The sequence below is a fragment of the Flavobacterium piscis genome (assembly GCF_001686925.1).
GTDB classification, from domain to species: Bacteria; Bacteroidota; Bacteroidia; order Flavobacteriales; family Flavobacteriaceae; genus Flavobacterium; species Flavobacterium piscis.
Genome location: NZ_LVEN01000046.1, coordinates 576,713 through 634,383, shown reverse-complemented (window position 1 = coordinate 634,383; position 57,671 = coordinate 576,713). Strand labels below are relative to the sequence as shown.

General features: G+C 33.7%; 49 protein-coding genes and 1 pseudogene (2 of these 50 running past the window's edge). 12 read left to right on the top strand and 38 right to left on the bottom strand.

The annotated features are described in order from the left end of the window. The 17 genes and pseudogenes from FLP_RS23900 to FLP_RS23815 all read right to left on the bottom strand — a co-directional run. A protein-coding gene (locus FLP_RS23900) for a TonB-dependent receptor (protein ID WP_065451981.1) crosses the window boundary here: on the bottom strand, positions 1-2,160 show its 5' portion. It extends 657 nt beyond the left edge of the window; only the first 2,160 of its 2,817 coding nucleotides appear in the window; its start codon is at positions 2,158-2,160; the stop codon falls past the left edge of the window. Positions 2,161-2,465: 305 nt separating this feature from the next. Further along, on the bottom strand, positions 2,466-3,176 hold the full coding sequence (locus FLP_RS23895; protein ID WP_123921697.1) for a tail fiber protein: 711 nt from the start codon (positions 3,174-3,176) through the stop codon (positions 2,466-2,468). Continuing rightward, on the bottom strand, positions 3,127-3,363 hold the full coding sequence (locus tag FLP_RS23890) for a hypothetical protein (protein ID WP_065451979.1): 237 nt from the start codon (positions 3,361-3,363) through the stop codon (positions 3,127-3,129). Before FLP_RS23890 ends, FLP_RS23895 begins: the two co-directional genes overlap by 50 nt. A gap of 3 nt (positions 3,364-3,366) precedes the next feature. Then, complete coding sequence (locus FLP_RS25620; protein WP_065451978.1) at positions 3,367-4,053, bottom strand: hypothetical protein; 687 nt, start codon at positions 4,051-4,053, stop codon at positions 3,367-3,369. Between the two features lie 3 nt (positions 4,054-4,056). Further along, entirely contained in the window at positions 4,057-4,830 is a 774-nt protein-coding gene (locus FLP_RS25810; RefSeq protein WP_244894303.1) for a hypothetical protein, read from the bottom strand. An 8-nt stretch (positions 4,831-4,838) separates the two neighbouring features. After that, positions 4,839-5,498, bottom strand: a complete 660-nt coding sequence (locus FLP_RS23875; protein ID WP_065451977.1) for a hypothetical protein — start codon at positions 5,496-5,498, stop codon at positions 4,839-4,841. Between the two features lie 52 nt (positions 5,499-5,550). After that, the gene (locus tag FLP_RS23870) at positions 5,551-6,582 is read right to left on the bottom strand and encodes a hypothetical protein (protein WP_065451976.1); all 1,032 of its coding nucleotides are present in this window, start codon (positions 6,580-6,582) and stop codon (positions 5,551-5,553) included. A gap of 325 nt (positions 6,583-6,907) precedes the next feature. Beyond that, a complete protein-coding gene (locus FLP_RS23865) occupies positions 6,908-7,567 on the bottom strand; it encodes a hypothetical protein (RefSeq protein WP_123921696.1) in 660 nt (219 codons plus the stop codon). A gap of 12 nt (positions 7,568-7,579) precedes the next feature. Continuing rightward, positions 7,580-7,996 (bottom strand): hypothetical protein, encoded by a 417-nt coding sequence (locus FLP_RS23860; protein WP_065451974.1) that lies wholly within the window; start codon positions 7,994-7,996, stop codon positions 7,580-7,582. A gap of 60 nt (positions 7,997-8,056) precedes the next feature. Continuing rightward, positions 8,057-8,503 (bottom strand): transposase, encoded by a 447-nt coding sequence (locus FLP_RS23855; protein ID WP_342341558.1) that lies wholly within the window; start codon positions 8,501-8,503, stop codon positions 8,057-8,059. Between the two features lie 798 nt (positions 8,504-9,301). Next, positions 9,302-9,843 (bottom strand): annotated as a pseudogene (locus tag FLP_RS23845) (REP-associated tyrosine transposase). Positions 9,844-10,115: 272 nt separating this feature from the next. Further along, a complete protein-coding gene (locus FLP_RS23840) occupies positions 10,116-10,514 on the bottom strand; it encodes a hypothetical protein (RefSeq protein ID WP_065451972.1) in 399 nt (132 codons plus the stop codon). A gap of 4 nt (positions 10,515-10,518) precedes the next feature. Then, the gene (locus FLP_RS23835; RefSeq protein ID WP_065451971.1) at positions 10,519-16,794 is read right to left on the bottom strand and encodes an RHS repeat-associated core domain-containing protein; all 6,276 of its coding nucleotides are present in this window, start codon (positions 16,792-16,794) and stop codon (positions 10,519-10,521) included. A gap of 5 nt (positions 16,795-16,799) precedes the next feature. Then, entirely contained in the window at positions 16,800-17,255 is a 456-nt protein-coding gene (locus FLP_RS23830) for a T9SS type A sorting domain-containing protein (protein WP_065451970.1), read from the bottom strand. Between the two features lie 139 nt (positions 17,256-17,394). Then, positions 17,395-19,245, bottom strand: a complete 1,851-nt coding sequence (gene glmS / locus FLP_RS23825) for a glutamine--fructose-6-phosphate transaminase (isomerizing) (RefSeq protein WP_065451969.1) — start codon at positions 19,243-19,245, stop codon at positions 17,395-17,397. Between the two features lie 10 nt (positions 19,246-19,255). After that, positions 19,256-20,953, bottom strand: coding sequence for a BamH family beta-barrel-assembly machinery protein (bamH, locus tag FLP_RS23820; RefSeq protein WP_065451968.1), 1,698 nt, complete (start codon positions 20,951-20,953; stop codon positions 19,256-19,258). Positions 20,954-20,974: 21 nt separating this feature from the next. Continuing rightward, positions 20,975-21,781, bottom strand: coding sequence for a glycogen/starch synthase (locus tag FLP_RS23815; RefSeq protein ID WP_056248169.1), 807 nt, complete (start codon positions 21,779-21,781; stop codon positions 20,975-20,977). Between the two features lie 78 nt (positions 21,782-21,859). Here FLP_RS23815 and panC point away from each other — a divergent pair, with 78 nt between their 5' ends. The 4 genes from panC to radA all read left to right on the top strand — a co-directional run bounded on the left by panC (position 21,860) and on the right by radA (position 25,995). Next, positions 21,860-22,738 carry a pantoate--beta-alanine ligase gene (panC, locus tag FLP_RS23810; protein ID WP_065451967.1) on the top strand — a complete coding sequence of 293 codons (879 nt, stop codon included), beginning with the start codon at positions 21,860-21,862 and terminating at the stop codon, positions 22,736-22,738. A gap of 14 nt (positions 22,739-22,752) precedes the next feature. Then, complete coding sequence (gene panD / locus FLP_RS23805) at positions 22,753-23,103, top strand: aspartate 1-decarboxylase (protein WP_026727479.1); 351 nt, start codon at positions 22,753-22,755, stop codon at positions 23,101-23,103. A gap of 376 nt (positions 23,104-23,479) precedes the next feature. Next, the gene (locus FLP_RS23800) at positions 23,480-24,634 is read left to right on the top strand and encodes an alpha/beta hydrolase (protein ID WP_065451966.1); all 1,155 of its coding nucleotides are present in this window, start codon (positions 23,480-23,482) and stop codon (positions 24,632-24,634) included. Then, positions 24,634-25,995 carry a DNA repair protein RadA gene (gene radA, locus FLP_RS23795; RefSeq protein ID WP_065451965.1) on the top strand — a complete coding sequence of 454 codons (1,362 nt, stop codon included), beginning with the start codon at positions 24,634-24,636 and terminating at the stop codon, positions 25,993-25,995. Before FLP_RS23800 ends, radA begins: the two co-directional genes overlap by 1 nt. Before the next feature lie 88 nt (positions 25,996-26,083). On the opposite strand, the gene FLP_RS23790 is transcribed toward radA, so the two are convergent. Beyond that, positions 26,084-26,560, bottom strand: coding sequence for a DUF6252 domain-containing protein (locus tag FLP_RS23790; RefSeq protein ID WP_065451964.1), 477 nt, complete (start codon positions 26,558-26,560; stop codon positions 26,084-26,086). A 255-nt stretch (positions 26,561-26,815) separates the two neighbouring features. Here FLP_RS23790 and FLP_RS23785 point away from each other — a divergent pair, with 255 nt between their 5' ends. Next, positions 26,816-28,780, top strand: coding sequence for a transglycosylase domain-containing protein (locus tag FLP_RS23785; RefSeq protein ID WP_065451963.1), 1,965 nt, complete (start codon positions 26,816-26,818; stop codon positions 28,778-28,780). 251 nt (positions 28,781-29,031) lie between these two features. Here FLP_RS23785 and FLP_RS23780 read toward each other — a convergent pair whose 3' ends face one another. Both FLP_RS23780 and FLP_RS23775 read right to left on the bottom strand, forming a co-directional pair. Next, positions 29,032-29,781, bottom strand: a complete 750-nt coding sequence (locus FLP_RS23780) for a LytR/AlgR family response regulator transcription factor (RefSeq protein WP_065451962.1) — start codon at positions 29,779-29,781, stop codon at positions 29,032-29,034. Beyond that, entirely contained in the window at positions 29,778-31,598 is a 1,821-nt protein-coding gene (locus FLP_RS23775; RefSeq protein ID WP_065451961.1) for a tetratricopeptide repeat-containing sensor histidine kinase, read from the bottom strand. The genes FLP_RS23780 and FLP_RS23775 overlap by 4 nt, the downstream gene beginning before the upstream one ends. Positions 31,599-31,801: 203 nt before the next feature. Here FLP_RS23775 and FLP_RS23770 point away from each other — a divergent pair, with 203 nt between their 5' ends. The 3 genes from FLP_RS23770 (at position 31,802) to FLP_RS23760 (ending at position 35,312) form a co-directional block, all read left to right on the top strand. Then, the gene (locus FLP_RS23770) at positions 31,802-32,962 is read left to right on the top strand and encodes a vWA domain-containing protein (protein ID WP_065451960.1); all 1,161 of its coding nucleotides are present in this window, start codon (positions 31,802-31,804) and stop codon (positions 32,960-32,962) included. 14 nt (positions 32,963-32,976) lie between these two features. Beyond that, a complete protein-coding gene (locus FLP_RS23765; RefSeq protein WP_083195936.1) occupies positions 32,977-33,600 on the top strand; it encodes a murein L,D-transpeptidase catalytic domain-containing protein in 624 nt (207 codons plus the stop codon). A gap of 65 nt (positions 33,601-33,665) precedes the next feature. After that, entirely contained in the window at positions 33,666-35,312 is a 1,647-nt protein-coding gene (locus tag FLP_RS23760) for a DUF4139 domain-containing protein (protein ID WP_065451958.1), read from the top strand. 138 nt (positions 35,313-35,450) lie between these two features. Here FLP_RS23760 and FLP_RS23755 read toward each other — a convergent pair whose 3' ends face one another. From FLP_RS23755 to FLP_RS23745, 3 genes are all read right to left on the bottom strand, one after another. Then, positions 35,451-36,488: an aldo/keto reductase gene (locus FLP_RS23755; protein ID WP_065451957.1), complete on the bottom strand. Its 1,038-nt coding sequence runs from the start codon at positions 36,486-36,488 to the stop codon at positions 35,451-35,453. A gap of 263 nt (positions 36,489-36,751) precedes the next feature. Beyond that, entirely contained in the window at positions 36,752-37,696 is a 945-nt protein-coding gene (locus FLP_RS23750) for an OmpA family protein (protein WP_065451956.1), read from the bottom strand. A gap of 125 nt (positions 37,697-37,821) precedes the next feature. Continuing rightward, a complete protein-coding gene (locus tag FLP_RS23745; protein ID WP_065451955.1) occupies positions 37,822-38,583 on the bottom strand; it encodes an exodeoxyribonuclease III in 762 nt (253 codons plus the stop codon). A 118-nt stretch (positions 38,584-38,701) separates the two neighbouring features. On the opposite strand from FLP_RS23745, the gene FLP_RS23740 reads away from it, so the two are divergent. After that, the gene (locus tag FLP_RS23740) at positions 38,702-40,504 is read left to right on the top strand and encodes a GNAT family N-acyltransferase (RefSeq protein WP_065451954.1); all 1,803 of its coding nucleotides are present in this window, start codon (positions 38,702-38,704) and stop codon (positions 40,502-40,504) included. A gap of 89 nt (positions 40,505-40,593) precedes the next feature. Here FLP_RS23740 and FLP_RS23735 read toward each other — a convergent pair whose 3' ends face one another. The 5 genes from FLP_RS23735 to FLP_RS23715 form a co-directional block, all read right to left on the bottom strand. Further along, the gene (locus tag FLP_RS23735) at positions 40,594-41,694 is read right to left on the bottom strand and encodes a suppressor of fused domain protein (RefSeq protein ID WP_065451953.1); all 1,101 of its coding nucleotides are present in this window, start codon (positions 41,692-41,694) and stop codon (positions 40,594-40,596) included. Positions 41,695-41,993: 299 nt separating this feature from the next. After that, positions 41,994-42,458 (bottom strand): DUF2752 domain-containing protein, encoded by a 465-nt coding sequence (locus tag FLP_RS23730; protein ID WP_065451952.1) that lies wholly within the window; start codon positions 42,456-42,458, stop codon positions 41,994-41,996. Further along, positions 42,433-42,813 carry a DUF4234 domain-containing protein gene (locus tag FLP_RS23725; RefSeq protein ID WP_065451951.1) on the bottom strand — a complete coding sequence of 127 codons (381 nt, stop codon included), beginning with the start codon at positions 42,811-42,813 and terminating at the stop codon, positions 42,433-42,435. Before FLP_RS23725 ends, FLP_RS23730 begins: the two co-directional genes overlap by 26 nt. A gap of 183 nt (positions 42,814-42,996) precedes the next feature. Next, the gene (locus FLP_RS23720; RefSeq protein ID WP_065451950.1) at positions 42,997-43,944 is read right to left on the bottom strand and encodes a 2-hydroxyacid dehydrogenase; all 948 of its coding nucleotides are present in this window, start codon (positions 43,942-43,944) and stop codon (positions 42,997-42,999) included. 111 nt (positions 43,945-44,055) lie between these two features. Then, positions 44,056-45,585 (bottom strand): hypothetical protein, encoded by a 1,530-nt coding sequence (locus tag FLP_RS23715; RefSeq protein ID WP_065451949.1) that lies wholly within the window; start codon positions 45,583-45,585, stop codon positions 44,056-44,058. A 228-nt stretch (positions 45,586-45,813) separates the two neighbouring features. On the opposite strand from FLP_RS23715, the gene nhaA reads away from it, so the two are divergent. The 3 genes from nhaA to FLP_RS23700 are packed head-to-tail and all read left to right on the top strand — an operon-like array spanning position 45,814 to position 47,963. Next, positions 45,814-46,959 (top strand): Na+/H+ antiporter NhaA, encoded by a 1,146-nt coding sequence (nhaA, locus tag FLP_RS23710; RefSeq protein ID WP_065451948.1) that lies wholly within the window; start codon positions 45,814-45,816, stop codon positions 46,957-46,959. Between the two features lie 4 nt (positions 46,960-46,963). Continuing rightward, complete coding sequence (locus tag FLP_RS23705) at positions 46,964-47,506, top strand: hypothetical protein (RefSeq protein ID WP_065451947.1); 543 nt, start codon at positions 46,964-46,966, stop codon at positions 47,504-47,506. 46 nt (positions 47,507-47,552) lie between these two features. Then, a complete protein-coding gene (locus FLP_RS23700; protein WP_065451946.1) occupies positions 47,553-47,963 on the top strand; it encodes a c-type cytochrome in 411 nt (136 codons plus the stop codon). A 220-nt stretch (positions 47,964-48,183) separates the two neighbouring features. Here the strand turns inward: FLP_RS23700 and proC are convergent, their stop codons facing one another. The 10 genes from proC to FLP_RS23650 form a co-directional block, all read right to left on the bottom strand. Continuing rightward, complete coding sequence (proC, locus tag FLP_RS23695; RefSeq protein ID WP_065451945.1) at positions 48,184-48,960, bottom strand: pyrroline-5-carboxylate reductase; 777 nt, start codon at positions 48,958-48,960, stop codon at positions 48,184-48,186. A gap of 100 nt (positions 48,961-49,060) precedes the next feature. Further along, entirely contained in the window at positions 49,061-50,410 is a 1,350-nt protein-coding gene (mgtE, locus tag FLP_RS23690) for a magnesium transporter (protein WP_065451944.1), read from the bottom strand. Beyond that, positions 50,394-51,179, bottom strand: coding sequence for a 16S rRNA (adenine(1518)-N(6)/adenine(1519)-N(6))-dimethyltransferase RsmA (gene rsmA / locus FLP_RS23685; RefSeq protein ID WP_056248114.1), 786 nt, complete (start codon positions 51,177-51,179; stop codon positions 50,394-50,396). The genes mgtE and rsmA overlap by 17 nt, the downstream gene beginning before the upstream one ends. Positions 51,180-51,301: 122 nt before the next feature. Next, a complete protein-coding gene (locus FLP_RS23680; protein WP_065451943.1) occupies positions 51,302-51,778 on the bottom strand; it encodes a nucleotidyl transferase AbiEii/AbiGii toxin family protein in 477 nt (158 codons plus the stop codon). Position 51,779: 1 nt separating this feature from the next. Beyond that, complete coding sequence (locus tag FLP_RS23675) at positions 51,780-51,965, bottom strand: hypothetical protein (protein ID WP_065451942.1); 186 nt, start codon at positions 51,963-51,965, stop codon at positions 51,780-51,782. 49 nt (positions 51,966-52,014) lie between these two features. Next, entirely contained in the window at positions 52,015-52,326 is a 312-nt protein-coding gene (locus FLP_RS23670) for a DUF4286 family protein (RefSeq protein WP_065451941.1), read from the bottom strand. A gap of 92 nt (positions 52,327-52,418) precedes the next feature. Continuing rightward, positions 52,419-54,200, bottom strand: a complete 1,782-nt coding sequence (locus tag FLP_RS23665) for a tetratricopeptide repeat protein (protein ID WP_065451940.1) — start codon at positions 54,198-54,200, stop codon at positions 52,419-52,421. Between the two features lie 222 nt (positions 54,201-54,422). Beyond that, positions 54,423-55,241 carry a prolipoprotein diacylglyceryl transferase gene (lgt, locus tag FLP_RS23660; protein WP_065451939.1) on the bottom strand — a complete coding sequence of 273 codons (819 nt, stop codon included), beginning with the start codon at positions 55,239-55,241 and terminating at the stop codon, positions 54,423-54,425. A gap of 90 nt (positions 55,242-55,331) precedes the next feature. After that, on the bottom strand, positions 55,332-56,603 hold the full coding sequence (serS, locus tag FLP_RS23655) for a serine--tRNA ligase (protein ID WP_065451938.1): 1,272 nt from the start codon (positions 56,601-56,603) through the stop codon (positions 55,332-55,334). Positions 56,604-56,965: 362 nt separating this feature from the next. Then, positions 56,966-57,671, bottom strand: partial view of a T9SS type A sorting domain-containing protein gene (locus FLP_RS23650; protein WP_065451937.1) — the 3' portion only. It continues 704 nt past the right edge of the window; 706 of the gene's 1,410 nt are visible here — the last part of the coding sequence; the start codon falls outside the window, past its right edge — the gene reads right to left on this strand; the stop codon is at positions 56,966-56,968.

Here is a 57,671-nt window from a genome sequence, read left to right as displayed (position 1 = left end):
TTCTGGCTTTACCAAACTAGGGTTTGCAACTTTAAGATCAGCAGGATTTGAAGAAGCGGCAAATGCCTGAACAGAAGTTAATGTGTACGAATTTTCATAAGCACTACGTCCTGATAAGTTCACTGTTGCTCCTATCCCGGCACCCGGTATAGCCTGACCAGCAAGACTCACGGGCTGTGTTTCCTGAAAACGATCTAAATTATCCGGCGCAGAACCTACTAATGCAAAAGGTCCTAAATCTAAACCAATATATTGATCCTGAGTGGTTGGGTTACGGAAACCTGTTTGATAAGATGCCCTGAAATTATGTCTTTTTGATTCTCCTGCAGAATATACGAAAGAGACTCTTGGCGAAACATTTCCATCAAAATTCTGGCTTTTGTCATAACGAATAGATCCTGTAAATTTCAATCTGTCGTCCATCCATTTTTTTTGCAATTGAGCATAAGCCCCATATTCTTTATATTCGATTGGACCATCATAATCTGTAAAGATTGTTCCTTCTGAATCCATTATATATTTTCTCCATGAACCACCAACCTGAATTTCAGCAAATTTGATAACATCTCTTAAATTATAATTCACATCTGAATGATATAATTTTGAATGATCAATAAATTTAGCTCCCTGAGTTAAATCAGGATTAGAAATAACGGTTGCCAATGCATTATTGAATTGCGCGGAACCCGGTTCAAATCTGGCCGATCTTGGCGCACTTGGATTAAGCGGATCAATATTTGGCACCAATGGTAAATTTGGAGAAACATTATAATCAGCAAAATTTCGAGCATAATTAGAAGCGTCGTTTGCATTAAGACCAAGTACCGCAGAAGACAATTGATATGCCGTTCCGTAATCTGTAAACCAGTTTTTATCTGATTTTGCCAATCTGTTTACATTCCATCCCGCAAATCTCATGTCATAAGAATTTCCGGCATCTTCGCTTGTAAAATAAACTCTTCCAAAAAAGTTTTTCCCTTTTATTTCAAATTTTCCCTGCTGCATTAAGAAATCCTTCAAAGCATATCTGTTTGCTCCTTGATAAATTGTGCTTCCTGTACCAATTTTGTATTGCAATATAATTTCGGTATCATCTGCCCAAGGCTTAATATGAGCACTAAAATCGGCCTTCATACTTTTAACTTTATTATCAGTTAAATCCTGCTCACGATATCCTGTTCTACTAACCTGTCCAACATTTGGGATAAAGGTTGTAATTTCATCTCCATAGATATTTAAACCATCATAATTTGAATTATTGGCATGCCCAACAGAACCGCCGGTCATACTTCTGTTATCTGCCGCAATCCACTCAGAAGCCTCCATATAAGTGAAATTTGCTTTTAATGCAAAATGCTTGGTAAATGCTTTTGCTGCCCTGATTCCAAAATCATTGTAGTCATTTGTACCGGCAGCATCCTGACTCGTTTGCCCGTATTTGTAGTAAACGCTTATTCCTTCATTAGTAAAAGGACTCTTACTGCTCATAAACATAATACCATTAAATGCATTTGCGCCATATAAAGCAGAAGACGCTCCAGGTAAAAGCTCTACACTAGCCACATCAATATCAGAAATACCAATTAAGTTCCCTAATACAAAATTCAAGGCTGGTGATGAATTATCCATTCCGTCTACTAACTGCATAAAACGCGTATTTGCCACTGAAGCAAAACCACGTGTATTGATCGATTTGAAAGAAATACTACTGGTATTAAAATTAACCTCTTTCAAGTTTTCCAAGCCATCATAAAAAGTAGCTGCTGTTGTATTTTTAATCTCCTGAAGTCCCATTCTTTCAATAGTAACCGGAGATTCAATTACACGCTCCGGAGTTCTGGAAGCTGAAACAACAATTTCATCTAATTTTGTTTCTTCATCTTTCAAAACCACACTAATGTTTTGATTTGCCGAAGTAACATTAATCGTTTTACTTTCGAAACCAACTGCTGATACTTTGATCGTAAAAGGCGGTTTAGCAGAAGTATTTAATTTAAAAGAGCCATCAAAATCAGTAGAAGTTCCGGTAGAACTTCCTACTAAATTAACATTAGCACCAGGAATAGATTGTTTGTTACTATCAGTAACAGAACCTGTAATTGTATTCTGCGCAAAGGATATTCCGCTGAAAAACAACATAATTAGCAAATACACTCTCATTTGGATTTGTTTTTGGTTAGTTTATATAGCCAAAATACAAATATTTTTGATATTAATAAAAAAATGTTAAAAAAAATAAATATTCTATATTAATTTAGTTACAATTTTAACTTTTTATCAATTACATTTATTAAATTAAAATCAAATTTATCATGCGAATTTATCAAAATACTATGCATACATATAAATTATACATAATTTTTTAAGGATTTAGTAAAAATTGGGAGACTGAAAAATTAATCTGATAATAAAAAAAAGCGAGATCTAAATCTCGCTTTTTTAACATTTAAAGAAATTTCAAAAAATTAATTAAAATTATTTTCCACTTTTTCTAATCGATTTTTTAAATTAATAATTTGTTTGTTTTGCTCAATCATATAAAGCGTCATCTCTTCTATTTTTTTTAGCAAGTCTAAATTCATTTTCGCAAGCATTAAACCGTTTTTCTCTATCTCACTTGCCGATTGTATTTCTGGCAGATGACTATTTTGTTTGATATAATCTTCGACTTCCTGCAGTGATTTTAATTTATAATCGTTAGCAAAAACATAATCAGGAACTAATCCTGCGTTAATTGTTACTTTTACTTCTTGAGCATGAATGTTTCCGGCTACTGTAAGTTTAGAATCTGGGTTTGTGGTGCCGATGCCTATGTTGCCATTATCATTTATGTGCATACGAACCTGTGGCGCATCTCCGCCTAGACTATAATTCGTCATAAATTGCAAATAAGTATCCCAATTTGCCCCTCTAAAGCTCCGAATAACAGCTGATCCTGCCGCAGCAAAATCCCAGCTTAAATCTCGAGCTGAATTTGAATTTTCAGGTGAATTTGGCCCCAAAATGCTAATAGCTTTTAATGGAGTAGGGTAACCATCTGGACTAGCCTGAATTGTTAATTTTGAAGTTGGATTTGTTGTACCTATACCAAAATTCCCAGAGTAAATAAACGACTTGTCACCATCCTTAAAATACACATCTACCAATTCTAGTTCCTCCTGTAAAATCCTCACCATAATTTAATGACAAAACATTATAATTATCATGGACAAAAGCTCTTCCTCCTGATCCTCTTGGTGCATATTGAAAACTTACATCAGCTAAGCCATTATAAAAAAATTTATTCCCATCACTTGGTGAGATAATTTGCGAAGATGCGGCAAAAGATGCAGTAATAAAAATTAAAAAAATAATCTTTTTCATATGTTAATTTTTATTATTTTTCAAAAGTTCAATTTCCTTTTTCATTTCAATCATATAAAGCGTCATTTCTTCAATTTTCTGCAACAACTTCGCATTCATTTCCCCCAGATTAATTCCATTTTTCAGAACTTCCTCTTCACTTGGAATATTTTCTAAATGACCTTTATCAGCAATATGTTTTTCGACCTCTTCAAGAGTTGGCAAATTATATTCTTTTTTAAAAACAAAATCTGACCAGCCATTCATATCTACTTTTACTTCTTGCGAGTGGATTGTGCCATTTACGTCTAGTTTATTTTTTGGGTTTATTGTGCCGATACCAACATTACCATTTGATGAGATCCTCATTCTTTCTAATAAATTGGTAATTGATGGATTATCAATATCACCTTCCCAGCCAGAATAAAAAGCTAGCGCTTTTCTTCCGTAATTTTGATCATTAACTCCTCTAAAAGCAACTCCATTATTAGTTTGATATCCACCTGTTAAAAGTAAATATGGAGTACTAGTATTATTATTACCCGTGACTGCATGAATCCTCAGTCCTGCATCAGAGTTAGAGGCATTTATCTGCAATGTTTTTTCTGGAGCATTTGTGCCAATTCCTATATTTCCAATAGCCGGAAATGTATTCTGACAAAAACCATTATGGCAAACAGACAACATTACTAATAACAATATTTTTTTCATGATTTATCTTATTTCAACTTTCTCAATTCTCTTTTCCAATAATACCTGATTACTTTTAAGACTTTCATTCTCTTTTTTCATCTCAATTAAATACAAAGTCAGCTCTTCTATTTTTTGGAGTAATTTAGCATTCATTTCACCTAAACTAATACCATTCTCCGAGACTTCCTTCTCACTTGGAATATTTTCTAAATGACCTTTTTTAGCAATATGTTTTTCAACTTCTTCAAGCGTTGGCAAATTGTATTCTTTTTTAAAGACAAAATCTGACCAGCCATTCATATCTACCTTAACTTCTTTAGAATGAATCGTACCGTTTACATCTAATTTATTTATTGGATTTACTATTCCAATCCCCAAATTACCAGATACATAATTAGTTCCTGTTCCATTAATTTTTAAATTCCCGGAAGATTCCACATTACTTTTAGAGTCTAAAAGATAACGCCAACTTTCCCAAACATCCTGACCATAAAAAGCACTTCTATACAGTATCCTTGCACCGTTCCAAGTATTATCAAAATACAACTGTGAAACTAAATGCGAGTATTTCCCACTTATCTCTAATAATGATCCATAATTAGTGGGGGCACCGACACCATTATAATTATCCCATAATTTTACAGACATAGGATTCACACCAACTCTGGGCGGACTTGTAAAATCCTTTTGATTCTCACTCCAATTCAAACTATTATGTCCTAAATTACCATCAAAGGTTTGACAGTAACAAAAAGAATTAACCATTATAATAAATAGGAACAATATTTTTTTCATAAAATTATTTATTTCAATTTTTCTTCAATTTTAGATAGCCTTTCAAGAACATTTTTAAACGATTGATTTTCTTTTTCTAACACATCAATTCTTAAAGATTGTTTATTATTCTTTTTTTCCTGCTCAATAGCATACAAAGTCAACTCCTCAATTTTCTGTAATAATTTAGCATTCATTTGTCCCAGACTAATTCCGTTTTTCAGAACTTCCTCTTCACTGGGAATATTCTCTAAATGACCTTTATCAGCAATATGTTTTTCAACTTCTTCAAGCGTTGGCAAATTGTATTCTCTTTTAAAGACAAAATCTGACCAGCCATTCATATCTACCTTAACTTCTTTTGAGTGGATTGTACCATTTACATCAAGTTTGTTCGCTGGATGCACAATTCCAATTCCTATATTACCATTTGGAGCAATTCTCATTCTACTTTGAGCAGGAATCCCAGATCCATCCCAGGTTAAAAAGCTTATTCCTTTATTATAAGTACTTCCATGAGAAGTTCCCTGTATCATCAATTCCCCATATTCATTAAAAGGAAAAGCTCCTGTCCCATTTTCAGGAAACCTTCTTGTTCTATAAATAAGCGGTGATGCCCAATATGCGTTAGTACTAGACCATGTACCACTATTTGAATCTGCTTTAGGAATTAAACTAGAAGAGCCCACTACTACATTTATAGTATTATCAGCAGAGGTAACGATTCCTATAAATATTCTTTTATTTTACTTTAGTTGTAGATGATAATTTATTTTCGAGAATCATTATTTTTTGATTCTGCTTTTCATTCTCTTTCTTCATTTCGATCATGTACAATGTCATCTCTTCAATTTTCTGCAATAGTTTCGCATTCATCTCCCCTAAATTGAGTCCGTTTTTTAAAACTTCTTCTTCGCTCGGAATATTTTCTAAATATCCTTTTTCAGCAATATGTTTTTCGACTTCTTCAAGCGTTGGCAAATTGTATTCTTTCTTAAAAACAAAGTCTGACCAGCCATCCATATCTACTTTTACTTCCTTGGAGTGGATTATGCCGTTCACATCTAATTTGTTTGTTGGGTTTATTTTACCGATACCGATATTACCTTCATTATTTATACTCACAGCTTGCTTATCTGAGCCTGAAGAAGATACGACATTAAATAGTATAGAATTATCTAGCAATCTAATATATGACCCCCCTCTTGCAGGGTTCAATAATTGCATTCCACCTTTACCATCTTTAAAATTATATACATTATTACCTATTCCTACTCCTGTGTAAGTAAGCCATGGTTCACTTGCCCAAAGTACTAAATCAGCCTGATTAGGTTCATTGCCTCCTATTTCAGAATGCAATACTATTCTAGAATCGTTATGATTACCATAGACGTACAACTTATCTAAAGGAGAGGTTGTTCCTACTCCTAAATAACCATTTATAGTTTGATTACCTATAAAATCGTTAGCTCCTTTAGTTGCTAATTCAGTCCAGGCGTTCCAAGTATTATTATCTCCATTTCTGGTTCTAAAGGAAATGCAATTACGAAAGTAATCACTACTTATTTGTGTATCATAATTATTAGCGAAACCGCCATAACTAATAAGAGAACCATTCCATGGAGTTCCAGCTGTGGCATAAGAAAAAGTATACCCCCCCTTAAAATCATCAGCAGTACCTGCAAGCCAGATATGAGAAGTTGGATTTAAATTTTGTGCAGTCAAACTAAAAATTGATAATGTTAACGCAACCGTAAATGCTATTTTTTTCATTTTTTTTATTATTCTTTTCTTTTTAATTCCTTGCTCCGCACGAATCCTTTCGTTTGGTGCACTTTACTTAAACATCAAAAATCTTAATAAGTTCTCTTTCCGGCAAAACTCTAAACTTTACAAAAACAAATCTTTATATCCATTTTTAGTAAATACGTCTAACCAACCCACAACGGCAAAACTTATAAAATACAAGCCTTCAGGATTATGAAATTTATAATTTCTACTCATTTTTTAAATATTAAACATATTTATAATATAGAAAACCTTAATCAGCATAACACTACGCTAAAGGATTCGTCCGGGAGCGGGGAAACATATTATTCTAATCAATAAATTTCATTGGTATTACATTTTCACTTTCAATTATACCATGATAAATTTTATAATTATTTTCACTTAGAGTTTTTATTACTGGCTTCGATAAAAACTTTCGACAATTTGTACTATCACTATAAATTACCATTTTAAAATGGTATTTCTTATTTTTTTCAAAATTCACAAATGAGTAATTTGAATTAGGAAAGTAATATAGAATTTCAAAATACTTTGATTCACCTTTTTTTAAGAAAAAATTATTTTTATTTATAAAGTTTTTATACTGCACAGAAATAGAATAATTCAATTCTTTTAGCTCATTTGTTTCTATATCGTGATTAATTTGCTCACAAGTAATAAATTTTTCTGTTGGCAAATATTCCTTTTGATCATATTCAGTAAAATTTTCATTTTCATCTAGAATTTGAAAAAAAATATTACTTGGCTGCAAGCCTTTGATTTTCCAAGTTAACTTAGAAAGGCTATAGGCATTAAAATAGTAATCACAATCTGTATTATTGGTGATTTTATATTCGATAATATTTTTTATCCGACCATAATCATGCTTTGAAACCAGTATTTTATCGGAAACTATTTCTAGTTTTACTTTTTCATTCTTAGAGCAAGAATACATTACAAAAATGATTAAAACTATATACACTCTCATATCCATTAAATTTTATTTACCTTCAAAATATTTTTTCATTAAATCCCTCTGCCCAAAAATAAATCCATCAACTTCTCCACCAACATTTATTTGATAATTATATGCATCCCATTCTATTAAAGATCTTAATTTAGAATAGGTACCTTCCGGACCTAATGGTCCATAAATACGTTCACCTCTAGAATAAAAGTTAGTCATAACTTGATAAGCGTGTCTATACTCATGAAATAATGAACTAACTAAACGATATATCGTTTTAGCATTTTTTTCGTATATAGTTATTCTATTGGTACTTGATAAATTATGTTCAGCCACATTATCGCTTTTTCCATCAGAAAATATAAAACTTGGTTTGCTTCCTGCCTCATATGATGTCTCAAGTCCATCCACTTTTTTATTCAATGTTCCAGTAATAAATTCTGAAGTCATTTCTGGTTTAGCATCGGGATCTAGTCCCCCGCTCCCGCACGAATCCTTTCGTGTGGCACACTATACTGAAACATCAAACATTCTAAAAACTACAACATCATCAATCAGTCCTTTTTGACCAGAATAATCGATTGCACTGCTATAAACATAATCTTCTGCTCTGTATACTAATCCTTCTTCAACAGGGTTATTGTGCACATAGTCAATCTTTTGTGGTATGACTTTATTGTTCCAAAGCTCAATTGGTTTATTGTCGTGTCGCCAAAATTGATAATGTTTTACATTAGAACTTTTATCTGCTTCTTTTTTAAAATAATCTAACAAGAATTCTTTCCTGCTTTCTTTTGGATTTTCTTGTATACTTTTTACAATTGACTGACTAGTAAACCTTTTTAGATCACCAATCAATAGTTCTGGATTTTGACCATTAATACTCCTAAAAACTAAATGCACATGATTTTTCATAATGCACCAGGCATGAATTTCTAATCCTTTCTTTTCTGGCAAAACTCTAAACTTTCCAAAAACAAATCTTTATATTCATTTCTAGTAAATACATCCAGCCAACCCACAACAGCAAAACTTATAAAACATAAGCCTTCTGGATTATGGAATTTATAATTTCCGCTCATTTTTTTACTATTAAAAATTGATAATCTGAACCTTAATAAGCAACTGCTACACGAAAGGATTCGTGCGGGAGCGGGGCCCAATGAACGCGGCTTTAACCAAAACCCTACATTCTATCAGTAAAAACTGTTAATTTCTATATGATTTCGAAATAAATTTAAAACACGATATAGCACAAATTTGTTGAAAAAATAAAATATAACAGCCGAACCCCAGACTCCCATAATTAAAATAAATAAAATAAGACAAAGACATAAAACAGAATAAAGATGAAATATAATTTACTTTATTCTGAAACAAAAAAATAACAGACAAAATTTGAATTACTAAAGCGAAAGGAAGAATAAGAACTATCGCAAGATCGATTAATTCCAAATAAGGAAATCTTAAGTGATATAGCGTGCTCATTCCATATGAATATGTATATTCAAAATAATTCATTGTAAAAACTTTCTTTTCACTTGTACCACTTATTAAAAGACCATTCATTTTATTTATGAAAAAAGGCAAAAACAATAGCAATAATCCAATAATAACAATAATTTCCCTGACTGTTTTTAAGTTAAATGAATTTAATTTCATAGTGATTTTTATTACGGTTTTAGCCAAGTTGGAATTATTTTATCAAAATTTCCCACGCTGGTGCGAGCATTTTGCTCGTGAACACAATCTAAATCAATTTATATCTATTTCTAAAACAGTCTGATCATTATCTCCATAATTTCTCGCACTACTATATTTCCAATCAACCGGATTGGTTACAAAACCTGCTTCCATTGGATTGTTATGAATATAATTTAACGTTTGCTCGAAAACTTTCACTGACCAAATTTCAATAGGTTTATTATTTTGTTGCCAGAACTGTCTATGCTTTACATTACTATTTTTCTTTCCCGCTCTTTCAAACATCCAAAGCATCCATTCTTTCATACTTTCTTGTGGATTTTCATCACTCGTTTTTAACATTTTTCTGGATGTAAACCCTTTAAAATCTCTTATCAACCCCGAAGGATCTCCGTTTTCTGATCTAAAGATCAAATGTATATGACTTGGCATAATACAATAACCATAAATCTCCATTCCTTTATTCTTTCTGCAATAATCCAATGACTCAACAATACTTCCAAAATATTGGTAAAAACATCAATCCAGTAAACTGTTGCAAAACTTATAAAATAAGCTCCCGTTTTATCGCCAAATTTGTATTTTCTACTCATTTATTATTTTTATTTTGCATGAGCTAACTCTCTTTGCGTTCACGAGCAAGATACTCGCGCCAGCAGGGGGGAAGTCTCCTAACTTTGCATTTTTTATTTATCAGTTCTCATAAAACCTAAACCTCTATAAGTCTCCCGACTTTTTACGAAATTGCCTTTAGAACAATAATCTTTTTCTAATACAAAACTTAATCACTTTTGGGTGCGAAGTCAGAGACATTTGCACAGCGACTATGATGAAAACTTCGTAGAGCGGAGCAATAATACCTATACTAAAAATCTATTTTAATACCCCTATTTATAAAAACTTTAAAATCTTCTTCTATTCTAATTGGATAATCACCTAATAAAAGGCTTTTTTGCGGATCTTTTTTATTATAGGCCACAATAAACTTATCATTGACATTTGGTGAAGAAGGCAATTTATAGAAAAGAGCATCGTAATTATTCACATACCTAACCTTATTCACGATATACGAATAGGTAATGGAACTAAAACGAACATTATTTCCTACTGGACCTCTATAAAAATAGACATCAATATTTCCAACTGTATAGTCGCAATCACCTAAGTCTTTTTTTATTTTATTCTTTGTCATTTCTTTTCCCCATAAAATCATAATCACACCAGTAATTATAATTAAAATGAGAATATAATTTTTTTTATCCATATTATTATCCTTTAAATTTATTTTGAGAAAAATTGTATTTATAGTTTGGAGGAATTACTGTTCTCTGTGGTATATAAACATTTGTTTGAGGAATCACTACATTTTGAGGCAAGGTTCTAACTGGAATTGATTTTAACTGTAATGATTCTAAAATAGATTGATTTTGCTTAATAACTTCTACAGGTACTTTCGTTGAATTAGGAATTTTCCTTGCTCCATCCAGGCCTCCTAATATTGCTCCTGAAACTATATTGACTGGATCGAAAGCAGCCTTACAACCTTCATTAACATTTCCTGTTAATGTCGATGTAACTAAAAAAGAAGAGATTATACTTCCAAAAACATTATTAATTCCTTCTTTTAAAATAGGATTACCAAAACCAATAATTCCATTAGGAAATATAAGACCAAGACCTTTTCCAAATCCTAAAGTTAATCCTCCTGAAACAACACCAGTACCAGTATTTGCTAAAGTAGTTCTAAAATCATCTCCATTAACGGCCGAATTCAAAAATGACTGAACCCCTGCCCCTATTACTACCCCATATGGGCCTCCATACACAGTTAAAGCACCAGAAGCCGCTCCAGAAATGGTATAACCAGCAAGTTTCCCCCATTTAATATCGGAAAACTTACCTGTACCTCCTGTAATTTTATCCCAGTTTTGATAAACGTTAACAGCAGCACTCACTACAATAATTGCAGCTACAATTAAAGGAATAATCTCACCACTTGGATCAGTATAAGCTAAAGGATTATTTAAAACATATCCATAACGATTAAAACTTTGAGTATTAAAAGGATCCTGCACAAAATTATCCGGCTGTAAAAAACGATGTAATTTAGGATCATATATACGACCATTCATATTGATAAGGCCAACACTTTGCAAATGTTCGTGTCCTGTATATCCTCTGTCTAAAATGGTTAATCCTGCCAGTACATTTCCTGCCCCATCCTGCACGCTTACTATTGCTCCCCAGGCATCAAACAGTCGTTTTTCGACAACTGTTCCTGCCTGATTCGTTATAGCAACTATTGACCCCTGACAATCTCTTTGTAAATATAAATATTCTTGGCTTATTCCGTTGCTTTTTAATACAATTGGTGCAGAGTAACCGTCTCCACCAATATAGGTAATGAACTCAAATACACCTGTTATTTTATTTTCTTTAATTTCCATACTGCCATCTGCAGAGTAGTATTTTCTTAAAGGTCTAAGTAATTTATCATCGTGTAAACCTCCGTAAAACATGGCAGTACGATCGTTACCATCATTGTAAGTAAAACTTACTTTGTCAATACCGGTTTCTTCAATTTGTACAGGGCTTTTAAATGTATTGTATGTTATATTCTGTGTTTGTCTTGCTGTATAATAAGTTAAAGCTTCTGGTTTAACGTTTATTGACACATTTTGATAAGGCTTGTCTTTTGCATAAGTATAATTTCCTAAACTGTTTTCGGTAATTCTACCCTGATCATCATACAATTGTTTTTCTTGTGCGCCTTGTGCATTTGTAAATTCTGTTAAACGATCCTGAGCATCATATTTAAAACTTTCATTTCTGTTAAACAAACTGTTTGTTCTGCTTGTTAAATTGCCTTTTCTGGCATCAAAGACAGTGTTTAATGTCAGTATGTTCGTTGATCCTGAGGTTTTATCATATTTAAACTGAGAAGCTAAACCGTAATTATCATATTCATTTGTTATGGTTGTTGGTCCATTTTGTGCATTTTTGAGCTGCCCTCTTGCATTTACGGTATTGGTTTGCCATAATATGATACTTGTGGCATTGTCTACTATTTGCCAATGCGAACCATTTTTATACGTATTTTTTATGACTTTACTGCTTGATTTTCCGCCTGCAGCTGCTGTTGAAGTTTCAGTATCTGAACGTCCAAAACCATCATAAGTAAAATCTTTGGTAAATACAGCATATGGTGTTGTCTCTACTGTTTTGCTTATTCTTTTTGAAGTGTCATAAGTAAATGAATTTAGTATTGTATTTGCTCCATTCGCTAAGTCTTCAAACTTACTACTTGTAAGCAATTTGCTCGAAGGATCGTAATAATAGGTCGTTTTAGAATTTGTATTTGTACCCGAAATTGTTTTTTGGGTTACTTTACCTACCGCATCCAAAATATAATTTGTAGTTCCGTTAGGCGTCGTCGTACTTGTTGTTTCTCCAAAGCCATTATATACATACGTGTAGGTTCCTGCAGAAGAATCAACCAATTTTGTTTTTCGTCCCCAGCCATCTTGCTCAATGGTAGTTTTTACACCAGCATAATCTGATTCTTTTAAGTTTCCATTAGCAAAATAGGCATATTTAATTGTTCCTCCCGGGGTGTCTGTCATTGAGACTACGTTTCCTATTGCATTTTTAATAGACGTTTTTGATATTGTCCCATCACTTACAGTTGTTGTTAATCCTGAATAGGTAATATCTGTCACTTTTCCTGTAAAGGCTATGTTTTGAATGACTCTTCCATAAGCATCATATTTGGTTTCACTCCATTGTGATCCAGCTGATCCAAAATAAGGTTCACTTACTTTATAGTTACGATCATAAATATCATAGACATAATCAACATAAGAGAAAGTTCCCATTATGTTTTTGCTTCCTGCTTTTATCTTTCTTCCTAAATCGTCAAATGTTTCTTCGCTTATGCTGCCATCATCTGCTGTTGATGTAACAATTGTTTTTTGTCCGCTTCGGGCATAAACGTAACTGTTTTTTTTGCCTAAATAATCAGTGGTAGTTGTTTTTTTGAACCACGAATCGTATAAGTACGAAGTAGTTAATCCATAAGGATTTGTTTCAGATTTTACTGTTCCATTTGAATAATTATAATCGAAAGATGTCGACAACCTCTCAATATCAGTACTTTTTGTTAAAAAACGTCCTGAAGGATCATATTCATAATTGGTAATTCTTGGGCTAAGCCCTGAGGCAGTTATTGTTTTTTTAGTAATGTTACCAAATGCATCATAAACGTTATCTTCTGTAATATAATCTGTATTGGTTCCTTTTTTCTTAATATTGGATAATAAATTGTTTTCATAAACATACACCTCTTCAGAGGTCAGTACATCTCCTGAAATAGTAACACTTTGATTTTTACCGGAAGGTCTCCCAACAACATAAGGTGAAACTGTAGGAGGATAATAAGCAACATCTGAAACTGTTGTTTGAACTGTTGCTCCAGACTGTTTTACTAATGTAGTCGATTTTAAAGGGTTATTATTGTCATCATAAAAAACTCTGTTTTCTGAGCTTGTATTGTCTAAACCATTAAACTGTTTTGTTGTTGTGTTTTTTATTTTGTAAACTTTATTCGGCAAAAGTTCGCTTTCGTAATTTAACAAAGATTTTGTTATAAAGCTTGAAGGTGTATTGAGAGAATTAACATTTGCATCCTCATTTATCTTTGCTGAAAAAGTACTACCAGGCTTAATCCAGGTATCAGGTTTTAAAGTAATACTTTGTGTTGCAACTAGATTATCAATTGTCGTTACTGTATAAGACCCTTCTTTCACAATTGTACTCTCCGTTTTAGTAGTGTTTGGCATCAAAGGTCTCCCAAGTCCTAATAGTGTGTAATTTTCTGTATTTGCGCCTCTTAATGTGATATCATTTTTTGCAATACTCGAAATTACACTGTCATTATCGTCATCATCATACCAATTGGTTCTTAGTGTTGATCTAAAGCCTAAGAAACCTAAGCCTTCACTATTAGAAACAGCTCCAGAATACAAAAACTGCTGTTTTTTATAAAGTTCTTTACTTTGTTTTTCTAAAAATGATACTATTTTAAAAGCAGGGACTGCTATAATATCAATGTTAGGAAAAGTTTCTGTTAGTGCTGTTGGTGTATATATAGGCTCATAAGGATCTTGCTGCAATGTTTTATACGTAATCGTTTCTTTTACTCCATTTCCATTTGTAATTCCTTTTAACAATACATCTTCGCGATTATCTTTTGGGCTTTTAAAAGATTTGATCATGTTGTCATAAATTACACTATACTCTAAATTTTGATTTACCTGATTATGATTAGTAAATACGGGTATAGGATTTCTTCCTATACCGGTAACTTCTATTTCAGAAGTAATTCGTGAGAACATAACTTCCTTACCATTAACTGATTGATTTTCAAACAAAATCAACATACTTTCTAAGGGTGTTCCAACTTTTCCCAAAGCTCCGTCTCTCGAAACGGTTACATTATTCTGGCATAAAATATCGGTCTTCCCATCGCCATTATAATCATTAGCAATGTAAGTGGTTTCCATTAACCCATAAGGATATCGCGTAACACCATCTCTACCAGTTATCATATAAGCACCTTCTTTTGCTGTCAGATATTTTATCCCGATGGTGGCATTAATTTTTTTGAAATTATTCCCCATAGAAAAATAAAAATTCCAACTGTCCTTATCCAATTCATTAGGTATAACAAAATCAATCTTTCCATCACCATTGTAATCACCTATTAAAATTGGCCTGTCAAGGGCAATCCCTGAATCAGCAGATGCATTTTGATACAATAAGGTTAATTTATTGTCTTTATTTAAAGTATATACTTTTATAAATCCAGATTCTAAAACATAGATATCAGACTTTCCATCACCATTGAAATCAGCTATATAAATTTTTGTACCATAGCCAACACTCATGGCAATATTACCTATATTATCAGGTTGATCAGCGGTAAGTCGTCTATCTAAATTGAAAAGATGAACAGTCCCACCTTGATATAACGGTCTTTGATATTCTGTTGTACGGTTTCCAAAATTACATAATGTCATATCATAGTAAAAACTTTTTTCAATTCCGATGACATCTGTAAGACCGTCTCCATTAAAATCACCACTGTAATAATCGATAGGAATATTTTCTAATACTACTCCCTTATAGTCTTTAGGATCGCAATAAGACCAATTGGATGCTTTTGTTACAGTTTTACTAAAATTATATTGTTTTTCATAATGTTTGGTAGTCGCTGAAGTAGAACCAGAACCATGCAATGAAATGATACAATTTGCATCCGTTCTTTTTACAATAGCCCACCCCTGTGGTAATAACTTATTATCTGAACTTAAAAAAGCAGCAGGGAAAATATTCTCAAAAGTACCCACATAATCTTGTTTACCACTATTAACTTTTCCTGATATAATATCAGAAAATAAAGTATACTTATCTTTTAACCCTGCCGTTTTTGAATATAAAATAATATCTGTTTTACCATCATTATCAAAATCACCAGTAATATAATCAGTATTCAAGTTATTTATCCCTGACCATCCCAGTGTTGCTTCTATATTTGCTTTAAGAGGAGTAGGACTAGTAGTATCATCATAGCTAAAAGTAGTAGGATTATAACTTTTAGTATTATCACCACTTTTTTCTGTAATAGATTTCAACCGTTGATAATTCAAAGAAGTTGTTTCTTGATCCAAAACATAATTTCTAAAACCTAATCCATTCCCAATAACGTTAATTTCTTTTAGAATTGTATTACTAATAATACTAAGACCACCTACATAAGACTGTTCAGCACGTTTCCTATCATTATATTTAAATCTAATTTCATTTATAGGTGTTGCAGTTGCAATACTACCATATTTTATAGATATTATATTTAATACATTATTAAATGAATTGTCTGATGCAGAATAATTATAGCTTATTCTCACTCCTTGAGGATTTTCCCAATATGCAATTGCCCAATCTGTTATAGAACGGGAATCAGTAGAATTACCATAATATGCTTTTGAACCGTCAGGATATTCAACAATAAAATAAGCCGGACCATAATTTGTACCATTTGGGTGAACACCATAAGATGTGACTTTTGTATTTGAGAAACTCTCTGTCTCATATACCGTTTCATTAGCCCCATAAACTCCTGAAGTTCCATTTTTCACTATTAACCTCTGCCCATCTAAAGCAAAACGATCTAAAGCATTAAAATCAACCGCATCAATTATTCCATCATGAAATTTTGTTGCTGGAATTCTAGATATTGTTGAGACTCCAGCAATATTCCACCCAAAGCCAGCTACACCATTACCGCCCTGACTGTTATACACTAAGCTAATTTGGGGACCTATGCCATTGATTCCGGGAGGAACTGCTATTGGAATTGTATAATTAGCTCCTCCTGATAAAGAAACTGACAATTGACCTTCTGTAATACCAACTTCAGAAGAAGTCTGTGCAAAACCTAAAAAGCCAAATAATAAAAAAATAAGGGTAAAGTAAAATTTTCTCATGTCGCTTATTGTTTTATGATTTTAATAGATTTTTCTCCTCCGTCCTTATACGAAAGTAAAACAAGATAAACTCCTATAGGATAACTTTGAAAAGGGATATTCAGATTATTCATTGTCGCATTTGCCGGATAGGTTCTAAGAATTTGACCTGTCAAAGAATAAACATGAATTAAAGTGACATAATTATCCTGAGTCAATTGCCATTGCAAATACAACTCTTCTTTTACAGGGTTGGGATAATATGAGATAACATCCTGAGGAGAAAATTTTAATAAGTCATCATCTGTTAGTGCCTCAATTTCTTTTATATCTTCTACGCGTTTTGCAGATACAGAACAACCAGACAAACACAAAACTCTTTCGACCTGATTTCCCGCCTGATCATAATTAAAAGTTAGCTTTTGTTGTGCATTTGCTGAGAAGCAAAACTGAAATAAAATGATAAGTAAACATCTTTTCATAATACTGATTTTAAAACATTTCCTACAAATATATATTTATATTTTAAATCTTACAAAATTTATGTTAATAAAAAATTATAGCCACAAAAAAAGCGAGACTCCTGTCTCGCTTTTTTAAATATTTATATTGAAATAAAATCTATTCTACAGTAACTGATTTTGCTAAGTTACGCGGCTGATCTACATTACAACCTCTCATTACTGCTATATAATAAGACAGCAATTGTAAAGGGATTGTTGTAATCAATGGAGACAACGCATCTGAAGTTTCAGGAATCTCGATAACATAATCAGCCAACTCACGAACCTGAGTATCACCTTTAGTTACTACAGCGATGATTTTACCGCTTCTTGATTTAATTTCTTGGATGTTACTTACAATTTTATCGTAGTGACCTTGTTTTGGTGCAATTACAATAACCGGCATATGCTCATCGATCAAAGCAATTGGACCGTGTTTCATCTCTGCAGCAGGATAACCTTCGGCATGAATATAAGAGATCTCTTTAAGCTTTAAAGCGCCTTCAAGAGCAACCGGGAAATTATAACCACGTCCCAAGTATAAGCAATTTGGAGCATCTTTAAATATTGCTGCAATTTCTTTTGCTCTGTCGTTTGTTTGTAGTGCCTCTGCTACTTTTTCAGGAATTATTTCTAATTCTTGCAAGTACGTACGGTAATCAGTATTTGACAAAGTTCCTTTTGCTTTACCTAATCGCAATGCGATCATGGTTAAAACCGTAATTTGCGTTGTAAATGCTTTTGTAGAAGCTACTCCAATTTCCGGTCCTGCGTGCGTATAAGCACCTGCATGGCTTTCTCTTGAAATAGAAGAACCCACCACATTACAAACACCAAATACAAAAGCTCCGTTTTCTTTTGCCAATTTTATAGCTGCCATTGTATCAGCCGTTTCTCCAGATTGAGAAATAGCAATAACAACATCATCTTTATTGATAATTGGGTTTCTGTATCTAAATTCAGAAGCGTATTCTACTTCAACCGGAATACGTGTAAATTCTTCAAAAATATATTCTGCTACTAAACCTGCGTGCCATGAAGTACCGCATGCTACAATTAGAATACGTTTTGCGTTTAAGAATTTTTCTAAATTATCCTCAACACCTGCCATTTGAACAATTCCTTCATTCGCATGAAGTCTTCCTCTGTAAGTATCTTTTATAACACTTGGCTGTTCGTAGATTTCTTTCAGCATGAAATGATCATAACCGCCTTTTTCAATTTGCTCCAAATTCATTTGAAGCTCCTGGATATAAGGATCTACTAAAGAGTCATCTTTAATTTTTCTAACTTTAAGAGGCTTGTGCAATCTAATGTTTGCCATTTCACCATCTTCAAGATAAATGGCATTCGAAGTATATTCGATAAAAGGCGAAGCATCAGAAGCAATAAAATATTCTCCTTCTCCAACACCAATCGCCAACGGACTACCTAATCTTGCAGCAACTATTTCATTTGGATTTTTTTTATCAAAAACAGCAATTGCATAAGCTCCTACCACTTGATTTAAAGCAATCTGAACTGCTTTACCCAATTTTATTCCTTCTTTTTTCTGAACTTCTTCAATCAAATTGACTAAAACTTCAGTATCTGTATCAGATTTAAATGTATAACCTCTTTTGATTAATTCTTCTTTAAGCGGCGCATAATTCTCAATGATTCCATTATGAATAATTACCAACTCACCTGAATTAGAAAGATGAGGATGTGAGTTTACATCATTTGGAACACCATGTGTTGCCCAACGTGTATGCCCAATTCCTATAGTTCCGTTTGTCGTAAAGCCCTCTTTTGCTTTAGCTTCAAGATCTAAAACCTTACCTTTTGTTTTACAAACTTTTATACCTGTTTCAGTATCATATAACATGACACCCGCACTATCATATCCTCTGTATTCAAGACGCTTTAATCCTTTTATAACAATAGGATAGGCATCTCTATGACCGATATATCCAACAATTCCACACATATATTATTTATTAATTTGGTTTCGTATAGTACACTTGCAACTGAAGTCTTTTTGCATAGTTAGCATCTGTTGAAGGAATATTTCCTCCAAACAATACTGTTCCTAACGGACTCATAATTGAAGCTCTTGGTACTTCTGAAAAATAATCATTTGGATTAGCCGGATCAATTAAAATTCTGTTTTTTAATTTACCTGAAGTTATCGTGTTTACATCTCCTGTTACTACCAAACCTAATTTCACATTTTTTACAGCTGCATCTTTTATTAAATTACGAACATGGCTCGTTAATCTAATTTTGTACGTTGTACCTCTCTTTGTAGTAGCGTCTACATTAATTATACCACTATAGACGATTTTATTATTAATACCATCAGTAGATCCATCTGTACTAAAATCTACAATTGGTATATTATTTACTAAATCATACAAGTAAATTCTTTTTGGCTCCCAAACTCCGGTCATTTTAGCTGCATCAATAGAGAAAACTAAATTAGCTTCATTGGCCAGCCAGTTTTTATGCTTAACATTATTTCTAATTTCATCTAATTGATCTGAAACACCGTTAGGCTTATTCACTATATTACCCTGATCATCGTAACTTAGTAAATCAGTTTTACCGAATAATTCAAGTACCGCAAGCGAACCCTGGCCTCCTCTTAAATAAAGACGTTCGTCTCCGGTTTGGTCATTTCTATTTGCTATAGCAGCAGCATAAGCAGGATCTTTAACATCATTATATAAACTGGCCGCAGCTCCGCTTAGATTAATAACCAATGTTTTATCTTCCATTGTCTCTGCAGGATCTGTAGTTATTGCAGTCTTAGCCTTATATTTGATCGTGATTTTAGCATTGCTACCTTGTTTGAAAAAATTCAAAAGCGCTAAATTCGTGGAGTTACTTCCAGATTTCTCTACTTTAAAATATAGCCCTCTAAAATAGCTCTGAAAAATAGTAGCAGAAGAAAGATTAGAAGCTGAGGCTTTAAGAATTTTATCAAAGAAATATTTCTTATTTAGATTCAGACGCATTTCTGGAGCAGTTCTAGTCGTCGTTTCTTTACCAGCATCATCTTTAGTAACTGTTACTATTTCTTTAGCATCAAAAAAGAATTTTTCATTTTGTGCCTCATCAGGATCATCATTTAGTGGCTTTCCAGTCTCAGTATTAACTAATTTATTTCCAAAAAAATCAGCATCCTGATCTGTATAATACAATTGAGCAAATTGAGAACCACCATCTATATAAGAAGAACGCATTTGAATACCAGACTCATAAACACTCAATTTAAGTTTACCATTTTCTTTATCTCCATAAATAGAATCTAAAACATAAGTATTACTACCATCAGTACCTGTACTTTTTACATGACTAAAATAAGGAACACTAAGCACTACGCTTTGAATTTCTGGTGATTCACCAATAGTTGGCGCATAATTCTCCAGAGAAACCTGACTCACAAAATTAGCTGTAGTCGCTCCAAATACAGGGTTATCATAAATACCCAAACCATTAAGTGTCAATCCGTTTGACTGAACCGGAGTTACTTCCTGATTATAAGCTAAAACATCATATTCTGTATGTTCCAGACCAAAATGATCGTCTCCGATTAAACCCTCACCAATTTCATTAAAATCTTTATCACAAGAATATAAAAGGACAACAGTTGCTACTAATAGAATTTTCTTAATAAAAGAAGTATTATACATGTTTAATAATAATGTTAAAATTTAAAGACCCATTGTTTTATAGAAATTTGTATACGCTTCAGCGAATGCATCTTTCGTGGCGAAAGGTAAAAAAGGTTTTCCTGAAGATTCTATAAATTTTGTTAAACTTGGAGATACGTTTTCAGACGCTATAATTACAGCATCAGAGTGTAATATACTAGCCTTTAACACATTTTCGTAGTTTGGCGTTTCTAAATCAGAGATTGCCTCGTGTGGCACACCATCAAATTTCACCTTATTTATCATTTCTAAATCCAGATTTTCATCAAAAGACTGTCCGTAAACAGAAGTGACAATTTTGGTTTCAGAAAACAAAGCCTCATTTTTATAATAGTGCTTCATGTAAATTGGCAGCATTGCAGCCAGCCAACCATGCACGTGAATGATATCCGGAACCCAATTTAGTTTTTTCACCGTTTCAACAACTCCTTTAGCAAAAAATATGGCTCTTTCGTCGTTATCCGGATACAAAACACCTTCCTCGTCAGCAAAGGTTGCTTTACGTTTAAAATATTCATCGTTATCAATAAAATAAACCTGAATTCTTTCTTTGGGGATTGAAGCCACCTTGATAATCAATGGCATATCTAAGTCATTCACTACCAAATTCATTCCTGAAAGTCTAATAACTTCATGTAACTGGTGTCTTCTTTCGTTGATATTTCCATATCTTGGCATGAAAATTCTTATCTGACCTCCTTGATCGTTGATCATTTTTGGAACGTCATAAGACATTAAAGAAACCTCATTTTCAGCCAAATAAGGCACGACTTCAGATGATACATATAATATCCTCTTATCTTTCATAATAGTATTTTACTTAATTTTTGGTAATAAAAACGTTGCAAAATTACAAAAATTTATGCAGTTTATAACTAATATATTATGTTTGCACTAAATTTTAATAATACTGCCATGCATATTTTCTACGGTAAAGTAGCTTTGATAGCTTATTTAAAAACTATCAAAACCGCAAATTCAACCATCGGATTTGTACCAACAATGGGCGCTTTACACCAAGGTCATCTGGCGTTAATGCAAAGATCAATAAAAGAAAACGACGATACCGTTGTAAGTATTTTCGTTAACCCAACGCAATTTAACAACCCTGAAGATCTCGAAAAATATCCAAGGACACTTGAAGAAGACGTAAAAAAAATGCGCGGTTTGAGCGATAAAATGATTTTGTATGCTCCATCTGTCGAAGATATTTACGAAGGAAACACGGTTTCTCAGGATTTTGATTTTGACGGATTAGAAAATCAAATGGAAGGCAAGTTTAGACCCGGACATTTTAACGGTGTTGGAACAATAGTAAAACGTTTGTTCGAAATTGTAACGCCAACAAATGCTTATTTTGGAGAAAAAGATTTCCAGCAATTGCAGATCGTTAAAAAAATGGTCGAAAAAACGCATTTACCTGTAAATGTTGTGGGTTGTCCAATTTTTAGAGAAGATAATCAATTGGCTATGAGTTCTCGTAATGAACGTTTAACTCCCGAAGAACGAAAAGAAGCAGCTATTATATATAAAATTTTAACTGAAGCAAAAGAAATATTTCAGACCGGCACTCCTGAAGAAACGATTCAATTTGTCGAAAATTCTTTTAAAGATAATGAGCATTTTGACTTAGAATATTTTGTAATTGCTGACGAATCTACATTATTACCTATCGATCATAAAAGTAAAGACAAAAACTACCGTGCATTTATAGCAGTATTTGTTAATTCTATAAGGTTGATTGATACCATTTCATTAAATTAATTTACCTTTGCATCATGCAAATTCAAGTTATAAAATCAAAAATTCATCGAGTAAAAGTAACTGGAGCTGATTTAAATTATATTGGCAGTATTACTATTGATGAAACTTTACTGGAAGCCTCGAACATTATTGAAGGTGAGAAAGTATCTATTGTAAATATTAATAATGGCGAACGCTTTGAAACTTACGCGATCAAAGGAGAGAAAAATTCGGGCGAAATTACCCTGAACGGACCTGCTGCGAGAAAAGTTCAAAAAGACGACATTATTATCATTATATCCTATGCAACCCTGGAATTTGAAGAGGCAAAAACCTTCAAACCATGGATCATTTTCCCTAATGAAAACGATAATTCGTTAACCTAAGTTTTCCTTTTACGTTTTATCTAACTTTAGTTTGTCAAATTTACTTTGCACGAACAGCATTCTATTTGCCTGAATTCAATTTTTGATTTTAAAAGAACAATCCCAAAATCTCTATTTAGAAAAAAAATTAACCCCAAAAGTACAGGAAGTTTTATTTGCTTTAAGGTTTCTATAAAAACAGAAAGTTCGCAAAGCTTTGCCTTTAACTTTGCGACTGCGTAAATCTTTGCTAACTTTTCGGTTAGATTTTGATTTATTCATTACAAACTGAATCTATATTGCTATTTTAAAAATCCTACAATAATAAAAAAGCAAATAAAGTATTATATTGCTACACTATTTCAATACTTTTTAATTCACTGAAATGCCCCAAATCATGAAAAAAGTTTACTTACTGCTTACCCTAATTTCCTTTTCTGTCTTTTCGCAGAAAACATTCGACAACATCAAATCTGAAAAACTTGGCGAAGAACGAAGAATAACCATTGGGCTTCCTGCTTCTTACGAGGCTAATCCCGAAAAAAAATATCCTGTTTTATATTTATTAGATGGCGATTATTTATTTGATCCTTTTTCCGGAGCCTTGAGCTACGGATCTTATTGGGGAGATTTACCCGAAGTGATTATCATTGGTGTTCATCAAAACAAAAATGACGAGCGCGAAGACGACACCACAATCGACCAAAATACAGGTCTTCCGTTTGAGAAAGGAGCCAACTTTTTTGAATTTATTGGTGCCGAACTGGTTCCTTATATCGAAAAAAAATACCGTACATCTCCGTTTAGAATTATTGCAGGCCATGATGTAACAGCAAGTTTTATTAATTTTTATTTATATAAAGAAAAACCTCTTTTTAGCGCTTACATCTCTTTTAGTCCTGAATTGGCTAATAAAATGGAAATTAGAATCCCTGAAAAATTTGCTAAAATTACAGAACCTTTATTCTATTATTTGTCTGCAGCAGATGGAGACAATAAAAAAATCAAAGAACCAATTGAAAAATTAGACAGCAATATTAAAATTGCCAATAATCCGTTAGTAAATTATAAATACGATGTATTTAAAGGCACAACACATTATACTCAGGTTTTACATGCAATTCCTAGCGCTTTGTATCAGATATTTGAAGTGTACAGACCTATAAATTCTGCAGAATACAATAATAAAATAGCTGTTCTGGAAACGGGTTATGCCGATTATCTGGAGAACAAATACAATATTATGTCTAAAGTTATGGGAGTTCAGATTCCGGTAAGAATCAGCGATTTTAAAATTATAGAAACTCTGATTTTGAAAAAGAATGCTTATGATGAATTAGGTAAAATGGCTGAAATTGGAAATGTAAATTATCCAAAAGCGATGTTAGGAGAGTACGAATTAGGATTGATGTATGAAAAAATGGGAGATCCTAAAAGAGCTTCAAAAAAATATCAGAATGCTTCGCAAATGGAGCCAATTGGCGATTTAAACAAAGATTTGATGTACGAGAAAATCGACCAGATGAAAACACTTGAAAAAACCGGTAAATAATGTCTAAAGTTAAAACTTCCTTTTTTTGCCAGAACTGCGGCACCCAATACGCCAAATGGCAAGGACAATGCAATGCCTGCAAAGAATGGAATACTATTGCTGAAGAAATCATTCAGAAGCAGGAAAAAGTGGCCTGGAAAAGCGAACCTACTCCAACTGGAAAAGCTCCACGCCCATTAAAAATTAATGAGATCGACTCGACTCAGGAAATTCGTATGGATACTACTGATGGAGAATTGAACCGTGTTTTGGGTGGCGGAATCGTCCCTGGATCTTTGACACTTTTAGGCGGTGAACCTGGAATTGGAAAGAGTACACTTTTGCTTCAAATCTCATTAAAATTACCTTATAAAACTTTATATGTTTCCGGTGAAGAAAGCCAGAAACAAATAAAAATGCGTGCCGAAAGAATCACGCCAAACAGCGACAATTGCTATATTTTGACGGAAACGAAAACGCAGAATATCTTCAAACAAATTGAAGCTATTCAGCCGGAAATTGTCATTATCGACTCGATTCAGACTTTGCATACGGATTATATAGAATCTACAGCCGGAAGTATTTCTCAGATTAGAGAAACGACTGCGGAACTGATCAAGTTTGCCAAAGAAACTAATATTCCGGTTATTTTAATTGGGCATATTACGAAAGACGGAAACATCGCCGGACCAAAAATTCTGGAACATATGGTCGATACCGTTTTGCAATTTGAAGGCGATCGAAATCACGTTTACCGAATTTTGCGTTCGCTAAAAAACCGTTTTGGTTCTACTGCCGAATTAGGAATTTATGAAATGTTAGGAAGCGGTTTACGCGAAGTCAGCAATCCGTCAGAAATATTGATTTCGCACAAAGACGAAGAAATGTCCGGAACTGCCATTGCCACAACTATGGAAGGCATGCGTCCTCTGATGATCGAAATACAATCTTTGGTAAGTACTGCAGTTTACGGAACGCCACAACGAAGCACAACGGGCTACAACGCCAAAAGACTCAACATGATTTTGGCCGTTTTAGAAAAAAGAGCCGGATTTCGTTTAGGAGCAAAAGATGTCTTTTTGAACGTAACCGGAGGAATTTCTGTTGATGATCCCGCAATTGACCTTGCCGTTGTCGCTGCCATTTTATCCTCAAACGAAGATATTCCGGTAACAAAAGGGTTCTGTTTTGCCGGCGAAGTTGGACTTTCGGGAGAAATTCGTCCTGTAAATCGTGTTGATCAAAGAATTCAGGAAGCCGAAAAATTAGGTTTCACGACTATTTTTGTTTCGAAATATAATAAAATTGCCTTAAAAAATCCTGGAATTAAAATTGAGCTTGTTGCCAAAATTGAAGATGTAGCCGGTATTTTATTTGGATAAAAGCAAAAAACAGATTTTCTCTTATAAAAAATTGCTCATGAAAATTTCAAAGATTCATGAGCAATTTATATTTAAAGAAGTATGAGATCTATTTTAAAACTCTAAAGCTTCCTTCTGTAACAGTAAATGTCTGATCTCCTGAAGTTCCCGAAAAAGTAAATGTCCCTTCAATTTTTTCATCATCAACAGCAGTAATATTTATTTTTCCAGATTTAGCATTAGCATTATTTATTGCAGGCAAAAAACTAAAAGACGCTTGATAAGTAGTCTCCATATTTGATAAATCATATACGATGTCATGGCTTCCCTTAGTAACATTCAAAGGCGTCCATAATGAGATTTTTTTGTAAGTGTTATCAATTCCCGTACTTCCCATAATATTCATGTTTAACGAAGACATAACGCCAGGCTCAAAATTGTATACTGTCCCATTGTATGTGAATTTAATAAATTCTTCCTGATCTTCCGGAGTTCCTTCATCATCAGAATCATTACTACTGCATGACGATAACACCATTGCACAAATGGCAAAAGACAAAAACATAATTTTTTTAAAGATTTTCATTGGTTTGATTTTAATATTATTAATTGCGCAAATATATATTGTGTAAATTGTAAAACTTTACGGGTTCTCTCAATTTTGACGCTAAACCATAAATTCCTTCTTTTATTTAGGAAAACGCAAAACACAATAATAACAAAATCAAACCTTTAGAGCATTATTAAAAATTTACAAGGAAAATTTTATAAGCTGATAAATTTAAATTTAAATTTACACTAGCTTTGAAAAGCGAAAAATTTCGAATACCAATCTCCATTTATGAACTTCCCAAAACAAAAAATATACAAAGCACTCCTGATAATTGCATTAGTATTGGTAGTGCTTTTTTTAGGCTTTTACTTTTTTCGTGATTCGCTTTTAAAACAAGCTATTGCCAAAGTAAAAACTAAAATGAATACTGAATACAACAGTACATTTTCTGTAAAATCGGCTACGTTTGATGGTTTAAATGGTATTAAATTAACCAATGTTGTTCTGGTTCCTAAAAATGCTGATACACTTTGTAATATTGAAAAAATTGAAACCAGTGTTAGTTTATCGAATTTACTAATTGGGGATGTACAAATTGGAACTTTAAAAGTAAACAACGGTTATATTCAATTAGTTAAAAAAGGAAATGTCCGCAATTTTGATGCTTTTTTAAAGAAAGACAAAGCCGATACTGATAAAAACGAAAAACGTAAATACGCCGCTTTTGCGTATCGTATTATTTCAAAATTACTGAATCTGGTTCCTACAGACATGAAACTGGAAAATCTGAATTTCAGAATTGATGACAATGGCAAAAAGACTACTGTTGCTGTAAATAAACTGGTTTTAGACAACAAACAACTCGAAACTAATCTTCATGTTCAAAGTAAAGATTTTGATCAAAAATGGAACATAAAAGGATTTGCTGACCCAAGAAATAAGAAAGCCGATATTCGTTTCTTCAATTTAGATACCGGAGCCATCAGAGTTCCGTATTTAGACGAACGATATAACTTAAAAGCAAGTTTCGATTCTATCAGACTAAATGTTCAAAACATAGAAAAAGATGGCAGCGAATTGCATATCGACGGTTACACTTCGATTACTAATTTAAAAATTAATCACCCTAAAATTGCCAGTAAAGACGTCATTATCAAAAATGCACGTTTTGATTATCGCTTTTTATTGGGAGATGATTTTATTTCGATTGACAGCACTTCGACCATGCAGCTCAACAAGATAAAAGTAAAACCTTATATTTCATACAGTACCGAAAAGGATACTATTTATACTTTGAAAGTAGATATCCCGAAAATGAAAGCGCAGGATTTTATTGTTTCCCTGCCTGACGGCTTGTTCACCCATTTTCAGGGAATGGAAGCTACCGGAAATTTCGATTATAAACTGGATTTCAAATTCAATAAAAACAAACCGAATACTTTAGTTTTTGATAGTAAACTCAATAAAGAAGATCTAAAAATCACCAAATACGGAGAAGCCGATCTTAATAAATTAAACGGCGAATTTGTGTATCGCGCCATTATCCAGAATGTTTTACAACGCCCGGTTTTGGTTGGAAATGCAAATCCTAATTACACGCCTTTGGACCAGATTTCGCCTTATTTACGAAAATCGGTTTTGACGACCGAAGATCCGTCTTTCTTCCAACATCGCGGATTTATTAATGAAGCTTTCAAACAATCTATCCTCAAGAATATTAAAACTAAAAAATTCTCTCGCGGCGCTAGTACGATAAGCATGCAATTGATTAAGAATGTGTTCCTGACCAGAGAAAAAACACTTTCGCGTAAGCTGGAAGAAATTCTACTGGTTTATATTCTGGAAAACAATCGCGTAGTAAGCAAAGAAAGAATGCTGGAAGTGTATTTCAATATTATTGAATGGGGACCAAATGTATACGGAATTGGCGAAGCAAGCCATTTCTATTTCCAGAAAAGTCCATCGGCTTTAAATGTGGATGAATGTTTGTATTTGGCCACTATTATTCCGAAACCAAGAAAATTCATGTATCAGTTTAACGATCAGGGAAATCTAAGGGACTTTGCGGTACAAAACCAGAAATTTTTAAAGAATTTAATGTTTCGTCGTGGTCTTTTGGTCCCTGAAGATACAATAGGGCAACTGCCCGTTTATATTTCCGGTAATGCAAGATCTTTAATCAGAATAAAAGCTCCGGATTCAACTGCGGTGAAAAATGATTCGCTGTCGATTGACGGGGAATTTGACTTGTAATATTTGTTTGCCACAAAGACGCTAAGACACAAAGTTTTTTTCTTTTATTATTAAACTTTGCGTCTTTGCGCGATTATTACTTTAAGTTTTTACTACCAGCGTGAAATTGCTCGCAAAGTCGCAAAGTCTTTATAGAAGATCTAAGCAATGACAATACAATCTTTGTCAAGTTCGTGCGTGATCCTTCCTGCGTCAAGGATGACATAAAATGAGAAGAAAATCTTTGTGCCTTAGTGCCTTCGCGGCAAACCTTACTTAAAGTTCTTTAAAAAATCTTCTTTATAAGTAGGCGACACTTCAATTTCAGCTCCGTCGTTTAGCGTTACAATTCCTCCTTTATTATACGATTTTACACAATTCATATTAATGATATGCGATTTATGAACTCTTATAAAAGGCAAAGGCAAAATCTCCGAAAAATGCTTTAAAAATCGGCAGACCATTTTTTTGTTTCCGTTATTTAGATAGAGATCGGTAAAATTTCCGTTTCCGCGTAAGCGAACTATTTCTTCCATTTTAACGACTTCAAAACCTTCCAGAGTTGGTAAAATGACCTGTTGTTTTTCTGGTTTTGATTCATGAAAATTTTCTACAATAATTTTATTTCTATTGAAAATCTCATGATTCATGATTTGATGCTGCACTTTATTTACCGCCACAATCAATTCTTCGATACTAATGGGTTTTAGCAAATAATAGGCGGCACTTTGGTTCAGGGCTTTTAGCGAATATTCAGAAAAAGCGGTTACAAATATGGTTTCGAATTGTAAATCTTTACACGCTTCGAGAACGTCAAAAGCATTCCCAAAAGGCATTTCGACATCCAAAAAAACCAATTGCGGCCGAATTTCATGCAGCAACGGCACAGCTTCTTTTATATTCTGCGCCTCTCCCACAACTTCAACCTGCGGACAATATTTACTCAAATAATTTTTGAGTACTTCGCGCGCTGCCAATTCATCTTCGACAATGACACTTTTTATCTTCTGAATAGTCATCATATGGTATCAATTAATGGAAAAATAATCTGAACAATTGTTCCGGATTCCGGCAATACTTTCTCTTTAATTTCAAAAGCAATATTCTTTTTATACAATTCGTTCAGCAAACCAATTCGTTCATTGGTATTATTAAGACCGCGGGATTCATGCACTTTCTGATTGATCGTTTTCAGTTCCTGGCTTTTGGTTAAACCAATTCCGTTATCATCAATAATCACGACAATTTTGCCATCAACAAACCGGAATTGAAGCTTCAAGAATCCCTTTTTATCGAGGTAACGTAAGCCGTGCCAAATTGCATTTTCTAAATGTGGCTGGATAATCATATTGGGCACAAAAACCCTTTCTGTGTCCAGAGTTTCATCAACCGTAATTTTAAAATCAAATTTATCCTGAAAACGTAAATGTTCCAGATCCAGGTATTTTTTTAATTGTTCGACTTCTTTGTCCAGCGAAATAAAATCTTTATTCGAATTTTCCATCATATTCCGCATCAAATTCGAATACGAAGTCAGGTATTTATTGGCTTCCAGTTCTTTATTTTCAGATATAAACTGATTCACGCTATTTAAACTATTAAATATAAAATGCGGATTCATCTCGCGTCGTAACGATTGCAACGCGATTTCCTTGTTCTTGGTTTTTATCGAATACAATGCTTTTACAATAAAAGCAAACAAGAGCAAAAGCAACAAAATTGATCCTAAAAGAAAGTAGTTGAAGGTATTTTTCTTGGTAATTAATTCATCTTTTAATGATTTTTCTTTTTCGAGCTGACGTATCTTTCCTTCTGTAACCTGAAAAGTTTTCGCATTAATCAAAGTAGTATCAGATTGAATTAACTCATCAAAATTTTGAAAGAATTGCTCGTAAAGCGCCATACTTTCTTTTTCATTACCATTCGATTTATAGTATTTTACCAAGGCCGATAAAGTATTTTTGGCTTCCGCCGAATTTCCTTTTTTAGACGCCAGATCATATGCTTCTTTCAATGAAACTAATGCCTTTTTTGGTTCTTCTTTTTTAAAATAAAGAGCTGCCAGCGATTGCAGTTGCTTGATTTGGGTATTAAAATCTTGTTTGGTTACGGCTTCTGCCAATAGTTTTTCGTTGATTCCAATTGCTTTTTCAAACTGATTGTCTGAGGCATATACATTGGCAATTTCATTTTTAATTTTAATTATCGACTCAGGTTTGTCTTTTGCGTAAGCGAGGGCATTTTTATAGCTTTCTATTGCAACACTTTTATCTTTTTGCTTTAATGAATTTTCTGCTTTTTGTACATAAGCTTCAGCAACTTCACCAGCTTTATTTTCTTTTTTGAGCAACTCAATATTCGAGTCAACGTAAACTGCCTGTGATACTGGAGCCGCTTGCGTTTTTAATCGGTTAGCATCGTTTAAATTTATTTTTTCTTCAGCAACATCTTTTGATAATGCGCCCGCGACTTCATAATTTTTAATCGCCGAATTAAAGTTTTTTTGGTTTTCCTGTACTTTGGCCAAACTGCGCGTTACGCGGGTTTTATCTTCAGTCCATTTTAATTTGGTATAGCTGTTTAATGCTCTTTTAAAATATTCCTCTGCCTTTGCATTATTCCCTTTATTCAAAAATTCATTTGCCAGTTGTTCGTAGTTCTCGGCAATTTTTCCCTCATCATTTTTATCCAGAGACTTTTCAAGACTTATTACCGCTTTACTCATTTTCGAAACCGGCATCGCCTTCTTTTTGGCAATAGAATCCTGTGCCATCATTCCGATTGGAAATAGCAATAACAGCATTATAGAAATAATAAATTCTGATCGTAAACTTCTCATAAGTAAAAATCTTTTAAGGTCTTAGTAACTAAGATTCTCAGAACTTTAGAACCTTCAAAAAACAATAATGTAAAGTAAAGTATTTTATATTCCGTTTACAACTCATTTCACCAAGTCAAAATACCGTTTCACCCTTTCTGCAAAAAACGAGGTCTTTAAGTTTTTAAGTTTGATCTGTAATCAACAATTAAAAACTCGAAATCATGAAATCAAACTTGTTTATCTCAGCACTTTTAGCCACTGCAATTTCTTTTGCAAGCTGCAATTCTTCGAATGCAAATTCTAAAAAGAATATTGTAATCGAAAAACCAATAGCAACAGAAAATACCAAAATACAAGTAGCACTTTTACTGGACACCTCGGGCAGTATGGATGGTTTAATCGATCAGGCAAAATCCAGGCTTTGGAACATTGTAAATACGCTGACCACTTTAAAATATGATGGAAAAACGCCTGATATCGAAATTGCTTTATATGAATATGGAAATGACGGATTATCTGAAAAATCGAATTACATACGACAAATAGCACCTCTTTCTACAGATCTTGATTTGATTTCAGAAAAACTATTTGCCCTGAGTACCAATGGAGGCAGCGAATATTGCGGAGCTGTTATTCAGGATGCGACCAAAAAACTAAAATGGGCGAAAGAAAACAACAATATGAAGCTGATTTATATTGCCGGAAACGAAGAATTCAATCAAGGCGGGATTAATTATAAAGAAGCGATTAGTGATGCTTTAAAAAATGGCATTTATGTAAATACTATTTATTGCGGAGACAAAGCACAAGGCATACGCGAACTATGGAAAAACGGTGCCGATTACGGAAAAGGGAAATATTTTAATATCGATTCTAATGAATCTGTGCGATACATTGCCACGCCATATGATGATGAAATTACAAAATGTAACGAAAAAATCAACAAAACTTACATTAGTTATGGCGCCAAAGGTTCTTCAAAAAAAATGAATCAGGAAACACAGGATAAAAATGCACAAAAAGTTTCTGCCTCCAATTATGCAGAACGTGCGGTAAGCAAATCAAAAGCGGTTTATAAAAATGAAAGCTGGGATTTGGTAGACAAAGTCAAAGAGGATAAAACGGCTATTTCTAAAATTAAAAAAGAAGAATTACCAAAAGAACTACAGAATAAATCTGAAGCCGAGATCAAAACAATTGTCGAGCAAAAAACAAAAGAAAGAGCCACAATCCAGAAAGAAATTGGCGAATTGGGCAAAAAACGCCAGCAATTTATTGATGCCGAGACTAAGAAAACCAAGAAACAAGATGATCTGGGAAATGCCATCAATACATCGATCGTTGGTTTTGCAAAAGTGAAAGGATATACAGTTGAGAAATAAAAAGAGCACATAACATGAAAAACAAAATTTTCCTTTTACTTCTGTGCAGCATTTTTGGTCTGAGTTTTGCATGTATGAACAAAAAAGAAGAATCGATAAGTATTAAAAATTCAAAACCGGTTTATTCCTACGAAGAGAAACTAAAAAGTGAGATCACTGAAATCAGGAGTTTTTTGGGGAAAACGCCTAAATACAATTCAGATGTTGTTTTCTTTTTAGACATGAAGATTGAATCTGGAAAAAACCGGTTTTTTATTTACGATTTAAAACACAACAAAATACTTGATAAAGGTTTAGTCGGGCACGGCTCCGGATCTGAAACTGGAACTTACGGAAAGCTAAAATTTAGCAATGTCAAAAATTCGAATTGCAGTTCTTTAGGAAAATATGCTGTTGGCGGTTCCTATTCCGGAAGATTTGGCAAAGCCTATAAATTATACGGTTTAGACAAGACAAACAGTAATGCTTTCGACCGAAATATAGTACTTCACAAATATGTTGACGTTCCTTTTGAAGAGCAAATGAATCCTATTTGCAATAGTTTGGGATGCCCAATGGTCAACGAAAAGTTTTTTGGCGTAATCGAAAAAAAGATTGATGATTCTAAAAAGAAAATCATTTTGGTTATGTACTACTAAATCAATTTAACTTTTAGATATTTGTAATCTATATCTTTCAAAATTTAAACTTAAATTATTAACTCATGATTAAAAAACAAGCCACATTGCTCTTGCTATTAGTAACTACTTTTGTATTGGCACAAAAACCTATTTTCACTACTGCCAAGGTACAATCAGCAACCGTATATTTTAATGCCGCCGAACTATCTCAAACTGCAACCGCAACATTACCAGCCGGTGCGAGCGAAATAGTAATCAAAAATGTTGCGGTGAATTTAAATGAAAATTCTGTGCAAATTGGCGCACCATCTGGCGTAACCGTTCTTTCGGTTCAATTTACCAATAATTACATTTCAGAATATGATACTGATTCTAAATCTCCTGCACTAAAAATAGTAAGAGACAGTATTGTTTTGGTTCAGAAAGAAATTCAGAAGGTGAATAATACCATTAACTCTGAAAACAAAACGATACAGCTTTTAGATAAAAACCAGCAGATTTCGGGCGTAAATTCAGGTTTGAACGTAACCGAATTAATGAAAATGGTGGATTATTATAAAAACAAGCAAATCGAGATTGCCAACAACATTAATACACTTTCTGAGAAACAGCAAAAGCTGAATGAAACACTTCGAAAACTCAACAATAAGCTAGAAGTAAACGCTAATAAAGAAGAAAAAACATCATCAGGAAAACTAATATTGCAGGTGATGAATCAAAATGCAGGAGTGATTCCGTTTGACATTTCTTATCTAACTGATAATGCAACCTGGACACCATTTTATGATTTGCGTGCCGAGAGTGTTACAGCGCCAATTAATATGATGTACAAAGCACAAGTTGTTCAGAATACCGGTATCGACTGGAAAAAAGTAAAACTGACTTTATCAAGCGGATTGCCTAATCAAAATAATCAGGCACCAATATTAAGTTCTTGGTTTTTAGCCAATCAAACCTATCTGGAAGAAGTTGTCGTGAGCGGTTACGCATCCAGAAGTAAAAGGAATCAAATTCAGGGAAGTGTTGCTAAAATTTCAAAAGAACAATTAAGCGAATCTATGGATATGCCTTCACCTATACTGGAAAAATCATCCGTTTCAAATTATACTACTGTCGCAGAAAACCAACTGAATGTTTCGTTTGATATTGATATTCCTTATGACATTTTATCTAACGGAAAAATACACAGTGTTTCATTAAAAGAGATTAAACTTCCAGCAACTTACAAATATTATGCAGTTCCGCGAGTAGAAAATGAAGCTTTCCTATTGGCCGAAATTGCAGATTACAGTAAGTATAATTTACTAAGAGGTGAAGCTAATATTATTTTTGAAGGCATGTATGTTGGTAAAACTTTTATAGAACCAAATCAAACGAGCGATACTTTGAATTTAAGCATGGGACGTGATAAAAAGGTTTCGATTAAGCGAGAAAAAGTGGCTGATAAATCAGGAACTAAGTTTTTATCTGCCAAGAAAGAACAAACTTTTACTTTTGATATTACGGTTAGAAACAATAAAAAAGAAGCGGTTGAATTGTTATTGAAAGATCAATATCCGTTAAGTACCAATAAAGAAATTGAGGTAGAATTGCTACAAAGTGACGGTGCAAAAATAAATGCCGAAACCGGAATACTTACCTGGCAATTACAGCTAAAACCAAATGAAAACAAGAAATTCAGAATTAGTTATAAAGTCAGATATCCAAAAGACCAGAATTTGAATCTTTAAAACATAAAATCCCGATACAGAAAAAATGTATCGGGATTTTTTTAGTTAACAAGCCTTCGACTTCGCTCAGGATGACATTAGGAAACAATTCGTCTTTTAACGATTGTCAGGCTGAGCGGAGTCGAAGCCATTATTCATTTACGGAGCCGGATCAGGAATTATCGCCTGAACTCCCGCTATTTCAGTTAAAATTTCTTTGGACAAAAACACATCAATTGTGTCTATATTTTCTTTTAATTGTTCCATTGTGGTTGCGCCAATAATTGCACTGGTTAAAAACGGCTGTTGCAAAACAAATCCTAATGCCAATTCTGTTAATGTCAGGCCGTGTTTTTTAGCAATTTCCTGATACAATCTTGTTGCTTGCAAACATTGATCGCTATTGTAACGTGTGTATTGCGGAAAAAGATTGATTCTTGCGTTTGGATGTGCTTCTCCGGTTAAAAATTTACCCGTTAAAACTCCAAAAGCCAAAGGAGAATAAGCCAGTAAACCTACATTTTCATATTTTGAAACTTCGGCAGAACCTACTTCAAAAAGACGATTTAATAAATTGTACGGATTTTGAACGGTTTTAATTCTTGGCAAATTATGATATTTACTTTCTTCCAGAAGACGCATCATTCCCCAGGCATTTTCGTTAGAAACCCCAATGTGTTTTATTTTTCCTTCTTTGATTAATCCGTCAAAAGTTTCGAGGGTTTCTCTAAAATTATCTTCCCATTCAGCATCTTGATCTTTAAAACCGCGTTGTCCAAAATAATTGGTTGGTCGTTCCGGCCAATGCATTTGGTACAAATCAATATAATCTGTCTGAAGACGTTTTAAGCTGTTTTCTAAAGCGTATTTAATACTTTCCGGAGAGAAATCTACTTTCTCACGCATATAAGTAAAATTAGGGTTTGGACCCGCAATTTTAGAGGCCAAAACCACTTTTTCGCGATTTCCGGTTTTCTTGAACCAGGTTCCTATAATTTTCTCTGTACTTCCGTAAGTACTTTCGTTTGCAGGAACTGAATACATTTCGGCAGTATCAAAAAAATTAATTCCTCTTTCCAGTGCATAATCCATTTGTTGATGTCCTTCTGCTTCGGTGTTTTGTTGCCCGAAAGTCATTGTTCCGAGGTTTATTTTACTAACTTTTATGTCGGTGTTGGGTAGTGTGGTATACTTCATTTCTTTTGAGTTGCTAAGTTGCTGAGTGACTAAGATTCTAAGTTTACAGCTTTTGAATTATAAAATTCAAAGATACGACGGGATTTTTCAAATGAAAATTGTACAAAAGTTAAAAAAAGGATAAGGTTTTTTTTAAGGTTCTGAGTTGCTAAGATTCTAAGGGACTAAGTTTTATTTTTGATAAACAAAAAAGGTTCAAAGTAAAACTTTGAACCTTTCTTATAAAAAACTTAGAAACTTAGTCCCTTAGAATCTTAGCAACTTTAATTAATACTATTCAACATATCAGCGATTTCATCTAATCTTGGTGTTAAGATGATTTCGATTCTACGGTTTTTAGCTTTTCCTTCCGGGGTAGCATTACTCGCTAGTGGAGAAAATTCGCTACGGCCCGCTGCTGTTAGTTTTTGTTTGTTGATTTTAGTGTTTTCGCTTAAAATATTTACAATTGCTGTAGCTCTTTTAGTCGATAAATCCCAGTTGTTTGCAATTGGTCCTGAACCTGCATACGGATCATCATCTGTATGACCTTCGATAAGAACTGAAAGATCCGGATTGTCCCCTAATACTTTTCCTAATTCTACAACAGCTTTTCTACCTTCGGTTCCAACGGCCCAGCTTCCTGAATTAAAAAGTAATTTGTTTTCCATAGAAACATATACTTTTCCGTTTTTTTGTTCAACAGTAAGTCCTTTACCTTCAAAACCGTTTAAGGCTTTAGATAAAGTTTCTTTTAATTTGCGCATTGCTTCTTCTTTCGCAGCAATCATCGCTTCAAGTTCGTTTAAGCGACTTGCTGTTTTATCAAGACTCGCTTGTTCTTCGGCAAGTTTTTTTGATTTTGCTTCTAATTGTGCCAACAATTCACGGTTTTTAGCCATGTTTTTCTCTAATGCATCGTTGCTGTTTTTCTCTAATGCATTGTATGAATCCTGCAAAACTTTGAACTTGCTTTGTGCTGCAGCCAAATCAGCTTTTTGTTTTGTTAATTCGTCTTTGGTTGCATTTAAATCTTTGGTTAGATTATCACGTTCTAATTCTAACTGATTTTTTGATTTTTGCAAATCGGCATTTTGATCTGCTATGGAACGGTTTTCTTTTTTAAGATCTGAATATTTCGTTTCAAGATCGTTGTAAATTTTCTTGGATACGCATGAAGTCATAGACATAGCTACAACTAGTAATCCGATGGAGGCCTTTTTAATCATATTACTTTTTGGTTTTTATTTTTGGGGGCGCATTAATAATCAACAATGTCAAAATTCAATATCAATGACAATATTAATTTTGAAATTTTAACTCGCTATTCTTTCAACAAGAACAGTACCAAACTTTACTCGATTTCGACTAAAACCGGGCAATGATCTGAATGTACGGCGTCCGGAAGAATTACGGCACGTTTTAATCTGTGCTGTAAAGAGTCGCTGACCAAATTATAATCGATACGCCAGCCTTTGTTATTTCCTCTGGCTCCGGCGCGGTAACTCCACCATGAATAATGATGTGGATCTTTATTGAAATGACGGAAACTGTCGACAAAACCTGATTTCATAAAGCCATCAAGCCAGGCGCGTTCTGCAGGTAAAAATCCAGAAACGGTTTTGTTACGAACGGGATCATGAATATCAATAGCTTCGTGGCAAATGTTGTAATCGCCACAAATAATCAAATTAGGTATTGTTAGCTTTAGCTCGTTAACATAAGTTTGAAAGTCATCCATAAACATAAATTTATGATCTAATCTTTCAATATTCGTTCCTGACGGAAGGTAAAGACTCATTACAGAACAGTCGTCGAAATCGGCACGAAGGTTACGTCCTTCAAAATCCATGTGCTGAATTCCGGTTCCGTAAACTACATTATTGGGTTTTATTTTAGATAAGATAGCCACACCACTGTAGCCTTTTTTGGTAGCAGGATAATAATATTGATAAGGGTAACCGGCATCTTTTATTAAATCGACCGGAATTTGCTCTTCGGTGGCTTTTATTTCCTGAAGACAAATAACATCAGGGTTGGCATTACGTAACCATTCGATAAAGCCTTTAGTTATTGCGGCGCGTATTCCGTTTACATTATAAGAAATAATTTTCATCAGTGTTTTTTTAAGGATTCCAAATGTAATAAAAAAGTGGAAAGTTTGTGTTTGAAACAGCGAAAAGTAGACTTTTTTGTTATCTTTGTTCGCTGCTCTAATAAATTAAAAATAGTACATGGGTTTAGTTACCGCGAAAGAAGTTGCAAAGGCAATAAATGTTGAGAAGTACGGAGTTCTTGGTACTTTTTCAGGCTGGATTCTTATGAAGGTCCTTAAAATTTCTACCCTTAATAAAATTTACGATCATAATAAACATTTAGAAGACGTTGCGTTTTTAAACGGAGTATTGGATGAATTGCAAATTAAGTTTGAAATTCCGGAAGAAGATTTAAAACGTTTACCTAAAGATGGCGCTTATATTACCATTTCAAATCATCCGCTTGGAGGAATTGATGGTATTTTGCTATTGAAATTAATGCTCGAAAGAGAACCAAATTTCAAGATTATCGCCAACTTTTTATTACACCGAATTGTTCCGCTTAAAAAATACATTATGCCGGTCAATCCTTTTGAGAATCATAGGGATGCTAAATCGAGCGTAGTGGGAATTAAAGAAACGTTACGTCATTTAAGTGATGGAAAACCGTTGGGAATTTTCCCTGCCGGTGAAGTTTCGACTTATAGAGACGGGAAATTAGTAGTGGATAAACCTTGGGAAGAAGGCGCTCTAAAATTGATTAGAAAAGCCAAAGTTCCGGTTGTACCGATTTATTTTCATGCTAAAAACAGCCGATTGTTTTATTGGCTTTCTAAAATTGATGATACTTTAAGAACTGCTAAATTACCATCGGAATTGCTTACGCAGAAAGATCGTGTAATTAAAGTGCGTATTGGAAAACCAATTTCTGTAAACGAACAAAACGAGTTTGAATCGTTTGAAGATTACTCTGAATTCTTAAGAAAGAAGACTTATATGCTTGCCAACCCTTTCGAAAAGGATCATAAATTACTGGACACAGCGAATTTAAAAATACCAAAAGCACCTAAAAAAATCGTTACGCCTGCAAACGAATTAGAAATGATTAACGAAGTAAATGCGTTAAGAAATAGCGATTGTCGTTTATTGCAGAGTAAAAATTACGAAGTGTTTTTTGCAAGAGCAAAATCGATTCCGAATATTCTGCACGAAATTGGCCGTTTGCGGGAAATCACTTTTCGTGAAGTAGGTGAAGGAACTAATGAATCTATCGATTTAGACAAATTTGATCAATATTATCACCATATGTTTTTATGGGATGATGAAACCAAAAAAATTGCCGGTGCCTATCGTATGGGATTGGGTTCTGAAATTTACCCGAAATATGGCATTGAAGGTTTTTATTTGAATGATTTATTTAGATTCGAACCTGAACTTCATGATATGATGCACAAATCGATCGAAATGGGTCGTGCATTTATCATCAAGGAATATCAGCAAAAACCAATGCCTCTGTTCTTGTTATGGAAAGGTATTATTCATACTACGTTACGTTACCCTGAACATAAATATTTATTGGGCGGAGTAAGTATCAGCAATCAATTTTCTGACTTTTCGAAATCATTGATGATTGAGTTCATGAAGTCGAATTATTACGATCCTTATATTGCACAATATATTCATCCTAAAAAAGCATATAAAGTAAAACTAAAAGATGCTGATAAAGATTTTATTTTTGATGAAGCAGAATCTGACTTAAACAAATTCGATAAAATCATTGACGAATTAGAACCAGGAAATTTACGTTTGCCGGTTTTAATTAAAAAATACATCAAGCAAAATGCACGTGTTGTCGCTTTTAACGTCGATCCTTTGTTTAACAATGCCGTAGATGGTTTAATGTATATAAGAATAGCAGATATTCCTGAAAGCACGATGAAACCTGTTATCGAAGAGTTTCAGATAGAACTGGAACGTAAATTAGCTGAGAAAGAAGATTAAAACATATCAAAAAAAGAAACTCATAAGTACAATTACTTATGAGTTTCTTTTTTTAAAGCACCTTCTTTACTTCCTTTATTGCTTTAATTTTAAACAACTTCTTCCCGGTTTAAACTAAATATTTCTTCTCCAATATCATCTAGTTTAGCAAGAACACCCTCAACTCCAGATTCTATCATTTCAGCTCTTTCTCTACTTGATATAGGAACTACCCATAAAAAAGTAGTATTTGATTCTCTATATTGGGGTAATTGAACTTCTGGCAGCACTTTGAGCTTATTGGTAAGTATGCCAAAATTAAATTTTTCATTAACTCCAGTTTGAAACCCTACTGTATGGCCTTCTGCTAAAAAAGTAACATAATCCCATGGTATTGCCGTCATTCCGCTTATAGAGCTCGCAATTTTATTTACCTGGTCGTTGTTCAATGCAGACTTTATAATAGCTCCAAGTTCTATTCTATTAACATCACTTGTATTTTCAAAATACATCTCTATTTTGGGCTGTGGTCGCAATGATACAGCTACTGTTGCAAAAACAACTTTTTCTACGCCTTGATTTACATACAGACCTTTTGGAAGCCATTCTGAATTATCAATCGCATAATACTTCTCACTTTTTCCGAATATTGTGTCGTAATAATTTAAAATTTCGGGCTGCAGAAACATAAAAGGGTTCACTTCTTCATCCCATGATTTTAAAAATTCGGCAGAACGTTTAACACGTGTGTGCATTTCATTATCTTCTGAAAGTTCCCAGGCAAAATCGCCTGTTCCTTTACAATCGCGAGCATATCCGTAAAATCCGCCATTACCTCCCCAAGCAGGAATTATACATAAGATTTCTCCGTTTTCCAGTAAAGCTGCCCCATCTCCTTCTTCCAACCAAACAATTTCCAGATTATTAGCATTAAGTTCTTCCTGTCCTTCGGGAAATTTGCAAAATTCTTTGGTTAACATAGGCGGAACACCTTTTTCCATCAATTTTGTCTCTATTTCATCTGGCGCCGCATCTAAATTTCTAATCCAGCAGCTTTTTGTGCCAAAATCTTCATTATCTCCAAACAAGTAAAAGTAGGCAGTTCTATTATCCTGCTCTACAATTGCAGTTATTGGACATCCAGGACTTCTTAGCTCAAGAATAACCTTCGGCTTTTCAATTTTATTATTATTTCTACTAAATAATCCCATGTTTGTATATTTATTATTTTCAAATTAAAATTACACTTTAAGTAACGTTTTATCAAGAAAACATTATTAAGTTTAAACTAAAATAATGCTTTTTAATTTCAGTTAGTAGGAACTTATGTCGAAACTCATGAAAAAGTAATTTATAATTTCATTTATAGAATGAGCGTTTTTCTCGTTTAGATCAGCTCAATGACGAGTTTAAAGTTATAAAGTACATTTTTTAAAATTGTCTGCTAAATTTTGTGAGCGGGACACTCAAAAAAAAATCCCATTTGTTTCACAAATGGGATTCCTTTATTTTAAAACCAAATCGACTGATGTAAGATATCATCAAAAGAATTATTTCTAACAAATAACACTAATCGTATCAAATGATAAAAGGCGAGAAAATAAGCCATATTATAGGCTAATTTTCGATTGTATAAAAGCCCTGTAAAATATTCTTTTTTGGTAATGATTTCTGTGGTCAGTATAATAATAGTCAGCCAGCAAAATACAATAACAAAAGGCCCTAAAATATGATAACTAACACTTTTATAAATATCTCCGTGATAGAAATACACTAAAGATTTTGTTATCCCACAACCCGGACAGGGAAAACCTGAAATCATCTTAAAAGGACAAAACGACTGATCTGTCTCTAAATGATCATTGTGGTTGTTAAGCATTAAGAAAAACGGAATTATCAGTGTAATTGCTGCACCGATAATTCCGTAAACTTTACGCTTTACTCTGCTATTATTTGTATAATCTGTTGATATCACCTTGTACGATCATTGCAGCTGCAAAAGGAAAAAAGAATCCTAAAACAATTAATAAAGTAGACTGATCTTTTTGAAGCTCTCCTGTTCTTTCATATACTTTTGGCAATGCTTCTTTACCAGCCAAGTAATAAAAATAAATATTTACCGGCATACAACATCCCGCAAAAATTGCGATAGGCTGCGAAATAACTTCTCTTCCTGCAACAGCATTAAAAACTTCAGACACCTTAATATTCCAATAGATTAAATATAATCCGCAAGATAAAATACTAAAAAGCAATACCATAATAGGATCTACTTTAAATTCTGGAATTTCGTTAAAATTATTTGATGTCTCTGTAAAATTGTTCTCCATTTTATTTATTAAATTAATTGGTTAATTCCTACTCTTCGGATTTTCGGCTACTCCTTATTTTTGGAGACAATATTATTAAAAATTAACCTTATAAACTAATTATCTCATGCAAATTATACAGAAAAAACTCGTTATAAAATTCCAAAAAAAAGACAAACAAAACTCTGCGATCTCCTATCCTGCTTACTTTGAGTAAAGTGCCTTGATTTTATCGACAATTACCTGCGCCAGACGTTCGTGACTTTCAAAAGTCCAACCGGCAATATGAGGCGTTAGCAATACATTCTTAGCTTCTAAAAGATACTGAAAAGCTTCTGGAGTATTTTTATCCTGAAATAAAGTTTCAAAGGATAATTTTTCATACTCTAAAACATCCAAACCTGCACCTAAAATCTTTTTAGACTTCATTGCCGCTACCAAATCTGCCGTTACGATATTTTTACCGCGCGATGTATTTACAATCCAAAATGGCTTTGCAAAAGCATTTATAAAATTAGTATTAACCATTTTATCCGTCTCGGGAGTCCACGGAAGATGCAAACTCAATACATCTGCTTTTTGTTGCAATTCGTGTAATGAAACTTGTCTGGCGTTTTCGTCACCAATATTTTCTAAGATGTCATAAAAAATAACCTCCGTCTCAAAACCACGAAGTTTTTTAGCGAAAGCTTTCCCCATGTTTCCATAACCAATAATCCCTACTGTTTTGCCATCTAATTCATGACCGCGATTACTTTCACGATTCCATTGTCCCGCTTTAATTTCGGCGTCGGCCTGATTCAAATTATTAAATAAAGATAAAATTACACCCAATGAATGTTCTGCAACAGCGTTGCGATTACCTTCCGGAGCCGCAATTAAATGAATCTTTTTTGTTTCGGCATAATCACAATCGATACTTTCTAATCCCGCGCCCACTCTGGCAATAAACTGCAACCTGGTCGCTTTGTCAAGAAAGGTTTTATCAATTTTAAAACGGCTTCGAATTACGATTCCGTTATAATCCTGAATTTTAGCCTCGATTTCTTCTTTCGAAGATTTAAAATCGGCGTGGTTTTCAAAACCGGCATCTTCTAATTGTTGCCAAAGAATTGGGTTATTACTGTCGATATGCAGAATTTTTATGCTCATTGTAGTTGTTTTTATGGGGACAAAAATACGGCTAATTCTTTATATTTTCCTTTCATAACTCATCGAACAAAATGTAAAGCAAGCCAAAAATGGTATTAAAATATTTTTTGATTAGTCTAAAAGATAAGCAAACGAATAGAACACATATGGCGAATCGTATTTTATCACTCCTGTCGTTAGCTGACCATTTGATTCTGTCATTCTAAACTCAGTAAGCGCAGCATAACCCGGTGTTTGAAACTGACGAATTAGACGTCCCTCTTTATTTATCACGAAAATTGCCACGCTTTGTTTTTCATCTCCATTAGATTTCTCCGTTAAGTACAACCAAAACACAAAATCTCCATTGGCACGTTTAAATCCTTCTGCACTATTGATATACGGTACTTCGTAATTATCCGGGAATACAAATTGTATTTGCCATAAAGCTGTATTATCGGAACTCAGTTTTTCGAATATGATTTTATTCGAAAACATTCCTTTTTGCTTAAAGTTATACGTTTCCTTTTTTACTTCATCTTTATAAAATGTAACCGTCGACCAGGTTTCTTCTTTTGCTGGTTCAACAACAGATTCCTGGGTTTCTGTTGCAGAAGTTTCTGTTTCGCTTTCCTCTTCATCACTTTCCTCAGGTGCCGATGGTCCGCGATAAACAGATTCATAAGGTTCTTTATCTGACTTGTCTGCAGTAACTTTTAAATCTGAGTTTATTGTAAATCTTTTATTCGTTGCATAATAGGAACCATCGGCACTTGTGTTTTCTATTCCTTCGATATACAAACCGCCATCACTATTCAATTTTATTTTATCTATTTTCGTATCTACGTACTGCTCAAAAACATTCATTTTTACAAGTTTAAGATTAGTGTCGAGTATTGCGACAAACGGCATTTGCTCCACTTCAGACTTTCCAACTTGTCCATAAACACAGATTTTACCTTTTAGATATTCTACAGAAAAATTACCTGTTGGTATATACGAAATACCTTTTTCCTGAAAAGATTTTAGGAATATCGATTCCATTGATTTACTAACCGTTTCATAACCTGAGTAGGTATTATTAAATTTTAGTTTATCGATATGATATTCTTTTAAGTTATAGCGCACTCTTCCTTCTCCAGTTTGTTCTTCAACAGACTGAGTTAAAGTTCTATCTTCTTTTTTGATAAATAATGTAAACCCGCCCTGATTGTCTGTTTCAACCTGAGTGGTAAAAAGTTCATACTTTGTTTTAGGTTTTAATGCCAGTTTTTGCTTTTTTATTTCTTTCCCTTCTTTATCGAGTATTAAAACAAAAGCAGCTGTATTGTTACGATTTTCATCACTTTCTTCGATAACGAAAAGCATATTTCCGTTGGCTAATGCATGAACGCCTTCAAGAGATCCGGTTTTCATATCCCATTTATATTGCCATAATTCGGGTGAATTGTATTTTTTCGAAAAATGAATAACTGATTTAACTTTCAGTTTTTCATTGCAGGTTATCGGCTCATCCTTTTGATAGTTTTTGTCAATACTTACAGGAATGGGCTTTTTTTCAGAGATTTCCCCATCATTTTGAGTGTTTTCTTTTTTACATGAAATTTGAATGAGAATAAAAAAAAGTATTAAAGCGCGAGATAGACCTATTTTATAGTTCATTACGGTGGTTTTGGTTATTAAGAAGCACGAAAATACTATTATTTTTTTAAGTTTTTTCTTAAATCAACAACGATTAAAAAGCTTCTAAAAAGCATCAAAATTTATTTTAAAAATGTTGTAAAGTCAAATAGAAACCTGCTGAATTTTTTATTGGTGAGATTTTTTTTAACTTTGAATAAATACGAATAGAGAAAATTTCTCTTTTTTAAATCTTCAGAAACCTCCGCAATGAAACTAACCAAGACTTTTAAAGCCTTTTTTGACAACGAAAAATCAGGAGGATTACTCTTACTATTTGTTACGATTATATCGCTTTACTTGGCGAATTCTGCTGTTCAGACAGATTATATTGCTTTTTGGGAAAAAGACTTAGGCGGTCATTCGATCACACACTGGATTAACGATGGCTTGATGACGATTTTCTTTTTGCTGATTGGTTTAGAATTGGAGCGCGAAATATATCATGGTGAATTATCCAGCATAAAAAACGCTTCATTACCAATTATGGCGGCTTTTGGTGGAATGCTGGTTCCCGCGGCTATTTTCCTGGCTTTAAATTTTGGAACTGCAACACAAAACGGAGCAGGAATTCCTATGGCAACTGATATAGCGTTTGCCATTGGAATTTTATCTCTTTTAGGAAAAAGAGTTCCGGCATCATTAAAAGTTTTTTTAACCGCCTTGGCAGTTATTGATGATCTGGGAGCTATTATAGTTATTGCTATATTTTACACCACCTCAATTGCATTTATAAATCTTGCCATTGCTTTAGGAATATGGGGCTTCTTGTTTATTTTGAATCGAATGAAAATTCAAAACCTGATTCCTTATTTAGTTGGAGGAATTGCCATGTGGTACTTTATGCTTAATTCTGGTGTTCACGCTACCATTACCGGTGTTATATTGGCTTTTGTCATCCCTTTTGGAGATGGCGGAGAAAAATCTTCTTCCTATAAACTGCAGCACTTTTTACATAAACCTGTTGCTTTTGTCATTTTACCGCTATTTGCTATTGCCAATACATGCATCGCTATAGAATCTGACTGGCATCAGGGGCTAAATCATCCTAATACATATGGTATTATTCTTGGTTTAGTAATAGGAAAGCCATTAGGAATTGTACTTTTTTCTTCGATTGGAGTAAGTGCCGGCTTATGTGCTTTGCCAAAAAGTCTAAAATGGGCACATATTTTAGGCGCAGGAATGTTGGGCGGAATAGGTTTTACAATGTCTATTTTTATTACACTTTTAGCCTTTAAAGATCCTGAAGTTATTGTTTTTTCTAAAATAGCTATCCTTATTGCATCCGTACTTTCCGGAATCTTTGGATTTGTTTATTTGAAATATATTTTGACAAGAAATAAAACCACTTGATTTTATGAATTCGATATCTAAAATTACGGCTGTATTTTTACTTGCATTGCTAGTTTTGGCCTGCAATAATAAACCAAAACCTGCAATCGAAAAAGATGCTTCTACATCAAAAGTTTCACTTCAAACAAACACAAATAAAGAATTGATTGAAGGTGTATATGAAACACAACCGGAATCCGATAATAGTGATGAGTGCCAAATTTCGATTGAAATAAGCAAAACGAAAACGAGCTATTCTTATTTTCTAAAAACAAAAATTCGAGAATTAAAAGGTATTGCCAATCTAACAACCAACGAATCCGGAGAGAAAATTATCGTTTTAGAAGGCATCGAATGGGACGAATATGAAGGTGACATTAGCCGTGAAGAAGAAAATGATTCTATCGCTGATTCAGGAACAAATTCTCAAGAATTAAAAATCCCTGTAGGAATTGGCGCTAGCTACACCAAAGATACTCTCACGATTCAGAATTACGGAAACGCTATGAATTCTTATACTAAGCTTTCAGAATGTGGCAGGAAATATATACAGCTGATTAAGAAATAAATTCCAATCTTTTGAAATTCCAAATTCCAAGTAACTAAAGCTGCAAATGAATAAAATCCGTCAAATACTTCTCTTTTCAGTTTTACTTATCACCCTACTTACCGGATTTATATTCTATGAAATAAAAACTTATCAACCTACTTATTTAGTTTGCGCAATGCCTGTTCCTGCGTATTGCGGAAATCCTGATTTAACAGAAAATGAAACAAAGGGAAGAGAAATTTTCAATTCAAATTGTGCAGCGTGTCACAAACTAGACGCAAGAAGTACCGGACCAGCACTTCGCAACATAGATTCACTTGTAATTACAAAATGGATGATTGGTAAAAACCACAAAATTGACAGTACTAAAATTGAGAAATTAGGATTAGATTATCACAGAACGATGTTTAAAGATTTTGTAAATGAAGAAAATCTTGCATTAATAATAGATTATTGTTCAAGAACACGTTATTAAATTCCAATTAACTACAATATTGCCATTTCGACCGAAGAGAGAAATCACACGCGGAATTCGACAAAGATTGACAAGTTTCTTTGCGGAGTTTCTAGTGTGACTTCTTAGCGTCGAAGTGACAAACTATGACGATAACTAGCATCTCAAAAATAAAAAAAAATCCCAAACCTCAACAAAGTTGGAATTTGGGATTTTTAAAATATTTGAATTTCTTTAAAAACTAACCTTTGATTTGTTTCAAAGAAGTTTTAATACCTTTTATTAAAGATGAACTAAAGCCATTGTGTTCCATTTCATTCAATCCTACGATTGTACAGCCTTGCGGAGTTGTTACACGATCGATTAATTGTTCAGGGTGTACTTTTTCCTCCAGTAACATTTTTGCAGCTCCTTTTACAGTTTGTGCTGCAATGGCTAATGCTGTTTGAGAATCAAAACCTATTTCGATTCCCGCTTGCATCGAAGCACGAATATATCTTAAAGCATAAGCTGTTCCGCATGCTCCAAGAACTGTTGCTGCATCCATCAGCTTTTCGTCGATTACTGGGGCAGTTCCTAAATCCTGAAACAAGTCAACAATTGGCAAAGCTTTTTCTCTGTCCTTTTCAGGAAAAGAAATACAAGTTGCCGATTCGCCAAACTGTGCGGCGATATTGGGCATAATACGAATTACCGGAAAAGCATTGTTTGTTTTTTCCTGAAGTACATCCAAAGATAAACCGCTTACTGCCGAAGCAATTGTTTTGCCTTGAATTGCCGGCAAAATTTCAGCCAAAACAATATCGACCTGATACGGTTTTATGGTTAAAATCACCACATCGGCCTCCTGAATATTATGTTTATTATCTGATGAAACTGTAATTCCGTACTCTGTTAAATACTGAATACTGGTGATGTTTCTTCTTGTAACGGTAACCTGGTTGTTTTTGGAGAATTTAGCAATTCCCAAGGCTATAGAAACCCCAAGATTTCCTCCCCCTATTATATGTACTTTCATTGCTTATTTATTGGCTGGTTAATAGCATATTTTTCAGCCACAAATTACACAGATTTTACAGATCTTAAATCACTGCATTCTACTAATTTGTTGCAAAAACTTAGAAACCAAGAATCAATTTGGCTACTCCAAAATAGAGCATAATTCCAAATACGTCATTGGTTGTAGTAATAAACGGACCCGTTGCGATTGCAGGGTCAATTTTATTTTTATGTAAAAATAGCGGCACCAGAGTTCCTAAAGTCGCAGCAAATAAAATTACTACAATCATCGAAATTGAAATCGCAATTCCCACCAAATATTGCTGGTACATTACAGAATGATAGGCCAATAAAAGTAATGATATGATAGTTCCTGAAATCATAGAAACACTAATTTCTTTACTAAAATAACCTCTGCTAAATTCTTTCAGCGTTCCGTTTGCCAATCCCTGCACCACAATTGCCGATGCCTGAACACCAATATTTCCTGCGGTTGCAGAAAGTAACGGTACAAAAATAATTAAGGTTGAATATTTTTGAAACGTAGCTTCGTTTCCTTTTAATACAAACGACGCCACAATTTCGATCACCATACCTATTAAAAGCCATGGCAAACGTGCTTTTGTAAGTTCAAGAACGCTATCATTAGATTCTACGTCCTGTGTAATACCTGCCGCTAACTGATAATCTTTATCTGCCTCATCCTTTATCACATCTAAAATGTCATCAATAGTAATCCTTCCTACTAAACGTCCAAGTTCATCTACAACCGGAATTGCCTCCAAATCGTATTTTTGCATGATACGTGCTACCTCAACATCTTCGGTATCTACGTTTACAAAATTTAATTTTCGGATATAAATGTCACCAATTTGAGTTTTGGTAGAAGTTGTCAATAAATCTTTTAATGATAATCTCCCCTTTAAGCGGTTTTCATCATCAACAACATAAATAGAGTGTACTCTTGAAACATTTTCTGCCTGAATACGCATTTCTTTTACACAAGTTAGCACATTCCAGTTTTCATTGACTTTTACCAACTCTTTTCCCATCAAACCACCGGCAGAATTTTCGTCGTAACGCAACAAATCGACAATGTCTTTTGCGTGTTCTACGTCAAGCATCTCGGAGATTACCTCGGCTTTTATTTCCTGAGAAAGTTCACCAATAATATCGGCCGCATCATTTGTTTCAAGCTCATCAAGCTCCTCTGCAATTTCTTTCGGCGAAAGTCGGCTTAAGATGTTTTCACGCAGGTCATCTTCCAGTTCAAGAAGAATTTCGGCTGTTTTATCACTATCTAAAACCTTAAAGATATAAGTTGCCTCGTCAAAATCCAGTTCATCGAGGATTTCGGCTATATCGGCATGGTGCAGATCATTCAATAAAACTTCAAGTGCCTTGTCGTTTTTATTAACAATATGCTCTTCTAACTGGTGGATTAATTCTTTGCTAACTTTGAACTCCATCGGCTTCTATTTTTTGAGTCAAAACAATAAATTCGTCTACGCTAAGCTGCTCAGGACGCTTATCAAAGATAGTGTCTAATCGCAATTCATCAGATAAATTTAATGTTTTCAAACTGTTACGTAATGTTTTTCGTCTTTGCTGAAAAGCAGTTTTTACAACTGTAAAAAACAACCTTTCACCACACGGAAGGCTATAATCTTCCTTTCGGGTCATTTTCATCACACCCGACTTGACCTTGGGCGGAGGAATAAAAACGTTTTCATCTACGGTAAACAGATACTCTGTATCATAGAAAGCCTGGGCCAATACGGATAAGATTCCATAAGCCTTTGAGCCTTTTTTCTCGCAAATTCTTTCAGCAACTTCTTTTTGAAACATCCCCGAAAATTCCGGAATCTGATGTTTGAATTCTAAAGTTCTAAAAACGATTTGCGTTGAAATATTATAAGGAAAATTTCCAATAATAGCGAATTGTTTATTTTCATAAACCTCGTTTATATTGTATTTCAGGAAATCCTGAGAGATAATTTTATCTTTTAGTTTTGGATAATTTTCACCCAAATACACTACAGACTCTCCATCAATCTCAATCACGTGCGTGTTAACGGGTTTGTCAAGCAAATACTTAGTCAACACACCCATCCCCGGTCCTATTTCTAAAACCTCATCGTATCCTTTTAAACTTAAAGTATCTGCAATTGCTTTGGCGATACTTTCGTCTTTCAGGAAATGTTGTCCTAAATGTTTTTTGGCTTTTACTTTTTCCATTTTCTTTTTTATTTGCCGCGAAGGCACTAAGGTATTTTTGCCACGAAGGCGCTAATACACAAAGTTTTATTTTTTATTTCTGTTTTGTGAGATTTGCCACAAAGGCGCTAAGTCACAAAGTTTTATTTTTTATTAATTTCTCGTAACTGTTGAATATCTAATAAATCCTTTACTCTATTTGCTTTAATTTTACTTGTGATCAAATCCTCTAAAGACAGTACATTCCATTTTAAAAATGTTTTGCCATTAACTGTTATTTCCTCACTATCATTATAAGCCTCTTCAAAAGTTTTGTTTACCGAAAATTTAGTTATCAATTCCAAATCTAAATCAACAGGAGAAAATTTTATTGATATATTTTGTTGTTGTTGTTTTACATTTTCAGGAAAATCATCAATTTCATATCCCATCTCATTAAAAACAAGCACCAACTTCTTAAAATTTTCATCGGTCGTTTCTATCCAAAAATCTACATCTGCTGAGTGTCTCTGATATCCATGAAAATTTACAGCTCCACCACCCACCATAAGCATTCGGACATTATGTTTGGCAGCTAATGCAATAAATTCATCAATATTCTGATCCCAAAGCTTTGACATTCTATTTTGATTTTATAACAATTATAAAATTGTCTTTGTTTTTGTCTACTTTATTCTTCACAGGAAATCTGCTTATTCTCTCACTTAAACGTAAAAAACTATAAAATCTTTCAACTTTAGACAACTTCAAAAAATCCTCTTGCTGTTGTTTATTACTTTCTTCTTTAGTTTGAAATCTAATTTCCATAATTTTCTATTTTTACTGAGACTGAAAACCGAGACTAACATTTTAGATTTTAATGCTCCGAAATCACTTCCAATTCTGTTCTGAAAGAAAGCATTTTATCAGCAAATAAAGACAAGGCTTCCTGATGAAATTTTGGTTCGTCTTCGATATAATATTGATCTAAAGTTTCTTTACTATCGGTAACATATTGAACAGAATACGTAATTCCACCCATTTCTTCTTCTATCAAAACCCTAACAATTCTTGCCGAAGAAAATTTATTGGTAGCCAGAATTTCCGGTATGTGTTTTTCCTGCATCCATTTTAACCATTGGTCATGAACGCTCTCGTGTATATTTGTGGTAACGTTGTATATAATCATTTTTTTTAGATTTTGGACTTCTTAGACATTAGACTACTTAGATTTTAGAAAAGTCTAAAAATCTAAGTAGTCTAACAATCTAAAGATCTATTTTATAAATTCTTGTCTCCTCTTAACTCTCGGTATTTTTTTCTGGCATCAACAAAGTAAATACTGTCCTGATGATTAAAAATTACCTTTTCATACAAAGGTTTTGCTTTTTCTGTATTTTTCAATTCGTCATTGTAAATTTCTGCCGAAAAAAACAGTGCTTCATCTACATAAATTCCGTCACTATGATTGTCAATGATTTGTTGGTATTGGCTTAAAGCCGAATTAAAATCTTTTTGACTTTCATAAATTTTACCTAACCGCAACAATGTTACAGCTTCTATTTCTTGCCCTTTAAAGCTTTTTAAAATACTCTGAAACTGAGCAATTGCTTCGGTTTTTTTATTCTGATAAATTAAAAAATCACCTTTTGCGAATTGTTTTAATGCCGTTTGTGTCGAATCAGCAACGGTATTATCATTAATCAATAAAAAATATTCCAGAGCATCATTGGCAATCAATTGTGTGTTTGCTGCTTTCAGCTCTTTAAATTGCTTCAAAGCCCACTCAAAGTCGCCTTTGTAATAACTTGTTTTTGCCGCTTTTAAACTGGCTTCGTGCGCCATGATATCATTCTTTAAATCCAATTGAATTTGCGAATAATAAATCAACGCCTGATTGAACTTTTCTTCTAAAAGCAAGATGTCAGCCAACTCCATCTTCGCATCTGCTTTTTGATAATCATTCAAGTTTAATTCTAATGCTTTTTTAACGATTGCCTTCCCTTCTTCAGTCTTTTTAAGATTAAAAGCCAGGAAATGCGCCTGAATTATTTGCAAAGATAAGGTAAAAGGAGTTATTTCATAGGTTGCAAGCAATTGTTGTAACTCTGTATTGATAATTGGATAGTCTTTTTCCTGTGCTTTCTCGATTTTAATTTGCATTAAATACGAATTGGTCTGAATCAATAAGTCTAAATCTTTGGTATTTAAAAGAATAAAATTCAGAATCTCTGTAGCGGTCTCGGTGTCATCTTCATTCAAAGCAAACTGACTTAAATTAACAATACTCGAAAGCGATTCAGGTTCGCGTTTGTAAATGGCTTTTTCCTGTATAAAGGCTTTACCAAATTCTTTTTGCTGTACATAAAACCAACTCAGGTAATGATTCCAGAATACATCCTGGTCTTTTTGCGTTCTAAGAATTAATGCTTTACGCATGGCATCTTTAAAAGCCGTATTATCTGTTTCGCCATTCATGAAACGGGATAATTGCGTCTGAATTAAATTGGCGTTTTGAGGACTATTGTATGATTCTGTCAATAAAAGTTCGATCATCTGATCGGTCTTTCCTAACTGACCGTACAACATCCCAATCTGGAAATTGAAATTATAATTTGGCTGTATCTGCATTGCGGTTTGATACGCTTTTAAGGCATATTCCAGCAATACTTTTTTCTCGAAAGAATTACCAATTCCGTAAACATCATTAGGACTTGTTTTTATTTTTTCGATTGCCTGCTCGTAGTAACCGTTGGCTTTAGCCTCATTTTTTTGCAATTGAAAATTATATCCTAATTCTACTAAAAAAACGCCTTGTTTGTATCTGTTATAGCGATCCTGAATCACTTTTTGAGCCAGATCAAACTGTTGCAATTGCTGATAACAATCGATCGTTCTTAAAAAATATTGGGTATTAGATGGCGAAATTTTCAGCAGCTCTTCATAACTAATTTTAGCTTTTTCGAAATCACCTTTATCGTAGTAATATTGCGCCAGTTGCTCATTTTGTGAAAATGCAAAACCCGACCATAATAAAACGATATAAATAAAGATGTTTTTCATAATTCAGTCTTTTTTTCAGTTTACAGTCTCGGTCTCAGTTTTCAGTCTCAGTTTTCAGTTTTCGGTCTCAACATTAGTCCAATTCACTGTAAACTGCGACTGTGACTATAAACTAGATTTCGGTCTCAATATTAGTGCAATTCACTGTAAACTGCGCCTGTGACTGTAAACTAGATTTCGGTCTCAACATTAGTGCAATTCACTGTAAACTGCGACTGCACCCTAAACCTTCTTCGATTTCCAAATCATCAAGGTGATACCTATTAAAATAAAAGGAATACTTAACACTTGTCCCATATTAATAATCATATCATTCTCGAAAGCTTCTTGATTCTCCTTGAAAAATTCGATTATAAATCGGGCTACAAACATTAAAGTTAAGAAACATCCAAAGATAAACCCGTCTGCATTTTTAAACTTTTCTGTTTTGTACAAATAAAGTACAATACCAAAAATTAATAAATAGGCAAATGCTTCATACAACTGTGTAGGATGTCTCGGGATCATATCATCTCTTTGAAAAACAACTCCCCAATTTCCGTTCGTTGGTTTTCCGTAGATTTCAGAATTCATAAAATTACCGAACCTGATAAAAGCCCCTGTAACCGGAACTCCAATCGCCATTTTATCTAAAATCCATAAGAACTTAACATTGTATTTTCGGCAATATAAAATCATTGCGATCAAAACACCAATCGATCCTCCGTGACTGGCCAGACCCTGATAACCTACAAATTTATAAACTCCTGCTACTTTCTGAATAGGTAAAAGAATTTCTATGGGATGCTGCAAAAAATAAGACGGTTCATAAAAGAAACAATGCCCTAATCGCGCGCCTAAAATGGTTCCAACAATTACATAAACCAATAAACTATCCAGATTATCCAGCGAAAGATGTTCTTTTTTATAAATACTTCTTACGATATAATATCCCAGTAAAAGTCCGATGGCAAAAAGAGCACCATAATATTTTAAAGGAAAACTATCCGTTATCATGACAATAACCGGATCTACATTCCAATTTAAAATTCCGTTACTCATAATAGGTTCTTTATTAAAGCATTCAGTCGCAGTTTACAGTCACAGTCAAAAACTGTAAACTGTCACTGCGACTGTACACTTATTTTAATCTTAATTTATAATATCAAATCCGCAGTAAGGGCGTAAAATTTCTGGAATTACGATTCCTTCCGGAGTTTGGTAATTTTCTAATATTCCTGCCAAAACTCTTGGCAAAGCCAATGAACTTCCGTTAAGCGTGTGTGCCAATTGGTTTTTTCCGTCTTTGTCTTTGAAACGCAATTTCAAACGATTGGCCTGAAAAGTTTCGAAGTTAGAAACTGAACTGATCTCTAACCAACGATCCTGCGCTGTAGAAAAAACTTCAAAATCATAAGTTAAAGCCGATGTGAAACCCATATCGCCACCACATAAACGTAAAACTCTGTATGGCAATTTCAATTCTTTCAAAATATCTTTTACATGTTCTACCATTCCGTCAAGTGCTTCGTAAGACTTATCAGGATGTTCTACACGTACAATTTCTACTTTATCAAATTGGTGCAAACGGTTTAATCCGCGCACGTGCGCTCCGTAAGAACCTGCTTCACGACGGAAACATGGTGTATATGCTGTGTATAAAACTGGTAATTCTGTTTCGCTCAATAAAACATCGCGAAACAAATTCGTAACCGGAACCTCAGCCGTTGGAATCAAATATAAATCATCAATTGTTGAGTGATACATTTGCCCTTCTTTATCTGGTAATTGTCCTGTTCCGTAACCTGAAGCCTCGTTTACCAAATGCGGCACCTGAACTTCATTATATCCTGCAGCGGTATTTTTATCTAAAAAATAATTGATTAAGGCACGTTGCAAACGAGCTCCTTTTCCTTTATAAACAGGAAAACCAGCACCGGCAATTTTTACACCCAATTCAAAATCGATGATATCGTATTTTTTTACCAATTCCCAGTGAGGCTGTGCACCTTCATGAAGAACGGGAATATCGCCTTCCTGGAAAACATTTAAGTTATCGTCCGGAGTTTTTCCTTCAGGAACAATATCAGCCGGAAGATTGGGTAAAGTGTATAATAAATTGGTTAATTCGGTTGCCAAAGCTTCTGCTTTTTCGCCTAATTCTTTACTTTTTTCTTTTAATGAAACCGTTTTTTCTTTTAAGATTGCCGCTTTAGCTTTCTCTCCCGCTTTCATCAACTCCCCTATATCTTTGGATAATTTATTAGATTCAGATAAAGTGTTGTCTAATTCAACTTGTGTTGCACGACGGTTTTCGTCTAATTGCACGACTTCTTCAACAACGCTTTTAGCATCGATATTTCGTTTTGCTAAAGCCTTGATTACTTTCTCCTGATTCTCTCTAATAAATGCGATTTGTAACATAGCTTGATTTTTATAACTATTGTATTTTTTTATAACGGAAGCAAATTTAAGGAAATGTTTTATAAGATCACGACAAAGTTGATTCTAAAGTTATTTCGGGGGTTATTACACGGAGATGCACGAAGGGTTACGCAGAGATGCGCAAAGATTTTAAATAAATCGAAGTTTTATATTTTTAATAGAACACAAACCCTGCGGCGCGAAATATTTATAGAAATAGAAAATTCAATTGAATCCAGAACCCTACTGGGGTGACATCTTTTACAGATGAATATACCGCTCCGATGGAACTTTAAGACAAAATCAATATCGTTTTCTATAAAAATGACGCCTCTCTGAAGCTCTATTTTGATTCATTTGATTTATTCTTTAATCACCTTAAACGTTTCAACAACATCTTCAATTGTAACTTTCAAAATATAAAATCCTGGAGTTAATGCGATAACATTTATCGTTCCGTCGCTGGTTTTACCTTTTAAAGCACTTTTCGATTCGAAATCAAAAAACTCAAAATCGAAGTTTTTAGTTTTTAAATTTTCAATAGAAATTGTTGTTTGAGCCGGATTAGGATAAACAAAAGGCTTTTTAAGTGCTGTAACTTCGGGCTGAACGTTATTACAAGCACTTTCTAATAATGATGGTAAATCTACCTCATCATAAACAAGTGTATAATTAAGCTCATCTGCTTTTTTGAACAATTCGCAGGCTTCTTTGTATTGGAGTTGATCGAGATAAATAATCCCCAGATTTTTCATCGCATACGAATTGTTTTTATCCCTATCTAAAACATATTTCAAATCGGCAATTCCTTTCTCTGATTCTCCCAGTTTATGATAAATTAATCCTCTTGTGGTTCGTAAATCCCGGCCTCCATATCCTACACTCTTGTCAATGATGGTTTTTTCATTTTTAAAAGCTACAGTAATGCTTTCCATTGCTTTTTGATATTCTCCAGTATCGCTGTATAATATGGCAAGTGCCCATTGTGCATGTGCGTGATCTGGTTTTTTAGCTACAATTTTTTCTAAATAAAACCGAGCCAAATCATAAGACTTTCTTCGCTGTAAT

Bases quoted from the DNA above. Each gene is read 5' to 3' on its own strand.
- FLP_RS25810 (WP_244894303.1), bottom strand. From the start codon at position 4,830: ATGAAAAAAATATTGTTCCTATTTATTATAATGGTTAATTCTTTTTGT.
- FLP_RS23890 (WP_065451979.1), bottom strand. From the start codon at position 3,363: ATGAAAAAGATTATTTTTTTAATTTTTATTACTGCATCTTTTGCCGCA.
- FLP_RS23735 (WP_065451953.1), bottom strand. From the start codon at position 41,694: ATGGGATTATTTAGTAGAAATAATAATAAAATTGAAAAGCCGAAGGTT.
- FLP_RS23765 (WP_083195936.1), top strand. From the start codon at position 32,977: ATGAAAAACAAAATTTTCCTTTTACTTCTGTGCAGCATTTTTGGTCTG.
- FLP_RS23835 (WP_065451971.1), bottom strand. From the start codon at position 16,794: ATGAGAAAATTTTACTTTACCCTTATTTTTTTATTATTTGGCTTTTTA.
- FLP_RS23800 (WP_065451966.1), top strand. From the start codon at position 23,480: ATGAAAAAAGTTTACTTACTGCTTACCCTAATTTCCTTTTCTGTCTTT.
- FLP_RS23720 (WP_065451950.1), bottom strand. From the start codon at position 43,944: ATGAGCATAAAAATTCTGCATATCGACAGTAATAACCCAATTCTTTGG.
- panD (WP_026727479.1), top strand. From the start codon at position 22,753: ATGCAAATTCAAGTTATAAAATCAAAAATTCATCGAGTAAAAGTAACT.
- FLP_RS23755 (WP_065451957.1), bottom strand. From the start codon at position 36,488: ATGAAGTATACCACACTACCCAACACCGACATAAAAGTTAGTAAAATA.
- FLP_RS23745 (WP_065451955.1), bottom strand. From the start codon at position 38,583: ATGAAAATTATTTCTTATAATGTAAACGGAATACGCGCCGCAATAACT.
- bamH (WP_065451968.1), bottom strand. From the start codon at position 20,953: ATGTATAATACTTCTTTTATTAAGAAAATTCTATTAGTAGCAACTGTT.
- mgtE (WP_065451944.1), bottom strand. From the start codon at position 50,410: ATGGAGTTCAAAGTTAGCAAAGAATTAATCCACCAGTTAGAAGAGCAT.
- FLP_RS23700 (WP_065451946.1), top strand. From the start codon at position 47,553: ATGAATAAAATCCGTCAAATACTTCTCTTTTCAGTTTTACTTATCACC.
- FLP_RS23780 (WP_065451962.1), bottom strand. From the start codon at position 29,781: ATGATGACTATTCAGAAGATAAAAAGTGTCATTGTCGAAGATGAATTG.
- nhaA (WP_065451948.1), top strand. From the start codon at position 45,814: ATGAAACTAACCAAGACTTTTAAAGCCTTTTTTGACAACGAAAAATCA.
- FLP_RS23665 (WP_065451940.1), bottom strand. From the start codon at position 54,200: ATGAAAAACATCTTTATTTATATCGTTTTATTATGGTCGGGTTTTGCA.
- proC (WP_065451945.1), bottom strand. From the start codon at position 48,960: ATGAAAGTACATATAATAGGGGGAGGAAATCTTGGGGTTTCTATAGCC.
- radA (WP_065451965.1), top strand. From the start codon at position 24,634: ATGTCTAAAGTTAAAACTTCCTTTTTTTGCCAGAACTGCGGCACCCAA.
- FLP_RS23785 (WP_065451963.1), top strand. From the start codon at position 26,816: ATGAACTTCCCAAAACAAAAAATATACAAAGCACTCCTGATAATTGCA.
- FLP_RS23680 (WP_065451943.1), bottom strand. From the start codon at position 51,778: ATGTCAAAGCTTTGGGATCAGAATATTGATGAATTTATTGCATTAGCT.
- FLP_RS23770 (WP_065451960.1), top strand. From the start codon at position 31,802: ATGAAATCAAACTTGTTTATCTCAGCACTTTTAGCCACTGCAATTTCT.
- rsmA (WP_056248114.1), bottom strand. From the start codon at position 51,179: ATGGAAAAAGTAAAAGCCAAAAAACATTTAGGACAACATTTCCTGAAA.
- glmS (WP_065451969.1), bottom strand. From the start codon at position 19,245: ATGTGTGGAATTGTTGGATATATCGGTCATAGAGATGCCTATCCTATT.
- panC (WP_065451967.1), top strand. From the start codon at position 21,860: ATGTTTGCACTAAATTTTAATAATACTGCCATGCATATTTTCTACGGT.
- FLP_RS23675 (WP_065451942.1), bottom strand. From the start codon at position 51,965: ATGGAAATTAGATTTCAAACTAAAGAAGAAAGTAATAAACAACAGCAA.
- FLP_RS23830 (WP_065451970.1), bottom strand. From the start codon at position 17,255: ATGAAAAGATGTTTACTTATCATTTTATTTCAGTTTTGCTTCTCAGCA.
- FLP_RS23705 (WP_065451947.1), top strand. From the start codon at position 46,964: ATGAATTCGATATCTAAAATTACGGCTGTATTTTTACTTGCATTGCTA.
- FLP_RS23725 (WP_065451951.1), bottom strand. From the start codon at position 42,813: ATGGAGAACAATTTTACAGAGACATCAAATAATTTTAACGAAATTCCA.
- FLP_RS23865 (WP_123921696.1), bottom strand. From the start codon at position 7,567: ATGAGAGTGTATATAGTTTTAATCATTTTTGTAATGTATTCTTGCTCT.
- FLP_RS23715 (WP_065451949.1), bottom strand. From the start codon at position 45,585: ATGAACTATAAAATAGGTCTATCTCGCGCTTTAATACTTTTTTTTATT.
- serS (WP_065451938.1), bottom strand. From the start codon at position 56,603: ATGTTACAAATCGCATTTATTAGAGAGAATCAGGAGAAAGTAATCAAG.
- FLP_RS23860 (WP_065451974.1), bottom strand. From the start codon at position 7,996: ATGACTTCAGAATTTATTACTGGAACATTGAATAAAAAAGTGGATGGA.
- lgt (WP_065451939.1), bottom strand. From the start codon at position 55,241: ATGAGTAACGGAATTTTAAATTGGAATGTAGATCCGGTTATTGTCATG.
- FLP_RS25620 (WP_065451978.1), bottom strand. From the start codon at position 4,053: ATGAAAAAAATATTGTTATTAGTAATGTTGTCTGTTTGCCATAATGGT.
- FLP_RS23870 (WP_065451976.1), bottom strand. From the start codon at position 6,582: ATGAAAAAAATAGCATTTACGGTTGCGTTAACATTATCAATTTTTAGT.
- FLP_RS23840 (WP_065451972.1), bottom strand. From the start codon at position 10,514: ATGGATAAAAAAAATTATATTCTCATTTTAATTATAATTACTGGTGTG.
- FLP_RS23775 (WP_065451961.1), bottom strand. From the start codon at position 31,598: ATGAGAAGTTTACGATCAGAATTTATTATTTCTATAATGCTGTTATTG.
- FLP_RS23740 (WP_065451954.1), top strand. From the start codon at position 38,702: ATGGGTTTAGTTACCGCGAAAGAAGTTGCAAAGGCAATAAATGTTGAG.
- FLP_RS23815 (WP_056248169.1), bottom strand. From the start codon at position 21,781: ATGAAAGATAAGAGGATATTATATGTATCATCTGAAGTCGTGCCTTAT.
- FLP_RS23790 (WP_065451964.1), bottom strand. From the start codon at position 26,560: ATGAAAATCTTTAAAAAAATTATGTTTTTGTCTTTTGCCATTTGTGCA.
- FLP_RS23760 (WP_065451958.1), top strand. From the start codon at position 33,666: ATGATTAAAAAACAAGCCACATTGCTCTTGCTATTAGTAACTACTTTT.
- FLP_RS23670 (WP_065451941.1), bottom strand. From the start codon at position 52,326: ATGATTATATACAACGTTACCACAAATATACACGAGAGCGTTCATGAC.
- FLP_RS23895 (WP_123921697.1), bottom strand. From the start codon at position 3,176: ATGGTGAGGATTTTACAGGAGGAACTAGAATTGGTAGATGTGTATTTT.
- FLP_RS23750 (WP_065451956.1), bottom strand. From the start codon at position 37,696: ATGATTAAAAAGGCCTCCATCGGATTACTAGTTGTAGCTATGTCTATG.